This is a genomic window from Flammeovirga aprica JL-4, assembly GCF_012844305.1.
GTDB classification, from domain to species: Bacteria; Bacteroidota; Bacteroidia; order Cytophagales; family Flammeovirgaceae; genus Flammeovirga; species Flammeovirga aprica.
Window position 1 is genome coordinate 1 of record NZ_JABANE010000070.1, and the last position, 48,206, is coordinate 48,206.

Consider the following 48,206-nt stretch of genomic DNA (forward strand, 5'->3'; position numbering starts at 1 on the left):
TAAACCCTCTTACTAAGTAAACCTCCTTCTTGGAATATTACAAGTAATGATTGATATACAAACCTAAGGTTCTAGTCGTGGTACACGTTATTTTAGTTCATTTCTTCTTCCCCGCTCCATCACATCAATAAAAAAGACACACGAAGGATATGAATCCCTCATGTGTCTTGTTGAATATTTGTTTGTTAGTCTTGCAAGAAGACTATGAACCGCTAAGCATACACTACTTAAATGAATTACCTATTTATTTCTACTTATTAAATCCATGATTAACGAATTGTATATTTTTTATACAAATCTTCTGAAGACATGATGTATCGTTTGTCTTCTAATTTTGTTTCCCATTTCTTTTTGATGTCCTTGTTAACCTGTAACCTTGCGTCAATCAATTTGAAGGTAGGGTTATCAAACCACATCGGGTGTGTTTTCCAATTACAATTGATATATGAAAATGCTTTTACTACATCTCCGTTATTTTCAATTGTCTCAAAGAAAGGCACGAACCACTCGTTCCATGCTAACTGTGCCTCTGCTTCATTATTCAAATCCATTGGCAACGTTTGATTATCAAACTTCATATAAGGACCTGAAACTGTTGGCGAAGCCTCTGCAATAAATACTGGCTTTCCTTTCTTTCTTGCAAATTCTATCATTTCCTGTTCACGCCATCTTGCGAAGAAAGAGAAACTACACCAATCCACATATTCATCACCAGGGTACCAGTCTTCTAGCTGGCCAGGTGTAGAGACAAAACCAGCAGATTGCCATACGTAAGCAACGTTGTCCACTTTTTCTTTATCCAAAATGTCTTTCACTCTTCTGAAAGCTTTGATAAAGTCCTCTTTGTTATAATGGTTCCATAAGTGACCATCAAACTCATACCCTACTCTTAAAAATACAGGACGAGGAGCAATAGACTTGATAAACTCACCCAATTTGATGATCATTTCATCATGCTCACCATTAGCCACTTTTGTTTCATGATTTACCATACCCAAACCAATGGCCAACATCATATTGTCAAAGTCTGGATCTGCTAACTGAAGGCTTGCATTATAAACACTATCACCCCAGTTATCTGTACTATATATACCGTCTAACCCTTTATGTACGAAACCAAACGTTGTATCACCTGGCGTTAGAAAAGAGTAAGAAGTGAAACCTGCTGGTCTTTTTTCGAAGTGATCTAAATATCCATCATTATATTCGTCCAATCCTCCGAGAGCTGTAATTTCTTGTCCTATAAAAACTAATACTTTTCCATCTTCGGGTTCATACTTTGCTAAAGGCCTATCCACTTTTGCCGTTAAAGAAGGAGAAGCAACAGCACTTTCTATAAAAGATTTGTCAGTTGTCTGTTTTCCGCACCCTATTAAACCTAAAGCAAAAGAGACAGCTATTAAATAAACTGTTCTCATCATTCATATTTGATAAAAAATTGTTGGATGACTAATCCAAAAAATTTACTTGTAGTGAAGTAAATGGTCAGTAATATTCTTTCGTTTCGTTAAGTATTTGAACGGTTCGCTTTAAGAAACTGTTTGTCCGAATACCTATTTCAAAGGTCATTATTTTTTTTATAAAATCGACTACTACAACTACTCTCACGCCTACTTCAACGCTACTTCAAAACACTCTATCGGTATCAAAATCAACATTTTATTTCAGAATAGGAGTACTTTTGTTTATCAACAAACATAAATAGTATACGAAATGAAATTTAAATCTAAATTTTTCTACTGTCTATTCTTTTTATTACCGATTTTCAGCGTTGCTCAAGACAATTCTCGGCTAAACCTCTTCAATCAAGAACACTTTTTCATTAAAGGTGTCGGTATTGATAACAATGTCGGTATTAACAGGTATGAATTGCTTGAAAAATCGGGGGCAAATGCTATCAGAACGTGGAGTACATACAATGGAGAAGCTAAATTTGACTCTGCGAGAAAGTATAATCTCAAAGTGGCTTTGGGCATTGCTGTTCATCAAGAGCTTCATGGCTTTGATTATAATGATGAGAAAGCAGTAGCGAAACAGTTTGAAGAAATCAAAGCACAAGTTTTAAAATACAAGGATGAACCTGAATTATTGTGTTGGGTAGTTGGAAATGAATTGAACCTGCTTTTTGATGATAATGGAAACCTTACATTGGTCAATCCTAAAGTCTATGATGCTTTGGAAGAGATCATACAGTTTATTCATAGTGTTGATCCCATTCATCCCGTTACTACTACTTTTGCAGGAATCACCAAAGAGCATGTTGAAGTGGCCTTAATAGGTGCACCTAGTTTAGATATTATCTCTTTCCAAGTGTATGGTGATTTATTGGTTTTACCTCAACGTGTGAAGGAACTTGGCTTGAAAATACCATATATGGTGACCGAATATGGAGCTGTGGGGCATTGGGAAAGACCTATTACACCTTGGGATAGAGAAATTGAAGAAACTTCGTTTGAAAAAGGAGTAGGTTTAGCGCATCGTATTCAAAAAGGAATTGTTGAAAATAAAGATCCTCTTTTCCTTGGGACATTTGCCTTTTATTGGGGACAAAAACAAGAAAGAACACCCACTTGGTATGGATTATTCACTCCTGATGGAAGAAGTGATGACCGTATTGATGAGCTAACAAAATACTGGACGGGTAAATACCCTGAAAATAGAGCTCCATCTGTTAAGTCAATCACTTTGAATAATAAAAAAGCTACCGATTTTATCGTGATTAGGGATGAAAACACACTAACTGCAAGTATTGACGCTTCAGATATTGATGGTGACGCCTTACGCTTTCATTGGGAATTGATGGAAGAAGTGAAAGTAAAAAGTCAAGGCGGCGCTTTTGAGCAAGTCCCTCCTATTGTAGAGATAAAAATATCAGAAAACAAGGGAACTACCATTACTTTTAAAACTCCAAAAATGGAAGGTGATTATAGACTTTTTGTGTATGTGTATGATGAAAAAGGAAAAGTTGGTACCGCAAATATTCCTTTTTATGTTGGTGAGTTAAAGGATTTATAATCGAAATTGATCCTAGAAACGTAGCGGGCTACCTGAAATCCGAAATAGAGCGTTTCAATTATTTATTTTGAATAGTCTCCGTTTACAGACTCACTCCTGTAGAAGCGTAGCCTGCTACGCAAAACGTCTGAAACTTAGATAAACTTGAAGGTTGAGATCCTTTTTCAAATAGAGTTTTCTTTATAATTACTGTCTCTGATTGTATTCCCTCTCTTTGTTTAACGTAGCAGGCTACGTTGCTACGAGGCGGTAAACTTAATGGGTAGTTTTGTGTTATGATCAATCTAACTCCCTTTTAGTTTTTTGCGTAGCGAGCTACGCTTCTACAGGAGACAAAAAAATCCACCGCTTTTAATTGAGCCGTGGATTTTTTTATGATTCTATTTTTACATCAAACCAATATCAGAACTTTTTATTTTGTAGTATGATATACTTTTTTGATGATTTGCTCTCCTAAGTCATTGTACATTACTAAAGAATACAATCCAGACCTTAATGGCAATTCTAAAGATGTTGATTTTTTATCCAGTTTCACTTCTTCAATAACTTTTCCTGAGCCTAATTCAATAATAGTTAGCTGGTGTATAGAAATATTATCCTTCAACTCAATTTTCAAGTTTGAATTATTTGAATAAACAGTTATTTGGCTAGCTAAATCCTGCTCCAAAGAGGTAACAGTGGCAAAACAACCTTCATCAGCAGTAAAAGGATAACCTATAGTAGTGAACAATTCACTGCTACTCTTGAGCCATGTACCATCATCCGTTTCCGTTTTCCAATTATTGAACACAGAGGTATTTGCTTGAATTCTAGAATCTCCCCAATTAATACCGCTGTCTTTCCACATTGGTTGAGCGTTCCAGTCTACATTGATATAAGCTAAAGCCTTTATTTCTTCATTTTTATCTATTAAATCAAACAAAGGTGTAAACCATTTACTCCATACGTCTTCTCTAGTAGCTTCCAAATCAAACCCCATTGGAGTGGCTTCTGCAATCATTACAGGTTTTCCTTTATCTTTTGCAAAATTAATCAGTGAATTACCTGCACCTTGAGCAAAATAAGAGAAAGCCATCCAATCTACATATTCATCTCCAGGATAATATGAATTTAAAGTGTTTACTGTATGAACACCGTCTGATTGCCAAACAAAATCACAATTTAAAACTCTTTCTTCATCAAACACATCTACAATATGCTGGTACATTTTTATGTAATTTGATGGATTATAATTGTTGTGTGGTCCATCAAATTCGTAACCAATCCTTAGATATACTGGACGGTTACTATTTTTAATCCATTTTGCTAGTTTCCTTATATTGTAATCTCTATTACCATTAATTACATTTCTTTCCTCCCCTACCAAATACAACCCAATAGCAATAGTAGTATTCGAAAACTTTGATTCGTCCAAATACTTTTGAGCATTCACATCACCTGCTCCATAATTTGTTTTACTAGATAACCCTTGAAGATTCACAATGTTAGTATAAGTAGTTACTCCTGAGGGATAGTAATCAAACGCATCAATATACCCATCAGTATAACTAGATAATCCTCCAACTGCTCCTAAGTCCTGCCCTATGATCAGTAGCTTTTCTCCATTTGAAGGAATAAATTTTGCCTCGCCTCCAAAACAAGCAGATCTGTCTTGAGCATAAATAAATTGAGACACAAAAAATGATATAAATAATAAAATCCAGGCTTTCATATAATTCTAGTTATAAAAAAACAGCCTCCCCTCCAAATGAAGAAGAGACTGTTTTTGTCAAAGAAATGATTAAAGTAGTTTGAAATCAGTCACGTAGAATGTTCCTGCATTTCTATGTCCTTCACCACCGAACTGAATATAGATTTTATCATAAACATCTACATTTGATACTTCGTCATTAATTAAAGTACCATCAGCATTGTTATTGATAGCAAATCCTTTGTATTCGAAAGTTAACTCAACCCACTTACCAGTTTCACCTACAGATGTAATTGAAGCTTCAGTTTGCCAGTCGTTACCACCTAATCTTGTATCACCTAAACGGATACGGATAAAGCTCGCTAATTTACCTTCTGAATCTGTCCAAGGCTCTGCAGCAGCATCAACAGTTTCATAGTCATTAGTTGTTGGGAAGTAAGCCATGATAGAGAATTTGTTTTGAGTTTTCAAGTCCAATCTATGTCTTAATGGCAATACTAAACCAGCTCCTAATGCAGGGTAACGATTAAACTGAATTACATTACCGCTACCGTCAGGGTTGCTTACTGACTCAGCTGTACCGCTAAGTGCTTTGAATTTCAATGTTTCATCACCAACTGTTACGTTTAAGTTATCTGTGAAGCTTGCAGCAATTGCTTTTGTACCTAAAGCTTTGTCTTCCCATGGCATAGGTGCTAATTCAATAACATCCTCTTGAACATATCTTAAGTATCTGTACTCAAATTCTACACCTTCTTTATCAGGATCAACTACACACTTGAATCTTACATAAAGCTCATCTTCAGTCAATTTCACGATCTCGTAAAGTGAGTTAGAACCACCGTTTACTGATTGGTAGTAACCCATGTAACCGCTTTGACCAAAGCTTAAGAATACGCTACCATTTTCCTCATATACTTCGAAAGGATAAGATTCTTGACCTACATACGCAGTTTCGAAATCATGGTATTTCGTTTGATCTGTTTTCTCTTGCCAGTTGTTCACTTGGTGCGTTGCTTCAACTTTCATTGTGTTAGGAAGTACACCAAAAGTAAATCTAGATTCTAAGATATTTAAAGCTACGATATCCTCAGTGTTCTCTCCTTTCCAGTGGTTAAAGTTAGAGTTCCATAAACCTGCAGTTGCTAATTCGATTGGGTCATCTAAAGTACCTACACCGTGACCACCAACTTCCACTGAGAACTTCCAAACTTTACCTGTACCAGGACCGCCGTCATTACAACCGCCTGTCAGTAATTGGTAATACTCACTGTTACAAATTGCATCTGACTTAGCATCTGATACTGTTACTGTTTGCTTCAAAGCGTTTACACCTGTTGTACCAATTAGTGTAACCGTCAATTCAAAGTCGTCATTCCATAAATAAGTATGAGTCGCTTCTGGACCTTCAGCCGTATATTCTGTACCGTCACCGAAGTTAAATTTATATGAAGTCGCTCCTTGAGGATTGTCTACTTTAACAGTCAATTCTGAATTATTTCCATCAGCTTGTGTCACCATCAAAGTACCTGTTGGTCCCGATACTACAGCTTCATCTTCTTTACAAGATGTATACACAAGTGCCATTAAAGCAAGACAAAACCATGTCAAAAAGTTTAATTTTCTCATTTCATTAAATTTTAAAATGTAAAAAGAATAGTGTGTCTCTAGTGAGATCGTTAAAAAATAGGCAGTAAGGTGCCAGCTTGGTAAAATTTACCAACGAAAGAAAGAAATATCTTATGTGACTGCCAGCTGATAATTATATATCAGCTAACAGTTATTATTATTCATACTAATTACTTGGGTTTCCTTCAATCACGCCATCTGTCAAATCAATTTCAGACTGAGGAATTGGGAATTTTTCATGAACTCCTTTTTTGAATCCTTCATCTAATAATCTTTGTGTGATCTGACCTGTTCTTACTTGATCAAAGAAACGGTGTCCTTCCATTGCTAATTCTAAGCGTCTTTCAGCATAAACCTGCTCTAAGGTAGGTGCCCCGATTGAGCTTAAACCTGCTCTTGTTCTTACTGCATTGAAAGGCGTAGCAGCTTCTCCGGCTTTACCCAATTTGATGGCTAACTCTGCTTGGAATAACAGTAAGTCAGCGTATCTAAACATTCTGTAATTAGAATGACCATTACATCTGTGGTCTCCAATACTTGAAGGTGTTTGCTCACTTAAAGGCAAGAAATACTTTTGCTGTCCTAAACCTTCAGTGTTATACCATGTATCAGAAGGTGAACTTGGCACTTCCATTTCAAAACCATCTTCAGGATAAACTACCTCACCGTCATAAACTAATGTTTGTTCTCTTCTGATGTCATCACCTGCTTCTCTAAACAGCACATCTAACTCTTTGTTAGGAATATTGAATCCCCAACCTTCACCAAACTCACTGTCTGAACCTGCTCTGATAGAGGTCATCATATTAGTATATGAACCTGTAGATTGAATGTTCCAGTTATGGAAAGCTGATGGTTCAAATTGTACTTCAAAAATTGAATAAGCACCATTTTCGTTTTCAAGTCTCCAAATCTTTTCAAATTCGATCAAAGCGTATTGTCCAGAGCCAGAAACTTCTTTAGCGAAGTTATAAGCCTCGTCATAGTACCCTGTTTCATTCGAATATAAAGCAGCTTTCGCGAAGTAAGACTGTGCCATACCTTTGGTAGCTCTACCTAAGTAAGTGGCATCATATTCTCCTTTTAACTTAAGGTTTACTTGTGCTTCTCTGAAATCATTTAAGATAAAATCATACGTATCTTTTTCAGTAGCTCTAGAAATATTTTTGATATTCGTATAATCGTCTTCAGTAGCGATGATAGGCACACCACCAAACATTTTCACCAATTGGAAATAATGCCATCCTCTTAGGAATCTTGCTTCTGAATACGCTTGATTGTAATCATCTTCTGCAATTTTCTCCTTACTTGCTTCTAATGCAAAAAGTACATTATTGGCTCTGAAAACGCCTGCGAAGTGCTTTTGCCATACCAACTCAAACATTGGATCGCTTGCATTCCACTGGAACTTCTGGATAGTGGTCATGTAATCCAAATCACCTTCAAATCCACCACCTTTTGAACCGTCATCAGAAGCAATATCACCAAAAATAAAATAAGGGTAGAACTGCGTTTGTGAAAAACTCCATAGCATTGGGCTATACGCCGCAATCAACATTCTATCAATATTCGCTGGATCTGACAAGAATACTTTTGTAGTTTCCCTTGCTAGAGGCTCTCTTTCTAGGAAGTTTGAACAGCTTGATGCTCCCAAACCGATCAATGCCCCAGCGACTAATGCTTTAAATCTATTTTTCATTTCAATTATTTCTTTATCGTTATACAAAAATTAGAATCCAATATTTACACCTGCTGTATAAATTCTTGGCACTGGGTAGTTACCTCTGTCAATACTGAAGTCGATAGTCTGACCTTGTAAGTTTTGACCGATTTCAGGATCGAAACCTGTATACTTTGTGAAAGTATATAAGTTCTGACCTGCTACGTAAACTCTAATTTTATTGATTCCCATCTTCTTCGTAACGTGTGCAGGAATTGTGTAACCTAACTGCACGTTTCTGATTCTTAAGAAATCACCGCTCTCTAAGTAATAATCAGAGTACTGTCTGTTATTTTGAGTACCTGTCACTCTTGGGTGTTCATTCGTTGAACCAGGACCTGTCCATCTTTCTCCCTCAAATACTGAAGCAAAGTAGTTAGAATTGGCTTTGCTTGAGTTGAAGCGGATACCATTGAAGATTTTGTGACCTCCCATACCTTGAAGGAAAATGATTAAATCAAAACCTTTGTACCCTAAGTTTGCTGATAAACCATAGTTGTAAACAGGAATTGAGTTTCCGATAACCTTACGGTCTTCACCGTTAATCTTACCGTCATTGTTTTGATCTACATAAATCAAATCACCTGCTTTTACGTTGTCATGCAATGGCACATCACCATTCGCCTCATCAGGATCTTGTTGATAGATACCGTTTGTTTCATACATATAGAATGAACCAATGCTCTCACCTTTTGTCGTTAATAATATATCTTGTCCCCAAAGTGTCGCTGTATTAAAAGGTGTTTTTGCACCAGTACTTAATACTTCGTTTTTGTTGTAAGAGAAGTTACCTGACAAGCTATATGAGAAACCGCTTTCCGTTTCATCACTCCATCCTAACACCAATTCAATACCTGAGTTTCTAACTGACGCTCCATTCGTCCAAGGGTTCTGTGTAAAACCTGATGCACCTACAACGTCAGCTTGGAAAAGCATATCTAATGTTGTTTTCTGGTAGTAATCAATTGTTGTTGTTAATCTGTTGTTCAAGAAGGCTGCATCCACACCTACGTTCACTTGCTCTGAAGTTTCCCAAACAAGGTTTGTAGTAGGACCGGTTACCATTGAAGCACCGTCTTGAATCACACCTGAGTTGCCTACAGGGTAACGAAGACCCGTTGTAATTGTCGAAATCGTAGGGTAGAAACCTAAGTTGTTCGGCATCTTATCATTGGCTACTTGTCCCCAACCGCCTCTAACTTTAAGATCTTTCACAAACGTTACGTTTTTCATAAACTCTTCGTTTGATACTTTCCATGCTAAGGCGAACGAAGGGAAAGTACCCCAACGGTAATCTTTTGACAATCTTGATGAACCATCCATACGGAATGAAGCTGTCAATAAATAACGATCATCATAGCTGTAAATAAATCTACCTAAGTAAGATAAGATACCTGCATCTTGAGCGAAGTTGGCTGGTGCAATGTCATTTTCTGTTGCAATACCAGAATCTAAATATCTTAAGTACTCATCATTCGGCATTCCTGATTTACCACCGTTGAAAAACTCGTGATATTCATTGTACAATGACACACCACCTAATACTGTAATGTCATGCTTATTTCTGAAATTTCTCTTATAAGTCAAAGTGTTATCCCATGTATAAGAAAAGTGTTTTTCTTGGTAGATCCCTAAACGAGCTGTTTCTCTTGTCAACTTCACGTTACCTTTATCGATAAATTTAGGGTTGAAAATCTTACGCTCTTGGTATTGTCTGTCCATACCAAACATTGTTTTGAAAGTCAAACCTTGAATCGGTTCATATTCAGCAAAAATGTTTGTAAGGTATCTGTCAATTACTAACTCGTCATTTGATTGTGATAATCTACCTACTGGGTTTGTAAATTCATCAGAGATAGATGATGTAGAGTAAGTGTAATCAGGATCTTGACCATATAATTCATGAAATACAGGGTCAGTTGGAGAAGAACCTACTGCATGCATAATTGGATCTTCATACTCATTGTTCTGAGGAATGATGTTTTGAGTAGACTGCGTCATTACTAAGTTGGCTCCAATTGCAAACTTTTCACTTACTTGTGATTTTACGTTCAATCTTCCTGACAATCTATCGTATGCTGAAGGAGCAATAATACCTTGTTGGTCAAAGTAGTTCAAACTCATCAAAAACTGAGACTTTTCATTACCACCACTTGCTGTCAACTGATAATTTTGAATCGCTGCTTCACTTGGCTTAGAGAAAATCTCTTTTTGCCAGTCTGTTCCGCCCTCTTGTCTGAATCTCGCTAAATCTTCTAAAGAGTATTTCTCAGCGTTTCCATCGTTTCTTGCTGCCTCATTTCTAAGGAATGCATACTGATAAGCATCTGTAAGTGGAATATAGTTTCCTACTTGCTGAACACCTGCGTAACCATCAAAAGTTACATTTACTTGTCCTCCTTCTTTACCCTTTTTAGTTGTGATGATGATTACACCATTTGCACCTCTTGAACCGTAGATTGCAGTTGCCGAAGCATCTTTCAATACGTCCATCTTCTCGATATCCGCAGGGTTTAAGAAAGAGATGTTTTGAGTAAGAATACCATCAACTACATAAAGTGGAGTGGCATCACCAATTGTACCTTGACCACGAATTGTGATTGTGGATGCTGAACCTGGTGAACCTGAACTTTGTGAAACAGAAACACCAGCTACTTTACCTTGCATTGCCATTTCTGCACTTGGTTCCACAGCTACTGTCAGTGTTTCGTTATCTACTGAAGCTACTGAACCCGTTACATCTTTTTTACTTTGTGTACCGTAACCAATTACTACAAGCTCTTCCATTTGTGTGGTTTCTTCTTCCAACACAAAATCAAAACTTGACAACTCATTTACAGGAAATTTCTCTGTCTTATAACCAATATAAGTAACTATTAGCACTGCGTCATCAGTTACTGCTAATTGATACCTTCCGTCAAAATCAGTTACCGTTCCTTTTGACGTTCCCTGTATTGTGATGTTCACCCCTGGGATTGGACCTGTTGAATCTTTAATTGTACCTTTTATGATTCTCTCTTGAGCAAAACTCTCTGTTAGTATTAAGCAGAAAAAAGTACTGATCAAGGCTACTTTCCTTAACATTCTAAGCAAAGCAAGATTTGAATAGTTTAAAGTATATTTCATTGTCATACAGTTTTCTTCAATAGTTTAAAAATTTAGTGTAGATCAAAGAATAATAGATAGTGCTAAGCGATTAAAACTTCTATTCTAAAAGGGCTTTTACCCTTATTAATGAAGCTGGCACTTTCATAAAAGTTTTAACCTTTTGCATACCGCAATTAAGGAATATTTACACCCAAACATCAAAAAATCATACACTTCAACACTACTTCAAGTAGCACGCAAACTTACTTCACGTGTACTAAAGACACTTTTTTACACTACACCAGCTACTTCAATACTTCAAATAATGTAGTAATAACCTGTAACATCACCATATTGTACTATTTATCCCCTATAGATTTAGATAAAATCAAGATTATAAATCAATTAGACACAACTACACAAGGTGTTTCAGGTCTAATAAATATGGTTTTCAAGGTTCAAAACACACTGTAAAGTCTCATTTTGACTACTTCTTTATGTAGCAAAATAGACTGAATGTAGTACTTCTTTAGAAAAAAGGCTGAAAAACGAGATAGAAGGTAGTTTTTAACATTATTGTTAAATATCTCCTAATGAGAAATTAAAGATGAAGAAAGAAATTGAACAATAATTACGTGCACCATGACTGTAAGTCATGGGCTTATGGGAAGCTATCACATTTTCCAACTTTCATTATAATCTTGACAGACCTCAAATATTTACAGTCTTTATAACCATTTAAATACAGAGAAGACAAATATTATTATCACAATTTGATAAAAGAGTTATCTTCCCAAAAGCCCATAATTTCAATTATGGGTCTACGAAATACTCGTTTTCATTGATATTGGTTTTATTCTAATACACTCAGCACAATTCAAAGACAAAAAAAAGCGAGAGAATCTCTTCCCTCGCTTTAAAAACCATAGAAATAATTGCTGTTTAATTTTAGAGTACTTATTGGTTATTCTATTTACTCACAAAAGGGTGTAATAACTCCTATATGAGCTTCAAAACTACTGCTGTATTATTAATGTGCTAAAGGAGCTACAACATCACCTGCATCAGTTGCATCACTAATTTTCTCCCCTATTAACTCCTCTTCTATTTGTTCTAATGATTTCCCTTTTGTTTCTCTAACTACAAAAACTGAAAATGCGAAACAAAGCAACATACACACGCCAAATATCACGAAAGTGGTTCCGGCACCCAATAATTCCAACTCTAACGGAAAGACTGTAGCCACCAAGAAGCTTGTTGCTGAATTCACACCACCGATAATTGAAATTCCTATTCCTCTTAAATGATTCGGTAAAATTTCTGGCAACATAGCCCACATTACTGGACCTACAGATATAGAAAATCCTGCGATGAAACCTAGAATCCCAAACAGTACAAAGAAAGAATTGATATGAATACTGTTGTTCAATAAAATGGATTGATATTGTGATGAGAATGTGGCATTGATCGATTTTCTGAATGCTTTTTTATAGTCAGATCCTTTTAACAAATCATTTTTTGCGGCTAAGAAAAATGGATCACGTTCTGTTTGAGGACTGATGGCGTGTTCATTTGGAAAAAGCTGAAGGAAAAGATCGCTTTTCACTTCGCCATACAAATCTAATTCCGACTCAAAGGTATAACCAACTGCTTTGTTCAAACTACTCGTAAACATACTGATTTGTGTCAATTCCGCAAAAATCTTCTCATTCACTCCACTGACTGATTGCGTAATTGTACCGTTTTTCAATAATTGAAGCTTGTCACCCATAATTTTATATTCATCAAATGGCAACAGCTCAACATCCATTCTTTTAAACTCTTCTAAAAGAATATTACGCTCCAGTGAGTTGCTTATTCCAGCTATTTTTTCTTTTGTGATACTGTAAGTCGCATCATAGAAATAATATGCTGTAAAGAAAAGGGAAAAAGTCATAATAGTTGTACCCATGATAAGCAACGGCCTTCTGCCTAATCGATCAATCAACAACATTGAAATCACTGTCATGACTACGAACACAATGCCTATAATAATAGATTGCATAAATGCACTGTCCTGTCCCTCACCTGTCATCTCAAAAATCATTGGTGCATAATATAAAATGGCGTTGATTCCTGAAGTTTGCTGGAAAATAGCTAGACCTAAACCTATAAATAACACCAATCGCATTTTCTTCTGGAATAATTCTCCTCTGAGGTCCTTTTGGTTGGTGTTTTTGCTTTGCTTTGATAAAGATGTATTAATCGTCTGCAATTCTTCTTGTGCATAACTTTCACCACCCACTTTTTTAAGCACTTTTAATGCCTCCGTTTCTTTATGATGCTGTAATAGCCATCTTGGGCTTTCTGGTATTATTAGTAAAAGCAAAGTATAAAGCAATGCCGGAATGGCTCCCACTCCTAACATCCATCGCCAGTTGAGATTGGGATCTTCCACCATCTGTAGAATGTAATAGTTTGAAAAATACGCGATCGAAAGACCTAATACAATATTCAATTGATTAAAAGTTACTAGCCATCCTCTTTGTTTTGGCGGTGCAATCTCAGAGATGTACATAGGCGCCACAAGAATGGCAATACCTACTCCCAACCCTGCAATCAGTTTGCAAAAAATAAATAGAAAAATATTGGTAGCCATAGCAGTTCCTAATGCACCCACTGAAAATAGAATGGAGGTAAGCATTAAACTAGGCTTTCTACCAAACTTATCACTGATTGTCCCTGCCGAAAGGTTACCTACAAATGCTCCCAGTATAATCATACTGCTTGAGATACCTATTAATAAGGGCTGATCAGATATACCGAAAGTATATTTATAAAAAGGGATTGCCCCGGAGTTGACCACTCCATCAAAGCCCAGTAAAAATCCTCCAATTGCAACAATCGAAGCAACCATTACAGGGTAGTATACATTTTTGATTTTCTCCAACATAATATTTAATTCATTTATTTCATCACAATCATTAAAAATCGGTAGACCTACTACCACTGCCAGCTCATTTTTGTGATAAACCGATATTACTACTTTTAAATGTGTTAAAGACACTAAAACAGGCGTTTAAAAAGCTTTAAGTAGGGGTTGACGTATATTTGAAGTACCCCAAAAAGATATTGAAGTAGTAGTCTCTACGTTATTTTCACGATATTGCATACATACGTTGGACAAACGCTCTACTACTTCAAGCATGCAAAATTATTCTTCAGTATGCTCATTTTTTGAAACACTATAAAAACTATCATATGAAATATCAATTATTACTTTTTTTTATAATTAGCAGTTATTTCAACCCTCTGATAGCTGAAAATCTAACTATCGGGATTCCTATTGTGAACACTTTCTCTGCTACTACATATAAAGCAGGTTCACAGAATTGGAGTATTACTCAAAACCAAAATGGGTTTATTTATATCGCCAATAACTTCGGACTTTTAGAGTTTGATGGCGTATCATGGAAAACTTATACTTTGAACAAGGGAAATAATAACTTGAAATGTGTTTATGCTCTTGGCGATAAAATATATGTGGGTGGGCAGAATGAATTTGGCTATTTTGAAAGAAATGAGAAAGGAGAACTTTCTTTCCAATCATTAAGAACAACTATTGATGAAGAGGTTAGTTTTGATGAGATTTGGAACATCTATCAGGGTAAAAGAAACAACGAAGTGATCTTCTGTTCGCATAAAAGAATTTTTGTTTATTATGACGGTAAAGTCGAAACGCTTATTCCCCCTAAAGACATCCGTTATAGCTTTTATATAAAAGGAGATTTCATTTCAAGTTCGCCTACAGTAGGGTTATTAAATTGGAATGAAAAAAGAATCTTACCGCAATACGACGGCACAGAGGTTTTACAAGGGCATATCCTCAGGTCAATCATCAACTTTCCTAATGGCTCACTATTAGCGCTCTCACATGATGGAAAACTTTTGATCAACAACGGTGAGGGGTTCAAACCGTGGATGTCTAATGTTTGGCCTATTTTTGAAAAAGCAAAAATCAATCATGCAACACTTTTAAAAGACAATACCATCGCTATTGCAACACAGCATAACGGACTTTTTGTGATGAACGAGAATGGAGAAATTGTACTTCATCTCAATAAAAAGAATGGACTTGCAGACATGACTGTTTACAATATCTTTCAAGATCAGTCTGAGAACCTCTGGCTCGCACATCGAAACGGCCTTTCTTATGTAGAACTGCACTCTCCTTTCCGTTTGATTAATGAAAAAATTGGTATTGAAGGAGGCGGTTATTCTGCTACTTCTTTTCAAAATGAACTCTATCTAGGCACAACAAACGGTGTCTACAAATACAGCCCGGAACCGCTTTATAATGAACCTCATTACAAACGTATGAATAGTGGTCATACATACAAATTGACAGGAATTGGAAACCGCTTGTTCCAAGGACAACATGAAGGTTTATATGTGATCAAAGAGAATGAAAATGAACTCGTATCCTCTATTAAAGGTGCTTGGAATGTACTTCCTCTAAAAAATAGAGAAGATATTTTCCTAAGAGGTGCTTATGATGGTCTTTATATACATCAGAAAGTCGATGATAAATGGGTGACGAATAAAATAGACGGCTTTGAAGAATCATCAAGGTTATTGGCTTTGGAAAATGAAAATACTTTATGGATCAGTCATGGTTTTAAGGGTGTTTACAAACTCACCCTCGATTTTGATAATTATAAGGTGAATTCAGTAGACTTTTATGGAAAAGAAAAAGGCTTTTATTCCAATGTTTTGATCAATTTATTTCAGGTGAATAATGAACTTCTTTTTTGCGGTGAGAATGGTATTTTTAAATATAATGCCAAGAAAGATGTATTTGAAAGAGATCAAAAGTTTACAGAAATATTAGGCAGAGAAAGGGTTTCATGCTTGACCAATGATATTCATGGAAATGTCTATTTTATTCAGAATAACAAGGTAGGATTGATTTATGACCTCAATTCGGATAACCCTTATGTGGAAAGACAGCTTTTTGAAAGGGTGAATAAATATATCAGTGATGATTTGGAAGCCATTATCTGCATTGACCCTTCTAATGTTTTAATTACGGCCAAAGAAGGTTTTATTTTATTCAATCCAAGGTTTAAAAGAGGTGTACAGAAAAGCATCCCGCTTTCCATCAGAAGTTTTAATAACACAAACGGAATTGAATCTCATAGTATTCTTACCAATGATGAGGAAAAAATTGAGATCTCCTATGAGTTTAATGATGTTACTTTTTCATATGCAGCACCCTATTTTGATGGGTTGGAATACAATACTTACCAAACATTTTTAGAAGGATTTGATAAGATCCCTAAACCATGGAACACACAACATGCTAGTGTTTACACTAACCTGAAAGAGGGAAACTATGTTTTTAAAGTGACAGCCAAAAATATTTATGGTGAAGTGAGTGCACAGAGAGAAATTGCTTTTATCGTCCTTCCACCATGGTACAGAAGTCCTTTTGCTTACCTTATGTATGCTTTGATTGCCTTTGGCTTCACCTTCGGTATTGTAAAGCTTTCTAAATTAAGATACTCTAAAAAGTGGCTGAGTATTGTAGGGCAAAAGGAACAGCAAATTGTGGATCAGGATGATACCATCAAACAACTCGTTCAGGAAAAACATGATCAGGAAATTAGTTTTAAAAACAAGGAACTTGCCCTATCTACTTTCCACCTAACGCAACGTAACGAACTTCTTACCACCATTAAAAATGATCTTATAAAAGTATCTACAAAAGCTGAAAATGTGGCAGTGGCAAAAGAAATTCAGCATTTAGCCAACCGTATCAGCAAAGACATTGATGATGAAAAAGACTGGGCGAGATTCAAGGATCATTTCAATTTGATCCACTCTGATTTCTTTGAATATTTTAAAGAGAACTATCCTCAGTTGAGTACTCAAGAATTAAAAATATGTGCTTACATCAAAATGAATATGTCTACAAAAGACATTGCAAATGCACTCAACTTATCCGTGAGAGGGGTAGAAACCTCAAGGTATCGTCTAAGAAAAAAACTAAACCTCGACAAAAATATTCAGCTCACTGATTTCATTCAAAAAGTTGAAAATGAAGTAGTCAGCAACTCCGTTTAATGAATAGTTAAAAGTCTTCCGAACCTAGGTTTGGAAGACTTTTTACTTTTTTGGAGACCACATTGACAAATAATCACATATATTCACAACCCTATAAAAAACTGTATCACAAATACTTAACTCTAAAGTAGCTAGATTGAAACCTGCACATCATTGCAACACATTGCGCATCGTATCACACTCCTCTATATTTACCTTAGCTTAAACCTTACTATCAGTACGCATCAATTTTTTCATGAATTCAGCTAGACTTGTTACCCTAATCTTTACTTTAATCTTAGCATCTTGTGATTATAGCAACAAAGAAGCTAGACATTTAAATAGTAAATTTTACAAGGAACCAGAGATCAAACTTTTAAACCGCAACATAAAGGGTGTTCAATATTATTACAGAACAGCCGGGAATTCGCTCAATCCTACCCTTTTATTTATGCCGGGCTATCCAACCAACAGGAATACTTTTGATGAGTTGATTCCGATGTTGGCTTCACATTATTATGTCATTGTACCGGACCACTCTAACACAAGATGGTACGCGAAATTTGATCCCGAGAAGACCCCCTTTACCTTTTCATTGATCACTGATTATTTAGAATATTTTCTAAAGGAATTAAAAATAGATAATTATACGCTATATATTCAAAATTCCTCTTTTCATATAGGTCTCCAATTAATGGAAAGAGATCCTGACAAAATCGAGGCGTTAATTATTCAAAACTCTGAACTTTACATTGATGCACTTCCTGAAAACAGACAGGCACTTTACAAAAACACTGGGAGTGACAGTTCTAATGCATACATGGACTATGTGTGGACATTAAGTGGAGAAAATGCTGATATTCTATCAAAGGATATTACTCCATTGGATAGTACAACTTATGATATTGGCCTATGGCAACAATATTTAGAATTTGTCCAAACTGAGAAGCAAAAGCTGATCATGATGCAACTTCTGAATGATTATAATAAACTTGCTCAACGTTTTCCTGATTGGCAACAAATGCTGAAGGAAAAACAGCCTAAAACATTAGTAATTTGGGGCAATAATGACAGTGACCCCAATTTTGAAGGAGCAAACTCATTCAAAAAAGACCTTCCCGACGCAGAACTTTTATTGATTAAATCTGGAAAATTCTCCAACAAATTGTTTAATGTGGAAGTGGCATCCAAGGTCTTAAATTTCTTACAACGCAACAGCGGCCGCTTGGATGACGGTGAAAATATAAAACCTTATTTGGATGCATTGTAAACCAACATTCCAAAATTTTATTTGAAAAAATATTGTCTTCATCACATTATGAATTGTCCTAAGAGAGAATACTTTAAATAATATTTGTCAATTTTCGGATTTACAATTACAAAACTCAAAATTCTCTTTACGATTAAATAGTGTCATGAAAAAATATTTATGTTGTACTTTTACTCTTTTTCTTTTTCCTGTCGACCTCTAACCTATTAGCTCAGAAAGTGACAGACTATTGGGATCATTTTTATTTAGATGCCTCACTTGTTTATGGGGAGTACATCATGAAAATGATAAAATTAGTACATAGCACAATTTTGGAATTGTAGATAAGAATGCCAACAAGCATGAAAGGGCATACTTAGAATCTACAATTTTCAAAAACCGGCCTTTTTTAATATCCTGATTTTTTAATCTACTTACAGAGTATGAATCACATACTCTTCCTATACTGTAGAATTAAGGCTATGTTCGCATATTGTGAAACATAGCCTATTTTATTATTCCGAGGGGATATACCACAAATCTTTCTCTAAATCTACTCCTCCCTTCATTTCATCTTGCACTACTCTATCCACGATAAACATTCCAACTTTCGACATATCTTCAAAATTATCAGTGCTGTCTAAAGGAAAGTTTTGTCTTGTTCTATGAATATCAAACTGATCGGATAAATCACTACCAAACGCTTGTTCTACTCCTGATTTCCCAATCATAAAACCAATCATTCCTCCCCATGTTGCTGTAGGGTTATCCGAATCCCATCCAGCCAAAGTACCTATCTTTATAGTTTCCTTCAAATCACCTTCACCATAAAAAAGACTGACTAAACTTGCCGCATAATTGATTCCTGCTGCAAAACAGCCATTACAATACAATTCCTTGGCTGTGATGTGATAACCGTCTTCCTGGTTTACTTGATATTTTTCATAAAGAGCATCACGCACATCTTCCCATTTCGTTCCTTTTTGGTATTCGCCTTTTACAAAGTCATACATTTTAGTAACATAACTTTCTCCTGTCATTTGCTGTCTTGCCTGATTCGCCATCCAGACAATCTTTTCCTTTTGAGAAAGTTTTTGATCTACCAAAGAAGCTAAAGCATACATATTTACATAAAATTCTGAAATCTGGGCGGCCTCTTTTCTTGCAGTGGTTCTGATTGGCAGGTGTGCCATTTTCTGAGCAACATCCATTCTTGCTGGAGCAAAAAAGCCGAAAATCTCAGTGGTCAACTGTGCGTCAATCATATCATAATGCTCGTTGATATCAGGATTACTTGTTTCTGGAGGAAGTACGCCCTCGTGCATCAGGTCAAATGCTTTTTGATTGGACACCCAAAGGTAATTTTCTTCTTCTTTTTGAATATGTTTCAACCATCCTTCTTTTATATCTTCTGGTGAAAGGATTGTTTTTTGTTTGGTGTAAAGTAAATGCTGATAGATGTATTCAATATCCGTGTCATCATCAGCTCCCCAAACTTCTCCCTTTTTTCTTACTACAAAATCAATCGTTTCTGAAAGATCACTGGGTACTCCCTGCCCCCAAATACTAGGCTCATCTTTTTTACCCCAATCTTCTCGTGTATAAAAAGGACCTGTTTTGATTTCACCGATATTCCCAATTTTATCCATTTCAGTTACCAACCCCGTCCAGTTGGCGATACATTGTCCCAGCCAGAAACCATATAATTTATCTTTGTACTCAGACCTAGAAATCGCTAAGTCAGTGGATTTAGGCTCATAATTCTTATAGGTTAATCGATCGTCTTTGAGTACTGTTTTTTCTTCCTTCTTCTGGTTACAAGAATAAAAAAACATGGGTAATAAAATTCCAATAATAATTCGTTTCATCTTTCTAGTTCTTATCTAAGTTCTGTAATAATAACCGCTTCATCATTCTTTGCATAAACTCATCTTCATTGATATGCAATGCGATTTTTGCATTCGGTTTTTTCTCCTTATTGATAGAGGTATATCCTTTATCATCTACTTCCACATATCCTTCTTCAATATGAAATAATTCAGGCCAAAGTATCACCCCTATGGCTACAGCATCATACACAATAGGTACATAATTCAAGTCTTTGGCATAATGCATATAACGCCATAAAACATAGTTGGCACAAATCGCATCTGTGAGTGTAGAATTTCGCATTTGCAACAAATTTCTATTTTCCTCTGAGACTGTAACAAAAGCAGTAACATCCAACGGTACATAAGTAATTTTGCCTCCTTTATCAGCTTCTACAAATGCTTTTGAAGCTTCTACATCAGCCACAACATTCCATTCCGGGCTAGGTGTTGTGGAACTGTTATAACCCATATTGAAAGAACCAAACATAGCATAAATATGCTTTGCTTTTTGGAGAATCGTTGGATCTTTATCAAGCAAATCTTTCATATTGGGAACAGGCCCCACCGTTACCAAGTTGACTTCATTTGGATATTTTTCTAGCGTTGAAGAAATAAATTCCACAGCATCCATCGGTGACGGTTTTAGTTGATCAAAACCTTCTGCCCAGATGTATTGCGGTGAATAAACATCACTCGTTTTTCGCCCTATCACCACAGGAATATCATCTAACCCTAATTCGTACAATAGCTTTAGTGCCATTTTTCCTCTTTCGGGTGTATTCGCAAAGTCCATTACTATACCCATCACTTCAAACTCAGGGCTTGCCAGCATCAATGCCAAGGCGTACATATCATCAATATCATCCCCTAAATCACAATCAAAAATGATCTTTTCTTTTTGTGGAGATTGAGCAAAAAGAGAAGTTGAAGTCAATAAAACACTCCATACGAGTGCTATTTTCATTAGAAATTTCATATCAAGTTGGTTTTGTTTTTACAATTCAGAAAGTCTGGGAATAGATGCTTGTGCTCCTTTTTTTGTCACAGAATTTGATGCCGCATTTAGGGCAAAATTAATACTGGTTTCCAAAGTCATCCCCTCTGATAATAAAACGGTTAAAGCTCCATTAAAAACATCGCCAGCCGCCGTTGTATCAATTGCATTTACATTAGGGGCAGAAAATTGTTGTTTCAAAGTAGTATTGGAAACAAAACATCCTTTGGCTCCTAAAGTCACAATAACTGTTTTTACACCCTTATTGTGAAGTATATCTATCGCTTTCAACATCGTTTGTTGATCTTTTACTTTGATACCAGACAATAACTCTAATTCCGTTTCATTAGGTGTAATGATATCAAGCATTCTCAATGTTTCATCTGATATCGCTTTCACAGGAGCGGGGTTCAAAATGACTAAGGCTCCTTTTTGTTTTGCTTTCGCAACAGCATACTCCACAGTCTTTATGGGAACTTCCAATTGTAATAACACTATTGCTTTTTCATGAAATCCCTCTGCTACAGCATCAATATTTTTTTCTGACAATGTATTATTTGCACCAGGCACAACCACTATACAGTTCTCTGCTTTAGCATCTACATTGATCATTGCCATGCCGGTGGGCACATCAACCTGATGAATAAAATCAACATTAATTCCTTCTTTTTTGTAGGATAAAATGGCATTACTCCCAAAATCATCAGTGCCAACATTGGCCACAAAAACTACCTCACCACCTAACCTTGCCGCCGCTACAGCCTGATTCGCTCCTTTTCCTCCTTGATTCTGAAAAAAGTCTGTTCCCATAATCGTCTCCCCTGCTTTGGGTAAACGTTCACTTTGCACTACGAGATCCGTATTTGAACTGCCTATTACAATAATTTTCTTATCCATAATGATGTGTTATTTTATTGTACAAACGTTTGTGCTATTCAATTAAAAAAATAGAGCATCCATATGCTACAATCGTTTGTGCAGTAATATTAAATAAAATTTAAATCTGAAAAAAGAATTAAATGTTTTAATTACGTTAAATAATAATCAGGAAGACTTTCATGAATTGTTTTATTCTCTTACCATAGTAAGGATCTGTTGTACCTTATTTGTAGTATCGTTTTCCTTCAGATAAATGGATGACTTCCACAAACCATTATCAAGGTTGAGAATTCCATAATCTGAATTGAAAAGAAGGGGTCCATGACCGTCAATAACAGGCTGAGATAAAGTATATAAATCAAACTTCACAGAAGATAAACTTGGGTCAAAAAATTTATCTTTTTCTTTCAATTCAAAATCAGAATCAACAAAAGATAAAACCTTGGTACTTTTATTATACTTAAAAGTCATATTCCATTTTTTATCTTCCAAATTGACATATTGATACACTTCCACTTCTTCATGATTATCTTTTACAAGATCATATTCTCTTGTTATGAATAAAGAATCACCTTCAACAACATGCAAGATTCTATAATTTAAAGTTGAAGTTTGCTTCTCCTTTGTCGAACAACTTGTCATTAGAAGAAAAAGGATAAATAAGTTTGCTATTGATTTCATATGAATTCTTGTTAGTGATATTTTGCAAAAGCTTTAAAGTAGATCAAAAATACTTCCGCGTTCTATTATTTCAGTATCAATTAAAAAAGATGGATCTTCTGATTTTTGGTCCTGTATTAGGTCATATATTAAGTTAAATGCTTTCGCCCCCATCTTATCATTGTGCTGTTTAATGGTGGTGAGTGAAGGTGTGATATATTCCGCATAAGGGTTTTCATCAAATGAAATGATGGACAAATCTTGAGGGAGGTTTAATTGAAGTTCCTTCGCGGCTTTTAAAACACCCATACATATTTGATTACTCATACATAGTATTGCCGTTGGTTTATTTTTTTCTTTTAATAGCTGTAACATGGAAACATAACCGTTTTCTTCATTAAAACCGTTACCCAGAAGTAAGTTTGCATTAAATGAAATATTATAATCCTGCAATGCCTCTTTGAAGCCTTTTTCTCTTTCGTTGACAGTAAGCAGTTTTTGATCTCCTTGAATCAAACCTATTGTTTTATGTCCTTTTTGAATTAAAAACTCAACAGCATCATAGGCTCCTTTATAATTATTGGAAGATACAAATGGCACATCAATACCTTTTAAATAACGATCAACAAATACTACAGGAATTCCCATGTCTTTGAATTGTTCTTTATAATGAGAACCTTCAAACCCTACCGGGCACAGAATAATACCGTCTACTTTTCTACTATATAATTGTTGCAAAGCCTTTGTTTCTTTCTCTAATTGTTCATCAGAATCCATCAATAATATAGAGTAATGCATTGCGGAGGCTTGCTGTTCTATATGTTTGGCCATTGTACTGAAAAAAGGATTGCTGATATCGGGCAAAATCAAACCAATGGTAAAGGATTTAGAGGCCTGAAGACTTTTGGCAACCAAATTGGGAGTATAACCTACTTTCTGAGCATAGGCTTTGACACGTTTTACGGTTGCTTCACTGATTCTATATTCTTTTGCCTTTCCATTTAATACTCTAGAAATAGTCCCTGGGGAGATATTCAAGTCTTTAGCGATGGATTTTAAACTGGCTTTCATATAATAGTAAGGTTAAAAAATAATATAGATCTTCCATCAAAGTAAACAGGTTGATGGGAATAATAAAAAAAGAAACCTTCTTTCTGCTTATTAAATTCAAAAAATCAAAGTATATTCAGTCATCAATAAATGTGTCTTAATTTAAATCAACCAAAAATTAACTTATGACTATTAAAGAAATTGCTAGCCGTTTGGTAGAGCTATGCCGTATCGGTGAGTTTGAAAAAGCACAACAAGAATTATTCGCTGAAGATTGTGTCAGTATTGAGCCTGATGGCGCACCTGTGAAAGAAGTAAAAGGTCTTCAGGGATTGGCAGAGAAAGGTAAACAGTTTATGGAGATGATGGAACCGCATGGTTTTTCGGTTTCTGATCCCGTCATTGCAGACGACTTTTTCTCCTGCTCATTAATGATGGATGCAACGTTTAAACCTACTGGTCAAAGAACAAAAAGTACTGAAATTGCCGTTTATGAAGTAAAAAATGGTAAAATTGTCAAGGAAGAATTTTTCTTTAAACCACAAAACGGTTGATTTCATCATTCTTTTGAAAACCCTAAAGCTCATAATCAATTTATGGGCTATTTTTTTTATTTAAAACTGTATATCAGACACTTACATATGTAATTATATTGCTTTTTTATATTAAATAATATTGTTTTAATGACCATCCTCACTTAAAAATTTAGGGTCTCCAAAAAAAGGTGTACAAAATCAGCATTTTCTAACAAGGGATATCACTTCATTCGTCACAAAACTATCCCAACTTTGGAGTATAATATTAATAAACCTTTGCAATTAATATTATACAGGAGCATCAATTCAAAAAAATGTTCCATCGAAAATGAATTAGTATCCGCTTAATAATATTATTGGGCAAACAGAGTAATAAACCATAAGATAAGATGTCAAAGAAACTATTAATTAGAGATTTAACGCTACGTGACGGGCAACAATCATTATTTGCTACAAGAATGACACAGGCTCAGGTGGATTATCTTCTTCCTGATTACCAAGACGCCAATTTCTATGCAATGGAAGTGTGGGGTGGTGCTGTGCCAGATTCAGTAATGCGTTATTTAGGTGAAAACCCATGGACTCGTTTGAAAACTATCCATGATTCAGTAGGTAATGTAAGTAAATTGACTGCCTTATCTCGTGGTCGTAACTTGTTTGGTTACACTCCTTATACTGAAGAAATTATTGAAGGTTTCTGTAAAACATCTATCAATAATGGTTTAGGTATCATGAGAATCTTTGATGCTCTTAACGATACTAATAACATCAAGTCTACTATTAAGTATGTAAAAAAACACGGTGGTATTGCTGACTGTGCGGTATGTTACACAATTGACCCGCATTTCTCTACAATGGAGAGAATTAAAGCATTCTTTAAAGGTAAGCCACTTCCTAAGCCAGTATTTACAGATCAATACTTCCTTAACTTAGCTTTAGAAATGGAAAAGCTTGGTGCGGATATGATTTCTATTAAAGATATGTCTGGTTTAATTCCTCCAATGAGAGTAGCTAAACTAGTAAAACTATTTAAAGCAAACCTTTCTATCCCAGTTGATTTCCATACACACTGTACGCCAGGTTATGGTTTAGCAGCTGTATTATGTGCTGTAATGAGCGGTGCGGACATCGTAGATACAAACATCTGGAACTTCGCAGGTGGTTCAGCAGGTGTTGCGATCGAATTGATCTACACTTTCGCTAAGAAATTAGGTATCGAAATGGACGTAAACATGGAGGCCGTAGCGAAAATCAACCAAAAATTAGTTGACGTTCGTAAGGAATTAAGCGCATTTGATGCTTATGACAGCTTCCCTAATCCATACAACCCTCTTACAGATACACTTCCTGCAAACGTAGACAAAATGTTTGATGACGCTATCGCAGCTGTAAACGCTGGTAACGAAGAGTCATTATTAAATATCTGTCACCAAATCGAGGACTACTTCAACTTCCCTAAACCAAACACGAAAGTGAAAGAAGCTGAGGTTCCAGGTGGTATGTACTCTAACATGGTAGCTCAATTGAAAGCTTTAGGTTCAGACGAAATCTTGGACGAAGCAATGAAATTGATCCCTCAAGTACGTATGGATGCTGGTCTTCCTCCACTAGTAACACCAACTTCACAAATTGTAGGTGCTCAAGCGGTGAACGCTGCAATGAGCTTGAAGCAAGGAAAAGAGATGTATTCAAATACTTCTAACCAATTCCAAAGCTTAGTGAAAGGTGACTACGGTAAGACTCCAATTCCTGTTAAGCCTGAGTTTAGAAAGCAAATCTGTGGTTTTGAGGACGAAAGACCATTTGATACAAATTCTTACAAAGCTCAAGACAACCCTACTCTTCCTGAGTTTGGCGGTGTGAAATTGGCTGAGAACTATGAGGAAGAATTACTATTAGAGTTATTCCCATTAGTAGCAAAAGGTTTCCTTAAGAAATTGAAGAAAGAGCAATTCGAAGCGAAGCAAAAAGAAGCTGCAGCTGCTCAACAAGTTGAGGAAAAAGTGGTAGAGGAAAAAGTAGTTAAGCCTATGAAAATGGGTAAAAAAGTACTTGCACCAATGCCAGGTAGAGTAATCAGCGTACTTGTGAAAACAGGTGACAAAGTTGAAAAAGGTCAACCAATCGTGATCTTAGAATCCATGAAAATGGAAAACAATATTGTTTCTGATTTCAGTGGTTTCGTAAACAATATTATTGCTGAAGAAGGCGAAACTATCGCTGCTGACTCAGTAATGTTGGATATCGTTGCTTCTGAAGACGAAATCTCAGCATTAAGCCCAGCTTAATCAAAAGAAGATTTTCTTTACAATCAATTGAGTCACCTTTCTCTGCATAGAGTTAGGTGACTCTTTTTTTATTAGAAGGTGAATTAAACTTCGAATTCTTCTTCATTCATTTCTACTTCCTCCCTTACATATTCGATTCTTTGTTGCTCTTGAAATTTATACCATTTAGCTCTATACTCTTCAGATTCATCAAGAACCCATCTGAAGTTTCTAAAAGGACCTTTCTTGTTTAAAGCTTTTATCAATTTATCTTGAAGTTTAGCGTCGTCTACTGTATCAGCAAAGGCTTCCATTTCTCTGTAAGAGTCCCTAGAATCCTTTTTTTTGAATAAATAGTAATCATCTTCGTTCTCCTCTACTTTCTTAATGTCAGCTTCCCAAGCTTCAAAATCGCCATCATAAAAATCATCCATATCTGGAATTGAAATAAGCTCACCTGTTTTGAAGTGAAAATAGCACTGCATCCCTATTTCGTGCTCACCTGCAATTTCCTTTATTTGTTCATCTGTTGGTTTCATTTTATTTCTAATTTAGTTTCTAAATTTTCTTTTATCTTATCAACAATAGGCACATCAGCAGGTGCCCATTCATATTGCTCTAATTCCTCTACGCTGATCCACTGCATATCAATATGTTCATTTAATTGTATGCTTCCCTCCTTCACCTTTGAAAAATAGGCGATCAATTCAATGACAATATTACCATAATCATGCTGACAGGAATCAATAAACTCTCCAACAGTTATCGTAACACTTAATTCTTCCTTGATTTCTCGCACTAAAGCCTCTTCATTAGACTCACTATTTTCTACCTTCCCTCCGGGAAATTCCCACAATCCTCCTTGTGATTTATGCAAAGGTCTTTGAGTGATCAATAGACGTTGCTGATCGTCTATAATTACTGCGGCTACAACTTGGATTGGCTTCATTATTTATTTTTGAAAGACTAATGAAAGAATTCGTGGCACTTCGTTTTCTGCTTCACCATCAAACCACTCTTCTACTTCTTTTAATGTAAAACCATTATTCTTTGCTGCATTTACAAATTCTGAAAGGTGATGAATATAAACTTCCAATTCTTTAACTCCTTCTTCTGTTTCATATCTCGCTTTAGTTCCCAAATATTGTTTGAAAGGATGGAGTTCACTGATGAAAAAGAAGCCATTTTCTTTGAGTTTTTGATGGGCTTTCGCAAAGATCTGATCAAGATTTTCAATATGCTCTAGACATAAACTTACTGTCACTAAATCAGCAAAATTATCTTCTACATCCCATTCTTCATTCAAATCCGTTCTTCTAAAAGAAACACGCTCATCTTTAATTTTGGCTTTCGCTTTATTGAGCATCTCTTCAGAAAAGTCAAGACTTACTACTTGCTCCGCTTTCGACAATAAGAAAGGAGTATTTTTACCTGTACCCGCTCCTAATTCAAGTACGTTTTTAAAATCGTATTTTGATAGCGTTTCTACAGTAGCGTGTGCATCTAAATCTCTTGTTTTGTTTTGGTTGGTATCGTAAATATCTGCCCAACTGTTATAGGCTTGTTCTATACTCATTTCAGCAATAATTAAAATTGAAAATAGGTTTCGTATTGTAAAGGTAATACTCTACAACATGAAACCTATCAAAATGATTCCTAGAGAATGGATTCTTATTTTTTCAGATTTGCTTTATTAAAAACATTATCAGAAATCGGCACATTATCCTGCATCTCAATCACAATAAAATCTGTCCCTTTCCCATCTTTTAATACATCTTTATAATTCATCTTGAAAGGGTAAAACCTTCCATTCACTGGGCGTACATCTTCCATATTAATCGTTTTTAAAAGCTGTCCACTCTTAGCGAATAGGTCTTGACGCATAGGTACATAATTTTTCTTTTCTACCCACATCTTCACTTTTGGGTAGGAAATGTCGTCCACTTTGGCGTCCAACTGTAATATATAACAGTCTTCTCCATTCATCTGTTCTTCTCCTTTGATCGTCGGTGTGTACATGTCCACCATTTTCTTCTCCTGCATCATATCTTCGTAGGACATATCTGATCCATTCACAGACTGTCTTAGCATATGACCTGAAATTTGTATCGTACGGTCTGAAGAAGGAGAATAGATCCAAAGTTTATCGTCTAATTTTAACATCTTAGTCCCTTTTTCTCTTGCAGGTGAAAGGTATTCTGAAAAAGTATCTTTTGTTCCTCTGGAATAGGCTTCCATCACAATTTCTTTGTTCTTTCTCTTCCCATATACAATCATCTTTGATTTAGTGATTTTTGTACTGGAATACATATTTTCATCAATTTTTTGAAGCATTTCTACGGGATCTTGTGCCATTACAGTACAGCCTATTAGTAGAAAAGCTATGGTGAATATTTTTTTCATATTTCTTTATTGTTTTAATTTTCTTTAATGTCGTAAGTGTTATTATACTAACCTTTGCGTAGCAGGCTACACTTCTACATTACACCCCTAATTCATTAAATAACTCTGATGTTTGGCGTTTGAAAATTCCTCTTCCAGATAATAATGCACCTAAGAAAGTGGCCATTACGCCTGGGAAAAAGCCAATCCAAAATTGAGTGGGAACGACCTTCGCCCTTATCACATTCGAAAATAATACATTGCTATTCCCTAATGTATCTGACATGTCAATACCTACTTCTTGAAGATAAAAGGTCAAAATCAAACCTAAAATTGTTCCGAAAACTGAACCGACAGCTCCGACGATAACTGATTCTAGTAATAATGATTTATAGATGTCTCTTTTAGATTCACCGATGGCTATTCTAATACCGAATTCTGTATATCTTCTCAACCCTCCAAGCAATCCTGTATTCCATAATACGATGGACATGGCAATGATAAAAAAGAAGGTGAATGCATTGCTCATTGTATTGACCATGTCTAGCATGGTGCTTAAACCATTTTGATCCCTTAAGGCTAACATTTGAGGTGCATATTCATCATCATCATTGGCAAAGGATTGATTATAGCTATTTTTTATCTCTTCAATTTCTTGATCATCATAAATATCATTGGGGAGGTAGCCGTAAATCTCTTGAACGGCATCTTCCATATCTAGAATTTGCTCTGCATCTTTTATATCAATTAAAAAGGTTTTGTCGTCCATCACTGACAACCCAAACTGTACTGCTCCAACATAAATAAAGTTTTGGAACGACATGCTTCCATCCATTGTAGAACCGAAATAGGTAATTTGATCACCAATTTTTACATTCATTCTTTTGGCTAAACCCTGCCCTAAAAGCATTTCAAAGGGTCCGTTAGGCATTCTTCCTTCTACAATATTATTGGCGATATTTAATCTTTTTAGATCTGAATTTCCGACAGTCATATCAAAGGCCATTCCACCAGCAATTCCTTGTGTTTTAGTTTGACCATTTTCATCTGGAACGTCTAAAATTCCTCCGAAATTAAATCGTTTTACCCAGTCTACTTCAGGATACATATCCTCTAATACTTCGAGCACCTTACCTGCTTCAAGTATAGAAAGGTCCAATGGTTTCTGAGCAATATTCTTAACATACTCTCTCGTCATCACCTTCATATGCCCGGTTCCGAAACGTGCATTTTGATCGACCATATCCCCCATCATTCCTTCAATGTAACCGACAAAGAATACGGAAAGGGATACTCCCAAGCTCACTACGATTACAGGAAGTAAACTTCTGCTTTTGTCTCTAATGAGACCTTTAAATAAAAATTCAAACATTATTTCTTTCCTTTTAAAGCGTCTACAGTATTCATTTTAGCAATCTTGCGAACGGGAAGGTAGCTGATCACTGCCGAAAGTATCACTACCCAAAAAACCGTTTTTGTAAACAGTTCAGGTGTCAGTAGCGGATAGATATATTCTCCTACAGTAATTCCCATTTTACGGGATTGATCCACGTTGGAGGTCATAGGAATACCTACTTCATGCAACCAACCTAAAAGAGGAATCGCTATAATAGAACCTACCACTGCTGCGATAAAAGCGTACATTGTTCCTTCCAATGTAAATAAAAACGTCACTCTCTTTTTGGTAAAACCCAATGCGATATAAGTGCCGATTTCCTTTTGTCTTTTGAAAACAGAAAACACTTGTGAATCAAAAATGGCGATCAAAGCAATCAGCATCAAAATACCGTAAAGGAAAGATGAGCCTCCTCTTTTTAATTCGATAAGTTCATAAAATTCTTTGAGCAAAGCCTCTTTGTCTTGGTAATTCCAAGAAGCGTTGGTGGTTTGATAGTATTCGGCATCAGCCAATAAATAGGTAGCTTCTTGTTGCAATCCTGTCAGTCGATTCATTCTATTCAAATCAATCCAAATTTGACCTGCATCAATGGTCGGTACATTCGTTTCAAAAATGCCTGCAATTGTAATATTTTGAGCATCAAAAGTTCCGTTTTTATCTTTCCAACGCATCAGTATTGCATCTCCAACTTTCAGGTTGTTGTCTTGTGCCATTCCTAGTCCAATCAAAGCTGGAATATTGGCCTTGCTCTCTTTTAATAGCTGAGTTGGAAGTTCTACAATTTGCTGATCTGCAGGAATGCCTTTTAGTAAAATCGGCACCATTCTTCCATCGGGGTAGATATTTGCTTGGCGAATTAAGACGGGTGTCAAATGAGTATCTTTTTCATATTTTCCATGTCCGCTTTCTATGGTAAATGGATCCAGTTTGTCGTATTTGGGATGAATCACTTGCCCTTGTGCGAATTCCCAATTGACCTGATCTCTGATGCCTTGATATTCCCAACCGGTGTACATGCTGTTGAAAAACAAAATCATGACAAACGCTAAGGACAGAGTGGTAATAGTGAGCCAAGTTCTCAAGCCAGAACTGATGATGTTTCTGAACGCCAATCGAAAACTCAACCCTATGTTGTATAAAGTATCCATCTTCTATTTTATTTCGTCGTTCTTTACTTTACCATCTTCCAAAGTGATCACTCTTCTGAGGTATTCAATTACTTTACTATCATGAGAAGAAAACATAAATGTAATGCCCAATTCTTCATTCAGTTTTTTTAGAATATCCATGATCTTGTAAGCATTGGTGGAATCTAAGTTCGCCGTCGGCTCATCTGCTAGTACTATATCAGGCTTTTTTACAATGGATCTTGCTATGGCTACTCTTTGTGCTTGTCCGCCTGAAATCTGAGAAGGTTTCTTGTTCGCTATATCTGACAAACCCACCCATTCCAAGGCTTGCATAACAGCTTCTTTTCTTTCTGCTTTTGATTTCTTTTGTAATAGTAAAGGAAACTCTACATTTTCAAAAATGCTGTAAACCGGAAGTAAGTTATAGCTTTGAAAAATAAAACCAATATGTTCGTTTCTCAATAAAGCCGACTCTGCATCTGATTTTACGGCAACATTTTTTCCACTGATTAAGATTTCTCCTTCTGAAGGAATATCTAATGCTCCTATTAGGTTTAATAAGGTTGTTTTTCCTGATCCACTAGGCCCAATCAGACCTGTAAATTCACCTTTTTTGATCTTTAAATTGATGTCACTCAAAGCTGTAAACTCTGTTTCTCCTACCGGAAAACGCTTGGTTACGTTTTGAATTTCAATGATGTTGTTTGTATTCATATCTATATGGTTTTTGCGTTTATTCCTTTTTTACAATTTTGGGTAGACACGTAGGTTGGGTAGACACATAGGTCTACCCCTACGGGTTTAATGGTTTAATACGGCCATTAATCTTAGACCGAAACCTGGTGTGAACTGGTTTAAATCATTCGTGGCGATCGGTGATGTTATGGATGTTGTAGGATTGTAATACAGCATAAAATACCCTGTCCATACATCAAAATCATGATTATAAGTGGTGAAAAATCCGGTGCCGTCATTGGTCCAGTCTCTATACACCATCACGGAAATATTATCAAAAAAAGACAAGGGATAATTCATAGAAAAAGCGGTTGTATTTCCTTTGTATTCAGCATGATTAAATTCTTCACCATACCAAGTAAAAAGGTGTTCTCCTACTACATTTAGTCCACTTCCAATCGGTAAAGTATAATCCATACCAATGTCTAAAAGTGTTTGATTGGTGAGAATTCCTACATTTTTATTGGTCTTGGTGTAAGTTCCTTCAAACCAAACTCCTAGTAACAAATCCCATTTTCCATCAATACCCACTCTGTTTTCTGGTGTTTCAATGTACATGGGATTATCTGCATTCCACCTTGTATCTAAAACTGCTTTTCTATGATGGTAGGAAAAAGCAATTTCTCCTTTTGGGGTGGGTAACTGCACTCTACCGCCTAGTTCTGGAATGTCTTTTACGGATTGTAATGCGTCATATCCCCTTTGTTCCTCATTTCCATACAAAGCCCAAAACCAAATATTGGCGTTGTTCTTAAAATAATATCTCGCTAAGGCAGAATAAACACCATTCGTCAATCCCAAAGGATCTCTAGGGTCAATTTGGTTGAACCATTGCATTGGTCGCAATAAAGTAGAAGATCCAAAATCGATTTTTTGAAGTCCTATTCTTATATCACTATTCCCATGTGCATAACGTACCCAACCTCTGTAGGGTAAAACCGTTCCATCCCAAACCGGTGTTCCATTTACATACTGTACAGATCCGTAAATATTGGCAGAAGCAAAGGCTGAAAAGGAATTTAAAGAATCAAATTGATGCTCAAATTTCACTTCAGGAATATAACGTCCACCACTCCATAAATTGAGCTGTTCCGCTTCAGGAGAGTAGGTTGTAAAACCCACTAACATACCATTAAAATCGAATTCAGATTGTCCATAAAGTGTATTGGACAAGAACAGCAAGAATATAAGTTGAAGTTTCTTCATTGGTTTATTCTTTTGGGCCGTAAATACCGAAGAAATAAAAATTGGTAATCTCTTTGACCATCTCTTGGGACGATGAAAACATTTCAATGTGTCTTGGATCTTCAATATAGGTTTGCATATGATCCAGCATCGACAACATAAATTCAATACTTAAGTCCTCTCTGATCTCACCTGTAGCTTTCGCCTTCATTATCTCATTGACAAACAGAGCCCTTCCCTCTTTTTGCATCTCCTGCAATTCTTCCATCACTTCTGACTTTGTACTGAACATCTGTAAAAACTCCTCCAAAAACTTCTTACTCATGCTTCTAGAAAACCTTACTTTCAAATCTGTCAGTTGTGTCAATGTCTCTCGAAAGGATAATTTCTGATCCACGATCTTATTGTACTCCACCATGGAAGTATCGTATAATGATCTGAAAATATGAAGCACAATGTCTTCCTTGTTTTTAAACTGACGGTAAAAACTCATCTTAGAAACTTGGGCCGTCTCATAGATCTCAGCAATGCTTACTTTCTTGATTCCTTGCTCAAAGAATAAGTCCTGTGCTGCTTTTAATATTTTATCTCTTGCTTTCAAAAATGTTACTTATTTTTATATATGATACTAATATAGTAACATTTTAATTCATTAGTAACATAAATGATTAGAATCATTATTTTATATCAAGTATCAAAATGAAAAAGTTATGGGTACAATAACCCAACTATTCACAGCCCTACCATTTTCAATACCTGCCTCAAATGTCATTTTCCTCACTACTTCTATAGCATTTTTATCCGCTTCTTCTGATAATCCCCTCACTACTTCAAACTCACTTGAGTGACCATATTTATCGACCAGAAATCTCACATAAACTTTACCTTCAATACAACCTTTTGCTTTTGGATATTTTAATTCTCTTTTTACGAAATCAGATAAAGATATACCTTCTTCATGGTAAAATTTTGGGAGTATTTCCGAGTACATGAAGTCCGCTTTCTCTTCTTCTATCTCAGCATTCATTTCTTTCGTATGACAGCTTTCAAGTAAGTGACATGAAAGAAAAATGGAAAGTGTAAGTAATATCTTATTCATTAGTTTCATTTTTGGTTAAAGCATCTGTAATAATCTCTTGTGCTTTTTGGTTTATTTCCTCTTTTCCATGAGGTTTGTAACAAGAAATTATCATAATAATGAGAAGTAAATTGAATAGAATAGTTTGCATTTTTTTATTGTTGATCTTGGTTTAAAAGTAGTAAATATCTTTTTAACCCACAACTGAAGTTGTGGGCTTTTGGAGAGCTAATCTCACTTCTTTATCTTCCTTAAAGCGTTGACTCAGTGTCTCTAACCTTCAAGACTTCAGTCTTGATAAGGTTACAGTATCACCTGCCCATAGTTTTAACTTGGTGTACGAAACATAAAACCAATTTTTGAAAAAGTCTCGTTTTCAAGTATATTCAACTACTAAGGAAACTATTCTCAATAATTAAAGCAACGATTCAATATGTCTCACTCCAATAATAATTTATGGATTCATTTAGTTTGGTCTACTAAAGAAAAATGCCCTTTTTTTACTAAAGACATTTTAGACAATAAGGTATTGCCACTTATAAAAGAGATTGCAATAAAAGAAGGTTATCAAATTGATGCTATAAATGGGTATAAGGATCATATTCATTGTCTATTATTACTCCCAAACTCAGTTTCATTATCTACACTTGTGAAAAAATTGAAAGGTAAAAGTTCTTTCTTAATTAATGAAAATGAATTCTTTAAGAATAAATTTCAGTGGGGTATTGGCTATTTTGCAGTTTCTGTGAGCCCTAGGTTTATTAACTCTACTAGATCTTACATTAGTGCTCAATGGGAGAAGCATGAAAAATTGAGTTTAGATGCTGAACTAGATTATTTTGAGTCACTTACTGTTATAACTTGAAATGTTTCGTGCACCACGACTAAAGTCATGGGCAGGTGATACTGTCTCCATCAACACTGAAGTGTTGATTCCGTGTTTTTAACCTTCAAGACTTCAGTCTTGATAAGGTTACAGTATCACCTGCCCATAGTTTTAACTATGGTGCACGAAACATTTCAATTATAGGTCTGCGTAAAGTCACAAAAAAACGGGTAGCAAAACCACTTGGTCTCACCACCCGTCCTATTATTTACTCTATTCTAATATTATTTCACTTGTACTTTTGTTGTGTATTGACTTCCGTTTTTGGTGGTCATTTTGAATAGATATAATCCACTTCTCCACCCTTCTACTGGGATTTTAATTGAAGCTATAGTTTTGTCAATAGATTGGATCAATTGACCCGTTGCTGTAAAGATCGTTACGTTTACAACATCTGCTGAAACTACGTTGACTTCAGAAGAAGCTGGGTTTGGATATACCTTGATTTCAACACCGTCGATTGTGATACTTGTTGGGTCTTCTGCAGTAATTGTGATCAAATCCTGTTGAGAAGAAGTATCAGTACCGTTTTCATTACTTACTGTCAAGGCTACAGTGTAGATCCCTGCCGATGCGTAAGTATGAGTTGGGTTTTGTACATCAGAAGATGAACCATCACCGAAGTCCCATGACCATGAAGTAGCATCTGTTGAAGCATCTGTAAATGTGATCGTTTCATTTACTTTTCCTTCTGTGATATCTACAGTGAATGAAGCTACTGGCGTTGGATTTACTACATCTAAATTCACCACAATGTCCATTGTTTTTGTGGCAGATGAATTATCATTCGATGCTGTAAGCGTTACTGTAAATGTTCCTGCAGATGCATAAGTATGTGATGGGCTTTGATCAGTTGATGTGTTATCATCGCCAAAGTTCCATGACCATGAAGTGGCATTACTTGATGCATCTGTAAATTGTACTGCCTCACCTAAAGTGATTTCAGTTTTTGATGCTGTGAAATCAGCCACAACCTCTGCCGGTGTTTCTCCTTCGGTCACTGTGATGTAATCTGCTTTTGTTTCCACATCATCACCATTTTCGTTTGTTGCAGTCAAAGTCACTGTATACGTACCTGCTGTTGTGTAGGCATGAGTAGGACTTTGGTCTGTTGATGTATTATCATCTCCAAAATTCCATGACCATGAAGTGGCGTCTGTTGAAGCATCTGTAAACGTGATTGTTTCGTTTTCTTTCACTGCCGTTTTATCTGCAGAGAATGATGCTACTGGCAACGTACCTCCAGCAATTGGGTTTACAGTAATCTCCATTTCTTTGGTATCAGAAGATGATCCATCAGAAGCTGTCAATGTTACTGTAAATGTACCTGTTGTTGTGTAAGTATGTGAAGGGTTTTGGTCCGTCGATGTGTTCTCATCTCCGAAGTTCCATGACCATGAAGTGGCATCTTTTGAAGCATCTGTAAACTGGATTGCAGTTCCTAAAGTTACTTCTGTTGCGGATGCTGTAAAGTTCGCTTCCACTCCTGATGTTTCCTCACCTTCAGCCATTAAGACAATATCATCTACATCCAATGTCCCGTACCAGTTTCTAGCCATTGCAATTGTGGCATTGAAGTCTTCTTCCGCTTCGAAAGAAAGTATATGTGTATGCCAATCCGTCAATGAACCATCTTTGAACGATTCACCTTTTGCTCTTGGGCTATTGGATTCCACATCCATAATCAATGGGAAGTGAATCGCAAGGCCCCTTGTTCTGACTGTCAAAGTGTATTTAGTTCCAGCTTTGAATGCAATCACTGTGTTCGTTCTAAATTGACCGTTTGCTGAAGCAGTCGCATCGCTGTCACCGTATTGCATATATTTATTTCCACCTTCTTCTAAAACAGTTAATGTTCTTGGCTGATCAGGTTGCTGGAAAGCAATGTAATGGAATTTACGAGCGTCTGTTCTCTCCTCTTCCAAAAGAGCCGTATTTACATCGTATTCTGAGAAGTCATTTTTGTAAACTAATTCATACGTTGTCGATGATACTTCAACAGTTTCAGAACCAGTTGCATCTGTTTTATCATTCGCAATTTCTAATGTCACTTGATAAGTACCACCATCCGCATATGTATGTATTGGGTTTTGCTCATCAGAAGTAGAACCGTCACCAAAATCCCATGACCATGATGTTACCTCACCTGCTGATTTATCCATAAACTGAATCGTCTTAGGATCATCAAAGTTCACTACATTATATACAAATGAAACCTCTAAATTAGGTACCTCTGTTACTGTGATGAAGTCCTCTTTTACCATTTCATCCTCACCATCTTCATTCGTTACTTTCAACTTCACTGTATACTGCCCTGCCGTTGTATAAGTATGTGATGGGTTTTGCTCATCAGAAGTAGCATCGTCTCCAAAATCCCATGACCATGATGTAATAGTTGTAGTTGATGCGTCTGTAAACTGCACTGCTGTGCCTTCTTCTACTTCTGTCATGTCTGCTGTAAATTCAGCTGTTGGGAATAAACCTACTGTGATGTAATCTTCCTTCACCAACTCATCTTCACCCGTCTCATTCGTTACTTTTAATGAAACTGTATACACACCTGCTGTTTGGTACGTGTAGAAAGGGTTTTGATCTACTGAAGTTCCTCCATCACCGAAATTCCATAACCAAGCCGTTGGCAAGTGTTTCGATTCATCTTTAAAGCTCACCGTTAATGGCTTATCACCTGTTACTCTATTGACGGCAAAAATCGCATCCGGTGCATATAATTTTCTGACCAATGTTTCTGTTACACTGCTGTTCGATGTACCTATAGTAGTTGTGTTTGTGATGGCATTAAAACCTTCTAGCTCTACGGCATAGTTGATGACATCCATCTCCATTAATCCCATCAATACTACAGCACCTCTTACGTCCGTTGTATATGTTTCCGCATTGTCCGTATTCGTCACAACAACACCCGACATTGGTTTACTATTTTCATCTTTTAATAGAATAGTGAAGCTGTAAGTCTCAGGTACAAAAACCTTCATTGTTACATCAACAGCCACATCGTCATTCACCACAGAGAATTGTCCTTCTTTGCTATTAAAACCTTCTTTTTCTACTGTGTATTTTTTCCCTTGGATATTTGAGGCCATCAATGTGACCATACCATTTGCGTCAGCTACTGCATCATCATAACCTGCAACTTTCACCACAGCACCTTCAATTGGAGCCTCGTTTTCATCCTTGATTGTAAAGACTACATTACGGTCTTGATCATTGACAAATGCACTTTTTAGAACTGCAGACACATCATCAATATAAAGTACACCCGCTCCTTTTGTGCCATTATTAAAGCGGAAACCTACCCAGTTTAACGTAGCCGTCTCAGCGAAGTTTTTCACTGCTACTTCTTGTTCTACCGTCAGCCATTTTCCCTTTTCTAAAGTGGAAATGTCGATAGGTAATACCTGAGGTGCAATGTCATTAAACTTCGATAATAAAGAGATTTGACTCAATGTCGCGTCTGCATCAATATAAAGTTTGAAAGCTACTACAATGTGCTCTTCATCAATGACAGCATTTGATTGTAAACCACTCTTAGGAGTCTGATTTAAATTACCACTTGCAATTTCAGTATCGATCTGAACCTTTAGAGAAGCTGAACCGCCCCAAGCCATTTCGTCTGTAATCGTATAAATAGCATTTGTAGCCCAATCCGCACTCGTTGTATTTTCTTCGAAACCAAAAGCACACGAATTGACCAATGAGTTTGGATTCTTCATACAACCATCTGCCACAACTTCTTCCTGAGGCATTGTCACTCTGATATCATCAAAGTAAATAGTGGTTTTATCACCTGCATCAGCAACTTGAATCTGTAATTTGATTCTCTTGAAATCATTGAGCTCATCCGGTGTAATTTCTCTTTTCAATTGTACCCATTCTCCTTGCGGAAGACCAGTCAGGTCAAATTGAGTTACTGGAGAAGTCAAGTCTGCTACCCTTACTTTATTGATGGTACTTCCTTCTTCAATAAACACTTTCATAGAGAATTCTAGGTTAGTGTCTGTTGGTAAAGGTGCTGAGTTTTTATCCACATAAACTGATTTTGTTTTATCTAAAACACCATCATTCACAAAACGCATTACTCTTTTTCCTTGAGGATTACCGTTTAAATCCACAATACAAAATTCACTATCACCTGTCCATCTTACTCTGACTTTACCAGCGCCAAGGTCTATTAAAGTTGGACCTTCAAAACCAAATAAATGAGAGTTTAAAAAGTTTTCATCTGATGGATCATTAGGGACGTCTTTCGGTGTTTCATCCGCAGGGTCTGTTCCTCCTTCAGCCACATCTGATGTTTTCTTCTCTAATTTAATATCATCAATAAATAAGTAGCCTTCACCTTGAGTATTTAAATCTACTTCTCTTACTCTAATGGTCACTTGACCGTTTTCAGGATCACTGTCTTTACCGAAGCTGATATTTTTCTTCAGCGTCACCCATCCGTCTTCGTCTGTTAAAGCAGAAATATCAAAAGAGTTGACAATAAATAAACTTTGTGCCTTATTATCTTTTAAGATCACATCAAAAGATTTGATTTTATTACCTGCCTTGCCTTTTACCTTTAATGACAATTCATAATCACCCTCGTTCATGTACAATGACTTGATTGGTGAATGCGCTGCTAATGCTACGTTTCCTGATACCAATGAAACATCTGACATATTTAAACTTCTATTTCCTGAAGCCTTTTCATCTTGAGAATAGCCCGCATTGGTACCAAAAAACCAGCTTTTTTCTTCTTCATCAATCCATTGAGTGCCTTCAAAACCAAATAGAACAGGATCTAAACCTTTAAATTCTATTGGAATTACTTCCTCTATTTCAATATCATCAAAATAGACCGTTGAAGATGTTCCTCCGTTTTCAGCTGCGTCTCCAGGCTGTATGACTAAAGAGAATGTACCTTCATTAGAAGTACCGCTTGCCATAGTGAAATCATAACTTACATCTACCCACGACCCTGTAGTTGACGGCAAGTAAAAAGGATCTAAGTTGGCGCTTGGGTTTTTCATAAAGATTCTAAAACGACTCGCCGCACTATTCGGCTCAATAAATACTTTCGCTTTGAACTTGTATTTTCCTGCTGCTAATTTCACCATTCCTGCTGGAGCATGCGCCGCGCCACCATTGCCCGTCAAGGCCGCTGTATGATGGAACTTTAAACTGAAGTTGCCACTTGCTGCTTTTTCATCAGAAATAGAGAAATCGTTACTTGCACCCATCGACCATTTTTTGGCTGTACCATCTACTACTGCTGTTCCTTCAAAACCGAAAAGGTCTGCATTTAATGGTAAATCTGAAACTTCTACCGCCGGAGGAGCAGGAATTTCAGGACCAGAAGTCATCCATTGTAAAAACTTAGTACCCGCACCATACAGCTCATTGGTCTGAACCATTCTATGCTTTAAACTCGCTTCCAATTCCAATGCTTTTTCCATGTACATCGCATAGTTCGCACCTTCAATATCTGCCAGTTGATTGGTCGTTTCCAATGGGTCAACTTCAAGATCAATCAAGTAAGCATCATCCTTATTACTCAATACTAACTTGTAACGAGTTGTGGCAGCAGAAACCCACCATCCTGCATCTTCAGTAATAAATACAGTATCGTCTTCTGTTACCATTAAATCATCGCTTGTATATAAGTGCGATTGGTCTTTACCGTGAACATCTGACATAGCCGGCAAACCTGCCAAACCTAAGATTGTTGGTCCTACATCCACATTGACATGAGGGGTAGTGACAATTTTTCCACTAGGGATTTTCTTAGGGTAACGAATCATGAAAGGGATCTTTGCTGAGCTTTCATAAGGCACACCTTTATTGATACGGCTGTACTCAAAAAGCATATCACCGTGATCTACAGTGTAAATAATAATGGTATTATCCAGCTGACCTTTGTCTTCCAAAAGTTTCAACATTTTACCAATATTATCATCCACTGCTTTCACCATACCCCAATATTCTTGCATATAAAACTCATCAAAAGAGCTGTATCTGTCTGAACCTGGATGAACGTCGTTGTTATTTTGCTTATCTGCCCAGTTGGGTCTTGAACCTTCCTTATCATACGTTAAATCATAAGTATAAGGGGCTGTGAAATTCACATTTCTACACCAATCATGATACTCCGGTGCAGAGTGGTTAGGTGTATGCGGATCTGGAATTGAGATCATCAAACAGAAAGGGTTTTGAGCATCAATATCATCTTCCATAATTTCGATGGCTTTATCTGTAAAAAACTCCGTAGCATAAATCCAATCGCCACTCGGTTTTCCTTGCTCACCCCAATCATAAGGAGGAACACCATCCTCGTTGAACCATGTCCAGTGTTCTTTTTCAATACGCCATTTGATATTGTCAAAACCAAAATTTCTTCCTGCACCCCAAACTTGCGTAGCAGGATCATCTTTTCCTTCTAAGTGCCATTTTCCCACATAAGAAGTACTGTAACCGTTCTCCTTTAAAACGTGAGCCCATGTTTTCATATCATCATGCATTGGTCTGTCATTACGAGCAGCACCTGTTGAACCAGGATATAATGATGTGATAAATGAGGCTCTTGAGGGAGTACAAGTTGGTGATGAGGCATAGTGCTTTGTACTCACTGCACCTTCAGTTCCCAAACGGTCCATGTTGGGAGTGGCCACCTGATCTGTAGCATTCCAAGGGTTGTAATACTCCTCTTTCGTAAGATTGCCACTGTGTAAATTAAGATCTCTGTATTTACTGACGGTTTTAAAACTGTGTTCGTCAGTGTGAATAATTAAGACGTTGGGCTTGTCTTGAGCGAATAGCAGATTCGTCACAAAGATCAAAAAGACGCCAAAAAAAAGTTCGCTTCTTTTCATACTTTTAGTTTGTTAATAGATATGTAAGTAAATAGAATAAAGTGACTATAAGCTTTTATAGTTAAACCTGTAAAGTGAAGAGTTGAGGTCGCCCATACTGCAAACTTTGGCTACCTTTCAACCAATTTGAAAGCTATAACGTCGTTCATCTTCAATTTCATTTCTTAATCCTTCATTTCAAACTCACTTAGATATCTAACAATTAATAATTTTAATTTGATGTGAAATATTAGCAGACGATTTCCTTTAGAAAGCCGTGAAAATAATCCTTACCCCTGTCGGTCTTTGGTGTCTCTATTGTAATAGGAATGATGGGGATTATCTTTCATAAGATTAAAAAGAGTGTTATCTGTCAGTAGATTTTATAAGTTCATTTCATTCTTCTGTTTTTTAAACGTTATCAATTAGATGTAAAAACAACATTTAACTGCCTCAAATTTATTTTGATTGCTTTTCTTTCGGGTGATTTTGAGTGAATAAGATGTAACTAAGCGTAAGAACAAATTTTTAATAATTGGGAATACAGGATTGATCAAAGACTATTTTAATAGTATAATTTTATCCAAAAACAGCACTGAATTATCTAAAAACAAAGGTTTATGACATTTAAAAGTGAAATATAATTTGTACCTTAACACCAGGGATTTTTAATCTGTTCTTTCCTCTTCATCATAAAACAAAGAGAAAACACTGACTTCACATGCAACAACATTTGAGTAGTCAAAATGCTAAAAATCTATCCTTTACGGAAAGAACATTTTTATTTACCTATAAAAACATCATCAAAAAATTAAACCTACAACTTGCACTCACAACATTTAATGTGCGAATTTTTTGTGACTCAATAGTATAGAAATGAAAAGAAAAAATAAACTCATAGTACTAGGTGCTTTCTTAGCCACTTCATTAAGTACAAGTGCTGTAATGGCACAAAATCCAGCTTCTGATCCTGAGAATAAATTAGGTTGGACACTAAACAAAGAGGTAAGTGACGAATTTGAAGGGAATCAGATTGATAAAGACAAATGGATTGTACAGGGGGAAAATGATCATTATGAGAATAATTTCAAAGGTAGAGCTCCTTCACAGTTTGCTCCTCACGCAGTCTCTGTAAGAGATGGTCAATTGGTAATAACGACTAGATGGGAACCGGACTTCAACTTTATCAGCGGCAAGCATAAAGGATATAAGTTTGAAAACATCACTACTGGAGCCATCATTACAAAAAAGAAATTCAAAACGGGTTACATGGAAATCAAATGTAAACCGGCTGATGCTCCATTATCAAGTGCTTTCTGGTTTACAGGAAAAGGTGGCGAATTAGATTTGTTTGAGATTTTCGGTAAATATCCAAAAGACAAACATGTAGAAAAACTTTACCATACTTCTTTCCATGATTGGGGAAAAGACAGAAAAGATCCGCTCTGGGGTAAAACAAGTTGGGATAATAAAACTCAAATGCCTTTCCGCTTAGCGAGCGATTATCATGTGTATGGTTGTGAGTGGAGCGAAGACTTTTTGAAGCTTTATATTGATGGAAAATTGATCCGCTGTGTAACTAAAGAAGAACTAGGTGACAAATGGGTCATGCACAATGAGCAAAAAGTATGGGTAGACAATGAGGTTTTCCCTTGGAAAGTAAATCCTAAGAAAGAAGATATTACGGAAAAAGGTGTAGAGTTTTTGGTTGATTATGTAAGAGTGTGGCAGAGAAAACCTTCTTCTGATTTGACTTGTGAGATGCCTGTCAATGTTCTTGAAAATAATGATTTTGATAATGGTTTAGAAGGATGGGACGTAGAAGGAAAAGTAAAAGCCATTGATGGAAAAGGAAAGAATGAAGCCGGTAAAAACTATGTAAAGTTAGGTGCTGGTAAAGAGTCTACGATTTCAAGAACTGTAAAATTAAAGCCGAATACTACTTATATCTTAGCTGCATCTGCTAGAGCTCCGATGACCAATATGGACAATATCTGGCAAAACGGTTGGTTAGGTGTAAAGGCATTTGGAAAGAAAGGACAACAACCTATTATCAAATTCTTTAAAAATACATGGTACCGTCAAAGTATCTGCTTTACAACTGGCGACTTTGCGAATCAAACTTACATCTACTTTACCAACAAATGGCAAAAGAAAGAGGTGCATGTTGATTCTTTTGAGTTGATTGAAGTAACGACAGATCATTTATCATTAGACGGTAAATAAGAATTTAAGATAAAATTCACACGGTCGGGAATTACAATTTAGCATTAGAGTGGTTTCGCATTCATTTCATTTATCAATTACTCTATATGATTTATTGGGTTCTTAATTATAACTTTTTGATGGGAGGGTACAATTACCTTCTCATCATTTTTTTTGTAAAAGATAGAAGTGACAAAATATTACATTTGTTAACTTACGGAATTTTATTTCTCATTTAACCATAAACACGGTATTATATTTTAAATAAAAACTTATCATATATTATAATTACTAACTATTCATTCATCATAAAATAATTCACCTCCCTTGTTTCACTCCATAATCACTTTATGTGATAATTGTTACAATTATGCTTTTAGGCATTAAATACTTTTGTGGTATCAAAAGATAAAAACAACGAGAATGGAAAATAAGAAACGTATTATCATTATTGGTGGATTATCAGCAGGACCATCTGCAGCCGCAAAAGCAAGAAGAACAGATGAAAACGCTGAAATTATTCTTTTTGAAAAAACAGCCAACATTAGCTATGCTACATGTGGGATCCCTTATGCATTTTCGGGAAGAATTAAAGACAGAGATAAGCTTTTGGTGGTAAAACCAGATTTACTGCGCAAAAGATTTAATATAGATGTTCATTTAGAGGAACCTGTTACTAATATTGATCCTGACAAACATATGGTGTATACGCCTAAAGGTGAGTATCAATATGACAAATTAGTTTATGCTACAGGCGGAACAGCAATCATCCCTCCTATTGAAGGAATTGAAAACAGCCAAAACTGGGCAAATGCCAAAACTATTGAGGATTTTGACAGAATTGTAAAATCAAATGTGCTTGACGATGCTGAAAATATCACTATTGTTGGTGCTGGCTTGATTGGTTTGGAAACAGCTGAAAACCTTGTTCAGATCGGTAAAAAAGTGACTGTGATTGAGCTTGGCAAGCATATTCTTGGGCCATGGGACGACAAGTTTGCCCACATGGGTGAAAAAGTGCTGGAAGAGAATGGCATCCGATTGGAACTAGGTAAAAAAGTAGACAAAATGGATGAGGGGACTGTTACACTAAACGACGGTACTGTTCTTCAATCTGACTTTATGATCATGTCCATTGGGGTGAAGCCTATCACGGAAATGTTGACTTCTAAAGGTGCGAAAGCACTGCCAAATGGAGCCTTGATTGTCAATACTAAAATGGAAACTTCCCTGCCAGATATTTACGCTGCAGGTGATTGTGCATCGATTCCAAATGTAGTAACCAACTCTGAAGGATGGTTCCCAATGGGTACGCATTCTAATAAAGGTGGTAGAGTAGCAGGTGCCAATGCTGTGGGTGCTAACGAAACTTTCCCAGGTGGATACGGAACCGCAATTATGGAAATGTTCTCCCACACGATTGCGAGAACCGGTGCTGGTCCAAAGATTCTGGAGCGTGAAGGAATTGCTTATGAATCTACATTCATTATTGCCAACTCACACCCTGGTTTCTACCCTGGCGGTAAAGATATGTTTATTGAGATCTACTACACACCAGATACGCATACATTATTAGGTGCGGAGCTGTTCGGTGAAAAAGGTGTAGACAAAAGAACTGATGTGTTGGCTACTGCCATTTACGCCAAATTGACAATCGAAGACCTTCCAAACCTTGATTTAGCATACGCCCCACCGTTCTCCCCTGCAAAGGATCCTGTGATTGTAGCGGGTTATGTTGCTCAAAATGCTCAGAAAGGATTGTTCAAAGAGGTGAATGCTAAGGTTGCTCAAGAGGCTTTTGATAGCAATGCCGAAATTACAATTCTTGATGTGAGAAACCCTCAGGAGTTAGAAAACGCAGGTATCATTCATGAAAGTGCAATCAATATTCCACTGGATGTTTTAAGAGAGCGCCTGAATGAAGTACCTCAAGACAAACCTATTTACATCACTTGTGCGAAAGGTTTGAGAGGTTATTTAGCATCTTTGATTTTAGCGCATAACGGTTTTACAAACCTTCATAATATAGCAGGTGGATTTACTGCATTCAAAAAAATCAATGCTTTAAAACCAGCCTTAGTGTAAGCACTTTGGGAAATAAATAATTTGTGTATCATGGTTAAAACTATGATGCACAGTATTGTGACCTACTACATAATATAAAAATGAGGTTATTCTTTTTTGAAATAACCTCATTTCAACACGTGACACTTTTCTACAAAATTCTATAACAAAATTCTTACATGGAAACTTTACTTGCTCCATGGCCTTGGTATATTGGCGGGCCTATGATCGGAGCCACTATGGGTCTACTTTTACTATTAGGAAAAAGCTTAGGACTTTCATCCAACTTTAGAACCATATGTACGGCATGTGGTATTGGCAAAAACACTCAGTTCTTTAATTTTGAATGGAAAAAAGAATCATGGAATTTGGTGTTTGCTTTAGGCTGTATTATTGGAGGTTTTATTTCCAATCAATTCTTAGGTGGTGATGTATTGGCAGGTGTATCTGACCAAACTATAGATCATTTACATCAACTTGGTATTACAAGCGACACCCATCATGTACTTCCCACTGAACTTTTCAGTAAGGAAGCTATTTTTAGTTTAAAGGGAATGCTAATGCTTTCAATTGGTGGATTTTTAATTGGATTTGGTGCTCGATATGCCGGTGGTTGTACATCAGGACACGCCATCAGTGGTTTATCCAACCTCCAATTACCATCACTTATAGCTGTGATCGGTTACTTTATAGGAGGCTTGATCATGACATTTTTGATTCTTCCATTTATCATTCAATTCTAAAAAATGAAGGCAGGCAAAACATTAATTTATCTATTCTTAGGAATATTATTTGGCATCGTTTTATCAAAATCAGAGGCCATTTCGTGGTTCAGAATTCAGGAGATGTTCCGTTTTGAATCATTTCATATGTATGGACTGATTGGCTCTGCAGTGGTTACAGGGGCAATTATTGTTCAAGTAATTAAAAGATTCAACATCAAAGATATCAGCGGTCAACCTATCGTTATTGCAGATAAGCAAAAAGGCATTTGGAGATACCTGCTTGGAGGAACATCCTTCGGTATGGGCTGGGCTTTAGTGGGCGGTTGTACTGCTCCTATGTTTATCTTGATTGGATATGGTCAGTACAGCATGGCAATTGTATTATTCTTTGCCCTGTTTGGGACTTTTATTTACGGGAAATACAAACAGCATCTACCTCACTAAAAATACGTGACTAGAAATTGATGATAAGATATTAAGTGCATTGTAAACTAGACTATTGTAATCAAGAAATTAGGGGATTTCTGATCATCTAAAGGACACGAATTACGCTTAGGCTTAACATTCATACCAGTAAGCTTTCTACTCTATTCATTGGGTAGTGCTTCCCCGGCCTTGAAGGGAAAAGCGTTAAGAACTTCATGGATTGAGCCGTTAAAAATGATTTTCTTGTTTGAGCTTTAGCGAGTTTAAAATCATTTAGGCGAAAAAAATGGAATTTAACTTTTGACTTCAAAGCCTTGACTTTTTTGCTTCGTTTTTGTGTTAAGACAAAACCTTAGATTTATAGTGTTGTATTTATCTAAGATGGTAAATTGCTTTTTAAAACTAGGGTAAA

At 36.2% G+C, this 48,206-nt stretch carries 32 protein-coding genes; 10 read left to right on the forward strand and 22 right to left on the reverse strand.

The features are described 5' to 3' along the window. Positions 1 to 269: 269 nt before the first annotated feature. A complete protein-coding gene (locus HHU12_RS21855) occupies positions 270 to 1,421 on the reverse strand; it encodes a glycoside hydrolase family 26 protein (protein ID WP_205959958.1) in 1,152 nt (383 codons plus the stop codon). Between the two features lie 292 nt (positions 1,422 to 1,713). Here HHU12_RS21855 and HHU12_RS21860 point away from each other — a divergent pair, with 292 nt between their 5' ends. Further along, the gene (locus tag HHU12_RS21860; RefSeq protein WP_169658871.1) at positions 1,714 to 3,015 is read left to right on the forward strand and encodes a glycoside hydrolase 5 family protein; all 1,302 of its coding nucleotides are present in this window, start codon (positions 1,714 to 1,716) and stop codon (positions 3,013 to 3,015) included. 412 nt (positions 3,016 to 3,427) lie between these two features. On the opposite strand, the gene HHU12_RS21865 is transcribed toward HHU12_RS21860, so the two are convergent. From HHU12_RS21865 to HHU12_RS21885, 5 genes are all read right to left on the reverse strand, one after another. Further along, positions 3,428 to 4,726 carry a glycoside hydrolase family 26 protein gene (locus HHU12_RS21865; protein ID WP_169658872.1) on the reverse strand — a complete coding sequence of 433 codons (1,299 nt, stop codon included), beginning with the start codon at positions 4,724 to 4,726 and terminating at the stop codon, positions 3,428 to 3,430. 69 nt (positions 4,727 to 4,795) lie between these two features. Next, on the reverse strand, positions 4,796 to 6,334 hold the full coding sequence (locus HHU12_RS21870) for a PKD domain-containing protein (RefSeq protein ID WP_169658873.1): 1,539 nt from the start codon (positions 6,332 to 6,334) through the stop codon (positions 4,796 to 4,798). Positions 6,335 to 6,500: 166 nt separating this feature from the next. Continuing rightward, positions 6,501 to 8,033: a RagB/SusD family nutrient uptake outer membrane protein gene (locus tag HHU12_RS21875; protein ID WP_169658874.1), complete on the reverse strand. Its 1,533-nt coding sequence runs from the start codon at positions 8,031 to 8,033 to the stop codon at positions 6,501 to 6,503. Positions 8,034 to 8,063: 30 nt separating this feature from the next. Then, the gene (locus HHU12_RS21880; RefSeq protein ID WP_169658875.1) at positions 8,064 to 11,180 is read right to left on the reverse strand and encodes a SusC/RagA family TonB-linked outer membrane protein; all 3,117 of its coding nucleotides are present in this window, start codon (positions 11,178 to 11,180) and stop codon (positions 8,064 to 8,066) included. A 991-nt stretch (positions 11,181 to 12,171) separates the two neighbouring features. Further along, positions 12,172 to 14,187 carry a sugar porter family MFS transporter gene (locus HHU12_RS21885; protein ID WP_169658876.1) on the reverse strand — a complete coding sequence of 672 codons (2,016 nt, stop codon included), beginning with the start codon at positions 14,185 to 14,187 and terminating at the stop codon, positions 12,172 to 12,174. Positions 14,188 to 14,381: 194 nt separating this feature from the next. On the opposite strand from HHU12_RS21885, the gene HHU12_RS21890 reads away from it, so the two are divergent. Beyond that, positions 14,382 to 17,246, forward strand: coding sequence for a LuxR C-terminal-related transcriptional regulator (locus HHU12_RS21890; RefSeq protein WP_169658877.1), 2,865 nt, complete (start codon positions 14,382 to 14,384; stop codon positions 17,244 to 17,246). A 235-nt stretch (positions 17,247 to 17,481) separates the two neighbouring features. After that, a complete protein-coding gene (locus HHU12_RS21895; RefSeq protein WP_169658878.1) occupies positions 17,482 to 18,495 on the forward strand; it encodes an alpha/beta fold hydrolase in 1,014 nt (337 codons plus the stop codon). Between the two features lie 494 nt (positions 18,496 to 18,989). Here HHU12_RS21895 and HHU12_RS21900 read toward each other — a convergent pair whose 3' ends face one another. The 5 genes from HHU12_RS21900 to HHU12_RS21920 form a co-directional block, all read right to left on the reverse strand. Next, positions 18,990 to 20,342, reverse strand: coding sequence for an ADP-ribosylglycohydrolase family protein (locus tag HHU12_RS21900; protein ID WP_169658879.1), 1,353 nt, complete (start codon positions 20,340 to 20,342; stop codon positions 18,990 to 18,992). A 4-nt stretch (positions 20,343 to 20,346) separates the two neighbouring features. Beyond that, positions 20,347 to 21,309 (reverse strand): nucleoside hydrolase, encoded by a 963-nt coding sequence (locus HHU12_RS21905; RefSeq protein ID WP_240971067.1) that lies wholly within the window; start codon positions 21,307 to 21,309, stop codon positions 20,347 to 20,349. 30 nt (positions 21,310 to 21,339) lie between these two features. Continuing rightward, positions 21,340 to 22,236, reverse strand: a complete 897-nt coding sequence (gene rbsK, locus HHU12_RS21910; RefSeq protein WP_169658881.1) for a ribokinase — start codon at positions 22,234 to 22,236, stop codon at positions 21,340 to 21,342. Positions 22,237 to 22,407: 171 nt separating this feature from the next. Next, positions 22,408 to 22,899 (reverse strand): hypothetical protein, encoded by a 492-nt coding sequence (locus tag HHU12_RS21915; protein ID WP_169658882.1) that lies wholly within the window; start codon positions 22,897 to 22,899, stop codon positions 22,408 to 22,410. Between the two features lie 33 nt (positions 22,900 to 22,932). Further along, positions 22,933 to 23,949, reverse strand: coding sequence for a LacI family DNA-binding transcriptional regulator (locus HHU12_RS21920; RefSeq protein ID WP_169658883.1), 1,017 nt, complete (start codon positions 23,947 to 23,949; stop codon positions 22,933 to 22,935). Positions 23,950 to 24,113: 164 nt separating this feature from the next. On the opposite strand from HHU12_RS21920, the gene HHU12_RS21925 reads away from it, so the two are divergent. Together HHU12_RS21925 and HHU12_RS21930 are read left to right on the forward strand one after the other, a co-directional pair. Beyond that, positions 24,114 to 24,482, forward strand: coding sequence for a nuclear transport factor 2 family protein (locus tag HHU12_RS21925; RefSeq protein WP_169658884.1), 369 nt, complete (start codon positions 24,114 to 24,116; stop codon positions 24,480 to 24,482). Between the two features lie 371 nt (positions 24,483 to 24,853). Next, positions 24,854 to 26,752 (forward strand): biotin/lipoyl-containing protein, encoded by a 1,899-nt coding sequence (locus tag HHU12_RS21930; protein ID WP_169658885.1) that lies wholly within the window; start codon positions 24,854 to 24,856, stop codon positions 26,750 to 26,752. 83 nt (positions 26,753 to 26,835) lie between these two features. Here the strand turns inward: HHU12_RS21930 and HHU12_RS21935 are convergent, their stop codons facing one another. The 10 genes from HHU12_RS21935 to HHU12_RS21980 form a co-directional block, all read right to left on the reverse strand. Further along, entirely contained in the window at positions 26,836 to 27,270 is a 435-nt protein-coding gene (locus tag HHU12_RS21935; protein ID WP_169658886.1) for a UPF0158 family protein, read from the reverse strand. After that, on the reverse strand, positions 27,267 to 27,680 hold the full coding sequence (mutT, locus tag HHU12_RS21940) for an 8-oxo-dGTP diphosphatase MutT (RefSeq protein ID WP_169658887.1): 414 nt from the start codon (positions 27,678 to 27,680) through the stop codon (positions 27,267 to 27,269). Before mutT ends, HHU12_RS21935 begins: the two co-directional genes overlap by 4 nt. A gap of 3 nt (positions 27,681 to 27,683) precedes the next feature. Continuing rightward, the gene (locus tag HHU12_RS21945) at positions 27,684 to 28,307 is read right to left on the reverse strand and encodes a class I SAM-dependent methyltransferase (protein ID WP_169658888.1); all 624 of its coding nucleotides are present in this window, start codon (positions 28,305 to 28,307) and stop codon (positions 27,684 to 27,686) included. A 95-nt stretch (positions 28,308 to 28,402) separates the two neighbouring features. Continuing rightward, positions 28,403 to 29,134 (reverse strand): outer membrane lipoprotein-sorting protein, encoded by a 732-nt coding sequence (locus tag HHU12_RS21950; RefSeq protein WP_169658889.1) that lies wholly within the window; start codon positions 29,132 to 29,134, stop codon positions 28,403 to 28,405. A 79-nt stretch (positions 29,135 to 29,213) separates the two neighbouring features. Then, a complete protein-coding gene (locus HHU12_RS21955; RefSeq protein ID WP_169658890.1) occupies positions 29,214 to 30,485 on the reverse strand; it encodes an ABC transporter permease in 1,272 nt (423 codons plus the stop codon). Beyond that, positions 30,485 to 31,660 (reverse strand): ABC transporter permease, encoded by a 1,176-nt coding sequence (locus HHU12_RS21960; protein WP_205959959.1) that lies wholly within the window; start codon positions 31,658 to 31,660, stop codon positions 30,485 to 30,487. The genes HHU12_RS21955 and HHU12_RS21960 overlap by 1 nt, the downstream gene beginning before the upstream one ends. Before the next feature lie 3 nt (positions 31,661 to 31,663). After that, positions 31,664 to 32,356, reverse strand: coding sequence for an ABC transporter ATP-binding protein (locus tag HHU12_RS21965; RefSeq protein WP_169658891.1), 693 nt, complete (start codon positions 32,354 to 32,356; stop codon positions 31,664 to 31,666). Positions 32,357 to 32,443: 87 nt separating this feature from the next. After that, positions 32,444 to 33,583, reverse strand: a complete 1,140-nt coding sequence (locus tag HHU12_RS21970; protein ID WP_205959960.1) for a hypothetical protein — start codon at positions 33,581 to 33,583, stop codon at positions 32,444 to 32,446. 4 nt (positions 33,584 to 33,587) lie between these two features. Next, a complete protein-coding gene (locus tag HHU12_RS21975) occupies positions 33,588 to 34,163 on the reverse strand; it encodes a TetR/AcrR family transcriptional regulator (RefSeq protein WP_169658892.1) in 576 nt (191 codons plus the stop codon). A 93-nt stretch (positions 34,164 to 34,256) separates the two neighbouring features. Continuing rightward, positions 34,257 to 34,661, reverse strand: a complete 405-nt coding sequence (locus HHU12_RS21980; protein ID WP_169658893.1) for an energy transducer TonB — start codon at positions 34,659 to 34,661, stop codon at positions 34,257 to 34,259. Positions 34,662 to 35,073: 412 nt separating this feature from the next. Here HHU12_RS21980 and tnpA point away from each other — a divergent pair, with 412 nt between their 5' ends. After that, a complete protein-coding gene (tnpA, locus tag HHU12_RS21985; RefSeq protein ID WP_169658894.1) occupies positions 35,074 to 35,505 on the forward strand; it encodes an IS200/IS605 family transposase in 432 nt (143 codons plus the stop codon). Positions 35,506 to 35,750: 245 nt separating this feature from the next. Here the strand turns inward: tnpA and HHU12_RS21990 are convergent, their stop codons facing one another. Further along, entirely contained in the window at positions 35,751 to 42,395 is a 6,645-nt protein-coding gene (locus HHU12_RS21990; protein WP_169658895.1) for a PKD domain-containing protein, read from the reverse strand. 855 nt (positions 42,396 to 43,250) lie between these two features. Here HHU12_RS21990 and HHU12_RS21995 point away from each other — a divergent pair. From HHU12_RS21995 to HHU12_RS22010, 4 genes are all read left to right on the forward strand, one after another. After that, entirely contained in the window at positions 43,251 to 44,600 is a 1,350-nt protein-coding gene (locus HHU12_RS21995; protein WP_169658896.1) for a family 16 glycosylhydrolase, read from the forward strand. Between the two features lie 402 nt (positions 44,601 to 45,002). After that, positions 45,003 to 46,664, forward strand: coding sequence for an FAD-dependent oxidoreductase (locus tag HHU12_RS22000; protein WP_169658897.1), 1,662 nt, complete (start codon positions 45,003 to 45,005; stop codon positions 46,662 to 46,664). 158 nt (positions 46,665 to 46,822) lie between these two features. Continuing rightward, a complete protein-coding gene (locus tag HHU12_RS22005; RefSeq protein ID WP_169658898.1) occupies positions 46,823 to 47,386 on the forward strand; it encodes a YeeE/YedE family protein in 564 nt (187 codons plus the stop codon). A gap of 3 nt (positions 47,387 to 47,389) precedes the next feature. Beyond that, complete coding sequence (locus tag HHU12_RS22010; RefSeq protein ID WP_169658899.1) at positions 47,390 to 47,812, forward strand: YeeE/YedE thiosulfate transporter family protein; 423 nt, start codon at positions 47,390 to 47,392, stop codon at positions 47,810 to 47,812. The last annotated feature ends 394 nt before the right edge of the window (positions 47,813 to 48,206 follow it).

What these genes read in the sequence shown, in the direction of transcription:
- HHU12_RS21855 (WP_205959958.1), bottom strand. Translation starts at nt 1,421, where the DNA reads ATGATGAGAACAGTTTATTTAATAGCTGTCTCTTTTGCTTTAGGTTTA.
- HHU12_RS21860 (WP_169658871.1), top strand. Translation starts at nt 1,714, where the DNA reads ATGAAATTTAAATCTAAATTTTTCTACTGTCTATTCTTTTTATTACCG.
- HHU12_RS21865 (WP_169658872.1), bottom strand. Translation starts at nt 4,726, where the DNA reads ATGAAAGCCTGGATTTTATTATTTATATCATTTTTTGTGTCTCAATTT.
- HHU12_RS21870 (WP_169658873.1), bottom strand. Translation starts at nt 6,334, where the DNA reads ATGAGAAAATTAAACTTTTTGACATGGTTTTGTCTTGCTTTAATGGCA.
- HHU12_RS21875 (WP_169658874.1), bottom strand. Translation starts at nt 8,033, where the DNA reads ATGAAAAATAGATTTAAAGCATTAGTCGCTGGGGCATTGATCGGTTTG.
- HHU12_RS21880 (WP_169658875.1), bottom strand. Translation starts at nt 11,180, where the DNA reads ATGAAATATACTTTAAACTATTCAAATCTTGCTTTGCTTAGAATGTTA.
- HHU12_RS21890 (WP_169658877.1), top strand. Translation starts at nt 14,382, where the DNA reads ATGAAATATCAATTATTACTTTTTTTTATAATTAGCAGTTATTTCAAC.
- HHU12_RS21895 (WP_169658878.1), top strand. Translation starts at nt 17,482, where the DNA reads ATGAATTCAGCTAGACTTGTTACCCTAATCTTTACTTTAATCTTAGCA.
- HHU12_RS21900 (WP_169658879.1), bottom strand. Translation starts at nt 20,342, where the DNA reads ATGAAACGAATTATTATTGGAATTTTATTACCCATGTTTTTTTATTCT.
- HHU12_RS21905 (WP_240971067.1), bottom strand. Translation starts at nt 21,309, where the DNA reads ATGAAAATAGCACTCGTATGGAGTGTTTTATTGACTTCAACTTCTCTT.
- rbsK (WP_169658881.1), bottom strand. Translation starts at nt 22,236, where the DNA reads ATGGATAAGAAAATTATTGTAATAGGCAGTTCAAATACGGATCTCGTA.
- HHU12_RS21915 (WP_169658882.1), bottom strand. Translation starts at nt 22,899, where the DNA reads ATGAAATCAATAGCAAACTTATTTATCCTTTTTCTTCTAATGACAAGT.
- HHU12_RS21920 (WP_169658883.1), bottom strand. Translation starts at nt 23,949, where the DNA reads ATGAAAGCCAGTTTAAAATCCATCGCTAAAGACTTGAATATCTCCCCA.
- HHU12_RS21925 (WP_169658884.1), top strand. Translation starts at nt 24,114, where the DNA reads ATGACTATTAAAGAAATTGCTAGCCGTTTGGTAGAGCTATGCCGTATC.
- HHU12_RS21930 (WP_169658885.1), top strand. Translation starts at nt 24,854, where the DNA reads ATGTCAAAGAAACTATTAATTAGAGATTTAACGCTACGTGACGGGCAA.
- HHU12_RS21935 (WP_169658886.1), bottom strand. Translation starts at nt 27,270, where the DNA reads ATGAAACCAACAGATGAACAAATAAAGGAAATTGCAGGTGAGCACGAA.
- mutT (WP_169658887.1), bottom strand. Translation starts at nt 27,680, where the DNA reads ATGAAGCCAATCCAAGTTGTAGCCGCAGTAATTATAGACGATCAGCAA.
- HHU12_RS21945 (WP_169658888.1), bottom strand. Translation starts at nt 28,307, where the DNA reads ATGAGTATAGAACAAGCCTATAACAGTTGGGCAGATATTTACGATACC.
- HHU12_RS21950 (WP_169658889.1), bottom strand. Translation starts at nt 29,134, where the DNA reads ATGAAAAAAATATTCACCATAGCTTTTCTACTAATAGGCTGTACTGTA.
- HHU12_RS21955 (WP_169658890.1), bottom strand. Translation starts at nt 30,485, where the DNA reads ATGTTTGAATTTTTATTTAAAGGTCTCATTAGAGACAAAAGCAGAAGT.
- HHU12_RS21960 (WP_205959959.1), bottom strand. Translation starts at nt 31,660, where the DNA reads ATGGATACTTTATACAACATAGGGTTGAGTTTTCGATTGGCGTTCAGA.
- HHU12_RS21965 (WP_169658891.1), bottom strand. Translation starts at nt 32,356, where the DNA reads ATGAATACAAACAACATCATTGAAATTCAAAACGTAACCAAGCGTTTT.
- HHU12_RS21970 (WP_205959960.1), bottom strand. Translation starts at nt 33,583, where the DNA reads ATGAAGAAACTTCAACTTATATTCTTGCTGTTCTTGTCCAATACACTT.
- HHU12_RS21980 (WP_169658893.1), bottom strand. Translation starts at nt 34,661, where the DNA reads ATGAATAAGATATTACTTACACTTTCCATTTTTCTTTCATGTCACTTA.
- tnpA (WP_169658894.1), top strand. Translation starts at nt 35,074, where the DNA reads ATGTCTCACTCCAATAATAATTTATGGATTCATTTAGTTTGGTCTACT.
- HHU12_RS21990 (WP_169658895.1), bottom strand. Translation starts at nt 42,395, where the DNA reads ATGAAAAGAAGCGAACTTTTTTTTGGCGTCTTTTTGATCTTTGTGACG.
- HHU12_RS21995 (WP_169658896.1), top strand. Translation starts at nt 43,251, where the DNA reads ATGAAAAGAAAAAATAAACTCATAGTACTAGGTGCTTTCTTAGCCACT.
- HHU12_RS22000 (WP_169658897.1), top strand. Translation starts at nt 45,003, where the DNA reads ATGGAAAATAAGAAACGTATTATCATTATTGGTGGATTATCAGCAGGA.
- HHU12_RS22005 (WP_169658898.1), top strand. Translation starts at nt 46,823, where the DNA reads ATGGAAACTTTACTTGCTCCATGGCCTTGGTATATTGGCGGGCCTATG.
- HHU12_RS22010 (WP_169658899.1), top strand. Translation starts at nt 47,390, where the DNA reads ATGAAGGCAGGCAAAACATTAATTTATCTATTCTTAGGAATATTATTT.